Source organism: Altererythrobacter sp. BO-6 (assembly GCF_011047315.1).
Lineage (GTDB): Bacteria > Pseudomonadota > Alphaproteobacteria > Sphingomonadales > Sphingomonadaceae > Erythrobacter.
This window is the reverse complement of sequence record NZ_CP049259.1, coordinates 2203316-2259002: the sequence shown is the minus strand read 5'-3', so window position 1 is coordinate 2259002 and position 55687 is coordinate 2203316. Positions and strand designations below refer to the sequence as shown.

Here is a 55687-nt window from a genome sequence, read left to right as displayed (position 1 = left end):
GTGGCGGTATAGCCGTCGCGCCGCAGCAATTCGCTCAAGGGAGCATCGGCGAGCGAGGCCGCTTGATGGGTGTAGGTGAGCGAACACTTGACCGGGGCGCCAACAGACTTGAACCGGCTCGCAGCGAGTGAGGGCATCAGGTCTGGCACCGGGGCGTTGCGCTGGTTGCCTTCAGTCAGGGCAATCGACAGCGGCCGTCCGGTGTCATCGAGCGTGAAACTCAGCGTAACCGGCGCAACATCGGACTGGGTTCGCCAGGCGAGCACGCCCATCGGCCGGTGCAGTACGAGCGGCGCAGGTTGCGCTGCGCCGTCACAGTTTAGCTCACCCGGGACCCAAGCGACGAATTGCTGCTCGTACTGAACGCCGTTGGGGCTGGTTGAGATCGGCGGTCGAAGGGGAACATCGCCCGCAGCAGCAATTGCGACCAGGATTTCGAACAAGACAGGCTACTCCCGAAGAGGTTGAGTTCGCCGGTTATGCATGTTTTTGATCAGAAAGGAATATCGTCGTCGAGATCGTCGTAATTGGAGCCGCCGCCGCCCGACGAGCCGCCCTGCCCGCCGCCGCCGAAGCCGCCGCTCGACTGGCCGCCACCGCCATAACCTCCGCCCGAACGCTGGCCGCCGCCATAGCCGCCACCGCCACCACCGCCGCCGCTCGCGCCGTCAAGCATGGTCAGCGTGCCATTCATGCCGCGGATCACCACTTCGGTGGTGTAACGGTCCTGCCCGTTCTGGTCCTGCCATTTGCGGGTCTGCAGCTGGCCCTCGATATAGACCTTGCTGCCCTTCTTCAGAAAACGCTCGACCACGCCGACCAGACCTTCAGAGAAGATCGCGACGTTGTGCCACTCGGTCCGTTCCTGCCGCTCGCCGGTGTTCTTGTCCTTCCACGTCTCGCTGGTGGCGATGCGCAGATTGGCGACCTTGCCGCCGTTCTGGAAGCTGCGGATTTCCGGATCGGCCCCCAGGTTCCCGATGAGCATTACCTTGTTGAGTGACCCGGCCATGTGTTCTTTCCTTCGCTACAATCCCAGCGCTACCGCGCCCCAGTAAGTGATTCCCGCGAAGGTGTAAGCGAGCGCGAACAAATACCCAACCATGAAGGCGGGCCATTTCCACCCGTTTGTCTCGCGCCGGGCGACAGCGATCGTGGAAATGCACTGCGGCGCGAACACGAACCACGCCAGGAACGCCAGCGCGGTGGGCAGGCCCCACAGCTCGGCAACCTTGCCGCGCAGCGCCTCCAGCGTCTGGTCCTCGCTCTCCGAATCGACCGCATAGGTCGTCGCCAGCGAGGAGACCGCCACTTCGCGCGCGGCCATCGCTGGCACCAGCGCCAGCGTCATCTCGCGGTTGAAGCCGATCGGCTCGAACGCGGGATGCATCGCGGTGGCGATCTGCCCGGCGAAGCTGGCATCGACCTGGCTTTCGCCCGGATCGGCCTTGGGGAAGGTCAGCAGCAGCCACAGCACCACGGTGGCGGCAAAGATGATCGTGCCCGCGCGGCGCAGGAACACGAAGGCGCGCTGCCACAATCCGATCAGCAGGTCCTTCAGGATCGGCCACTGGTAACGCGGCAGTTCCATGATGAAGCCGCTCGCCTTGCCCTTGGTCACGGTGCGCCGCAGCAGCAGCGCCGCCGCCATCGCGCCGAGGATGCCAGCGACATAGAGCCCGAACAGCACCAGCCCCTGCAGCCCGATGAACGGGGCTACCCTTGTATCGGGAATCACCGCACCGATGATCACCAGATAGACCGGCAGCCGCGCCGAACAGGTCATCAGCGGGGCGATCAGGATCGTGGTCAGCCGGTCCTTCGGATCGGCAATGCTGCGCGTCGCCATGATGCCGGGAATGGCACAGGCAAAGCTGGAGAGCAGCGGGATGAAGCTGCGGCCAGAGAGGCCCACGCCGGCCATCAGCCGGTCCATCAGGAAGGCGGCACGCGCCATGTAACCCGACGCCTCCATCACAAGGATGAAGAAGAACAGGATCACGATCTGCGGCAGGAACACCACCACCGAGCCGACCCCGGCGATCACGCCTTCGGTGACGAGGTCCCGCAGGAAGCTCTCGGCAAAGTTCGCCCGCACGATGTCGCCCAGCGCGCCCGCGCCCGCATCGAGCGCGTCGGCAAAGGGCGTGGCCCAGGCGAACACTGCCTGGAAGATCACGAATAGCAGGCCGAAAAGGATGACCGGCCCGATCCACGGATGGAGCAAAACCCGGTCAAGCCGGCTGTTGAGCCGGTGCGCGGAGCTTTCGGAAATGATTGCGGCGCGGGCAATGTTGCGCGCCGCCAGCCGCCGCTCGGGCAGCGACAGGTGCCCGATCCGGCGTTCATCCTCATGCCCGGGCGCGGTGACCTTCGCTTCGCCGATGGCTGCGGCAAGCTGGTCAAGCCCGCGCCGCCGCACCGCCACTGTCGGCACCACCGGCACGCCCAGCGCATGGCCCAGCGCCTCGGGATCGATCACCAATCCGTCGCGTTCGGCCAGGTCGATCATGTTGAGCGCGACCACCGTTGGGCGGCCCAAAGCGATCACTTCCTGCGCGAACACCAGATGCTGTTCGAGATTGGCCGCGTCGAGCACCACCACGATCACGTCAGGTTGCGCTTCGCCCGCGAATTCGCCGAGCACGACCTTACGGGTCACTTCCTCGTCCGGGCTGGAGGTTTCGGCCAGGCCATAGCTGCCCGGCAGGTCGATCAGTTCAGCCGGCTCGCCCGAGGGCAGCACCAGCCGCCCGGCCTTGCGCTCCACCGTCACGCCCGGATAGTTGGCGATCTTCTGGCGCGCGCCGGTCAGCGCATTGAACAGCGCGCTCTTGCCGGCATTGGGATTGCCCACCAGCGCCACAGTGCGGACGGGGTTCATTCCGCCACCTCTTCCAGTGAAACCTGCATCGCCGCTGCATGCACGCGGCGCAGCGCCACCGTCATCCGCCCCAGCGTGATCGCCAGCGGGTCGGCCCCGCCAAAGACGCCTCGATGCGCGATCGACACCTCGGCTCCTTCGTCGATACCCAACGCGCGCAAACGCAGCGCCTCTTCGGGAGCGAGCGTCTCCCATGCCACACTTGTAATACGGGCGTGGGCACCGTGCGGAAGCTGGTCAAGCGTCATGCCGCCGCGCTGCCAGACCGCGCAGCTAATTGCAACCGATTCTCAATAGACATAACGCGCGCGCCTCAAAAATCGACGCTTTAGGAGCAGCTAACTCGTTCAGTGTGAAGGGTAACGCAACCGGCCAAGGAAGCGCGTGACGCTGAACCCTTCCCGCTCGCCGACCGTGAACCTCGCCTTGAACTTCTCGAACTTCATTACCCCGTCGATCCGGCGATCGAGGAAGGCACGAGTCGCCTGCTTGCCCTCGCTCTCATCATCGATGAAGACGGCCAGCGTAGCGCTGTAGATCCCGGCCAGGATCGCCCGCTTGGTGTAATGGTTGTAATCGGTCGCGGTGTCGCCTGCGAGCCGCCACATCTTGTCCGCGCTGCGCCAGCCGATCTTCAGTCCGCGCGCGGCGTTCTGCGGCTGCGCCATAACCGCCATTGCGCGGCGGACGGCTTCCTCCAGCCCTTCCACTGCATCCAGCCGAAACTGCACCAGCGCGCGGATCCGCTCGCGGATTTTCATCGTGGCGAGCTTTTCAGCGGGCAGTGCCTCGGCCATCTGCGCGTCGATCGTGTCGATCCAGGCTTCGATCATGTCCATCGCGCCGCCCGGATAGGCGAGCCGAACGACATCGGGATCGGCACCGGCCATATCGGCAGCATGCAGCAGTGCCGCATCGCTCCACCCGTCGAAGATCGCCGAGGCGGCGACTTCGGGGGCCAGTGCCAGCCGCAGCTCGTCCAGCGTCATGTCGGCAAGATCGGCCATGTCAGGCGCCCGGCCCATAGCTGCCCGATGCGCCCTTTTCCTTGCGTGCGGTATCGGCCCGCTCGAATTCGGCCAGGATCGTGCTGTTTCCGGTCATCAGCGAAGCATAATCGCGCGCGGTGCGGCCGGAATTGTCCGAGCGATCGGGGTTGGCGCCCTTTTCGAGCAGCAAGCGGATCAGCGCAGCGTCGCGCCGATGCACGGCGGCAATCAGCGGCGTTTCCCCGGCATTGTTGGTCACTTCGATCTGGGCGCCCGCCTTGATCAGCGCTTCCACGCCTTCAAGATAGCCCAGCGTCACCGCCAGCTGGATCGGATAGACGCCCTTCTTGTCGCGAATATTGGGATTGGCCCCGCGCGAGGTGAGGAAGCGGATCCAGATCGCATCGCGCCGCTCGGTCACGATATGCAGCGCGGTTTCGCCGCTGGTGAGGTCACGGGTGTTGACGATCGTGGTGCCCGGCTGGTTGAGCGCCTCGGTCACGGCATCGCCATCGCGATCTTTCACGGCCTTGAGGAATTCATAGCCTTCCGAAAACATCTGCGCGGACGCTGGGCTCGCCGTGAGCGCGCCCAACGCTCCAAACAAGGCGAAAACCATTGCAATCCTGCGCATAACGGCATGCGTCACGCTGTCATCCTTTCAAAAACCCTGTCACACCCTACATCGCGGGCTGTTCACTATAGCCGGTTAGCAGACCATGAACCGAGACACCATGCTTGAGAAATTCCGTAACTTGCGCTGGGTTCCGCTTGCCGCCAGTGCGCTGGCGCTTGCCGCATGCCAGGATGCCACGCCGCAGGCCGAAGCGCCGCTGGCCGGGGCCAGCATCGGCGGGCCGTTCGAACTGACCGATTCCGCTGGTGAAACGGTGCGTTGGGACGATTTTGCGGGCAAATACCGCATGGTCTATTTCGGCTTCACCTATTGCCCGGACATCTGCCCGACTGACGTCCAGCGGATGATGCAGGGCTATAACGCATTCGCCAAGGCCGAGCCTGAACTGGCGGCGCAGATCGCCCCGATCTTCATCTCGGTCGATCCCGAGCGCGACACGCCGCAAGTGGTGGGCGAATTCACTGCCGCCTTTTCCGACAAGCTGATCGGCCTCACCGGTACGCCCGAACAGGTCAAGCAGGCCGCAGACAATTTCCGCGTGTTCTATTCGCGCGGCGAAGACACGCCGGGCGGCGGATACCTCGTCGATCATTCGGCCATCGTCTATCTGTTCGGCCCCGATGGCGCACCGATCGCCACCCTGCCGACCGACCAGGGCGCCGATGCCGTGGCAGCAGAACTGGCGAAATGGGTGAGCTGAGGGACAGTTTCTGGACCCTGCCGCTGGGCGATCTGACCCGGGCGGAGTGGGAGGCGCTGTGCGATGGCTGCGGGCGCTGCTGCCTGCACAAGATCGAAGACGCGGATACCGGCGAAATCGTCGATACCAATGTCGCCTGCAAGCTGCTCGACACCAGCACCGCGCGCTGCACCGATTATCGCAACCGCAAGGCCTTCGTGCCCGATTGCTTGCGGCTGACCTACAATATCGTCCAGCATGTCAACTGGCTGCCCGCGACCTGCGCCTATCGCTTGCGCGCTGATGGCGAGCCGCTGCCCGAATGGCATTACCTCATTTCGGGTGACCCGGAGGCAGTGAAGCGCGCGGGCATTTCAGTGTCCGGGCGCGTGGTGAGCGAGACCAAGGCCGGCCCGCTGGAACATCACATCGTCGATTGGGGCACGCCATGATCGACTGGCTGCGCAAGGAAATGCTCGAGCCCGAGATCGAACTGGGCGGGCGCACCGTTCCGATCGTGCTCAAGCGCCATGCCCGCGCGCGGCGGCTGACGCTGCGGCTGGCTGCCGATGGCCAGGCGGTGCAGATCACCCTGCCGCAATGGGCACGCAGCCGTGAAGCGATTGCCTTTGCCCACGCACGGCGGGAATGGCTCGCCGCGCAGATGGCCAAGCTGCCTGTGCGCGCTGCCCCCCTGCCGGGCGGCACGATCGCCTATCGCGGCGAACAGCTGCGGATCGAATGGCGCGAGACTGCCGCCCGCCGGCCGGTACTGAGCGATCGGCAGATCGTCATCGGCGGACCGCACGAGGCGCTGGAGCAGCGGCTGGCACGCTGGCTGGAGCGCGAGGCGCTGGCCCTGTTCGAGGAGGACGCAGTCCATTACTGCCGCACGGCGCAGCTTGAACCGGTGCCGGTGGCGATTTCGCGTGCGCAGCGGCGCTGGGGCAGCTGTTCGGACCGCAAGCGCATCCGGCTCAACTGGCGGCTGGTGCAGGCGCCCGATTTCGTGCGGCGATCGGTCGTCGCACATGAAGTGGCGCATCTGGTCCATTTCGATCACAGCCCCGCCTTCCATGCGCTGCTTGGCGACATCTATGAAGGCGATATCGGCGCGGCGGACCGCTGGCTGAAGCAGCACGGCAGGTCGCTTTACACCAGCTTCGGCTGAACCGCGCCGCCATCGCCGCGGGCGCGCAGCCACTGGCGCTCGCCCGCTCCACGCCCTATGTTGCGCGCATGAGCAGGCTTCAACGCTACAATCCCGGGCCCGGCGTGGCCGATCTGTGGGAGTATTTCCGCAGGCCGCAGCCCTATCGCTGGCCGATCCTGATCGCCTCTACCTTGCCGATGGTGCTGATTCTGGCCTGGGCGACATCGGAAACCGCGCTGGTCGAGCCCGAGCGCCCCAAAGTGACCTACATCTCCACCCTGGCCGCCGATCGCAGCGACGAGGAGATCATGGCGTCCAACATCGCCAATCAGGAAAAGCAGGATGCCCGCCGCGCCGAACTGGAGGCGGTCGAAGCCCGCAAGCGCGAGCTTTACCGCGCGCTGGGCGCTGCCAGCGGCATGGATGTCGAGGCGATGGAAAGGCAGGCGGCGGAGGAACGCGCGCACGAGGAAGCGGCAGCCGCTGCGAAGCGACAGGAAGTGCTGGAGACCCGCGTCGTGCCCGGCGCAGCGGATGCCGCCGAACGCGGGACGGACTGAGCCACATTGGGTCACGACGCGCGATGGATGGCCGCGGCAGCGCAGATCGCCGCCCGCGCCCGCCCGCTAAGCCGCCCCAACCCCGCTGTTGGCTGCGTGATCCTGCAGGACGGCATCGTGCAGGCGCGCGGGTGGACGCAAGCGGGCGGCAGGCCCCATGCCGAAGCGCATGCACTGGCGCGACTGCCTGTCGGCGGCGCCCGGGGAGCAACGATCTACGTCACGCTGGAACCCTGCGCACACCGGTCTGCGCGCGGCCCCGCCTGCGCCGATGTGCTGGCCGAAGCGAAGCCAGCGCGGGTGGTGATCGGAGTGCAGGACCCCGACCCGCGCACCTGCGGCAAAGGCATCGCCCGGCTCCAAGCGGCGGGGATCGCTGTGACGGTGCTCGATGATGCCGCAGCGCGCACGAGCCTTGCCGGCTTCCTGACCCGCGAGACCCGCCATCGCCCCTATGTCACGCTCAAGCTGGCCATCTCGGCGGACGGTTTCATCGCCCGCGCCCCGGGGCAGGACCAGTGGATCACCGGCGCGGCCGCCCGCGCGCATGTCCATGCCCAGCGCGCGCGGCAGGACGCGATCCTGGTCGGCGGCGGCACCTGGCGCCATGACGCACCGCGGCTCGATGTGCGGTTGCCGGGGATCGAGGACCGTTCACCCGCCCGCTACGTCCTCACCCGCGGCGCAGCGCCTGTCGGCACCGCAGCGATCGCCGCGCCGCAGGACATCGCGCAGCTCACCGAGGTGCAATATCTCTATGTCGAAGGCGGCGCGGCCACCGCGCAGGCCTTCCTCGATGCCGGGCTGGTCGACGAGCTGCACATCTACACTGCGCCCGTCACCGTGGGCGCTGGGGTGAAGGCCCCGGCGGCCCTCTTGCCAGCCGACCCCGCCAGCGGCTGGCGCATCACCCAACAGCGCCAGCTTGGCAGCGACACGTTCACCGCCTATCAGCGCCCCAGCGAACAGGAGGCACAATGTTCACCGGCATAGTCACCGCCATCGGCACCATCGCGCAGGCTGAGCAGCGCGGCGATCTGCGGCTGCGCATCGCGGCCCCGCTCGATCCCGCGCGGATCGACATCGGCGCGTCGATCGCCTGTTCGGGCGTGTGCCTGACCGTGGTCGATCGCGGCGGAGCGAAGGACGCGGCCTGGTTCGATGTCGACGTTTCGGGCGAAACCGTGTCACGCACCGTGCCGGGCATGTGGGCTGAAAGCGCGCGGTTGAATATCGAGCCGAGCCTGCGCATGGGCGACGAGCTGGGCGGGCACATCGTCACCGGGCATGTCGATGCGGTGGGCGAAGTCATGCTGGCCGAACCGTCGGGCGACAGCTGGCGGGTCGATATCCGCGCGCCTGCCAGCCTCGCGCCCTTCATCGCCCCCAAGGGATCGATCACCGTCCAGGGCGTGTCGCTGACGGTTAATGATCTGCGCGACGAGGCCGACGGCGCCTGCACCTTCATGCTCAACATCATCCCGCACACCGGCGAAGTGACGACGCTGGGCGCGCTGCGGCCGGGCGACAAGGTCAATCTCGAGATCGACGTGCTCGCCCGCTATCTCAAGCGGATGCAGGCGCTGGCGGGCTAGCCCGAAACGAAACCGGCCGCGAAACCTGCGTTCCGCGACCGGTAAACGTCGGCTTTATGGCAAGCGCCCTATGGCGCGACGTACCATTGCCCCGTGCCGACGGATTTTTCATCCGAATACCAGTACATCGTCAGGCCGCCCCGCGTGCCTTTGAACTGGCCATCGGTCGCTTCCATGGCGCCGACGCAGCCGAGCGGCGTTTCCGGCCCCGGCTTGCCGATCCAGTTGCAGCCATAGGCCAGCGAATAGGTTCCCTGCTGGTCCTGCGCGGTGCAAGCGAGGTGAATCGCAAAGACGCCCGGCGGCTGCCGCGTGCCGACGCACTTGACTGTGCCGTTGGCGACTGTGCCATCGTTATCGGTCGAGACATAGGTGCCCTTGACCGCGCCCCCACGATACTGCGGCCCGTCCGGGCTGGTCAAACCGCCATAGGGCTCGACCGGCTCCCACGTGACATCGTAGTTGAAACTCTGCGCCAGCGCCGGTGTGCCCAGCATCATGGACGCCGCGATCGCAGCGCCGATTACACTCTTTTTCATGCTTTCCGTCTCCCTTGGTAGTGACCGTTGGCCAAGGCGAGACTCGGGCCTTGCGATCACGCAAGCGGCCCTGTGGAGCGAGATAGCACTCTGTCGGGTAGTTGGCAAAAGGGAGCCGTTGGGAGGAAAGGCACCACGCCTGTTCACGACCCCAAAGCGGCCGCTCAGGAACTTATGACGCATGCTTGAAAGCGGCCCAAAGTTACGTCGGGCGCGGTTCACCAACCTCATAGACGCGCAGATTTCGTTCGCCGATACTCAGGCTTGGCCAAGCCTGTCGCCAGTCGGCGAGATGCTGGGTCGCGAAATGGCGATCAAGTGCCGGCTGATCGACCCATAATTCTTTTACATGGATAAGCCCGGGGTCGAACACGTCCTCCGCGTAGGTATATTCAACGCAGCCTTCTTCGGCTCGACTTGCGTCAGCCATTCGCTTCATGAAGGGCCGAGCCGCTTCCATGTTTTCGGCAGGCAGACGAACGGTTCCGACGATCAGCAGCATAAAGCCTAGGTATAGCGGCAGCCGGCCAATGGAAAGAATGGTCTGCATACCTGAAAGCAGCCATTGCCTGCTTAAATTAGGCCAATCGAAATCGCATTGCTCGTCCGTACGAATTCGAGTAAGCGCAGCAGCCATTGGAATTTGGTTCCGAGGTCAAAATGATCAGGTCAGTGTTCACCGCGTAGCGGCGCAAACAAGCGACTGAACGCGCGCGCTTATCCGCGCGACCTCTCCATATCTGATCATCGAGACTTACCATGTTACTCGAACTTGCGCGCGTCCATCGTGGACGCCTTTTCACTGCTTATTGTCTTACAGCCAGCGGCATGATTGCCGCCTTGCTCTATCCTTTGGCTACTGGCTTTGCCATCAACGGTGTGCTGACCGGGGAGTACGTAGCGGTGCTGTGGCTCGTGGGCTGCCACACCGCGCAGCTAATGCTGACGGTTGCGTCCAAGCGATACGATACCCGCGTGTTCACGAGAATCTATGGCGCCCTCGCTGCAAGTGTCGTTGCCCGGTCTCGCGCTGATGGGCTTGAGCCTGCACGGGTTGCCGCCCGCGTTGCGCTTTCACGCGAATACACGGTCTTTCTAGAAGAAGACGTGCCTAGGGTCCTCTATGCCGTCATAGCCTTGACCGTTTCGTTGTCGGCGCTTGTGTTCCTGAATCCACTGCTCGCTTTTGCCTGCCTAGCGCTTGGCGTTCCATTGCTTCTTGTTGGCGGGTGGTTCGGACGCAGGTCCGGCATTTTGAACCAAGGCCTCAATAACCGGCTCGAGAACGAGGTCAGGCTGCTCTCGAATGGCGATGAAAACTCGGTCCGCCGTCACTTCGAGGCATTGGCTGGCTGGAGGATCAAGCTTTCAGATGCCGAAGCCACCGCGTTCGGCCTTATGGAAATGCTCGTTATCGTTCTCTTCGTAGTCGCCCTCTGGCAGGTTGGCACTGCTCAGGAAAAGCCACAGGCGGGCGATGTCTTCGCAATGTTCTCATATCTTTGGCGTTTTGTCGAAAGCCTCGATCAGGCACCGATCCTGATCCAGAAATCCGCCAAGCTTAGAGATCTGGATCGGCGCCTTGCATCAGCTACCGCGTAATTGCGAATTCTCGATGCTGGTCCGAAAATTGACGCAATCGCGCAAGAGCTGACATTCAGCACCCCACCCATTCTCGGACATTTCCTACATCGCACGAACCGGCTAATCCGCCAGGGCTCTTTCTCTCCGTCCAGCCTTCCTCGCCACGAGCAGTGCCCGCGCCCGCCGCGTTCCACCTGTGAATCGCCAAGGTCACACTTTGCGCCCGCGCAGAGTCACACTTTAGCGCGCAAGGGTCACACCCGGCGCCGCCAAAGTCACACTTCAGCCCTTAGAGTCACAGTTTTGACCGCCAGAGTCACAGAACGGCGGTTTTTGCCCTTGGACCGTGTTCCATGTGTTCCATCGGATCGGACGTCGTGGCCGCCAATCCGCTGCGCGAACTGCCTCAGCCGGTGACGACGGCAACCGCCGCGATGAACTTGTCGATATTGCCCATGGTCAGCCCGGCGATGTTGATCCGGCCGGAACCCGCCATGTAGATCGCGTGCTCTTCGCGCAGCTGCTTGACCTGCTCCGGCGTCACCGGCAGCGTCGAGAACAGCCCGTTCTGGTGCGCCAGCGGGGCTAGGTCGACACTGCCCGCCATGCCGGCCGCGCCCAGTTTCTCGCGCACTTGCCGCATCCGCATGCGCATTTGCGCCAGCTCGTCGAGCCACATGTCGGTAAGGTCGGGATCGCGCAGCACGATCCGCGCCACCGCGCCGCCATGGTCGGGCGGCATCGACCAGGCCGCGCGCGCCAGCGCGTTGGCGTTGGAGAAGACGGTGTCCAGATCGTCAGCCTCCCGTGTCATTGCGTAAAACGCGCCCACGCGGTCACGGTAGACCCCGAAATTCTTGTCACAGCTATAGGCGATGAACGCCTCGGGCACTGCCGCCAGCACGCGGCGCAGGCCATAGGCGTCTTCTTCCATCCCGTGGCCGAGCCCCTGATAGGCGAGGTCGATGATCGGGAAAGCGCCGCCTGCCGCAAAGGCATCGGCAATCGCGTCCCACTGTTCGGCGGTGTAGTCGATCCCGGTGGGATTGTGGCAGGCGCCATGCAGCAGCACCGCAGCATTGGGCCCGGCATTCGCGATCGCTTTCCAGCACCGCTTCGAGATTGGCGGTGCCATCGGCGCGGGCATGATCGAACCAGCGGGTTTCCAGCGAGATGTCGCTGAGGATCTGCGCATGGTTGGGCCAACTCGGCTTGCCCAGATAAAGCTGCTCAACCCCGGCCCGCTGCGCCAGCGCCACCGCCAGCCGCACCGCACCGGTGCCGCCGGGGGTCTGCATCCCGCTGATCCGGCCGCCCATCGTTGCGTCAGTGCCGAAGATATAGGGCATCAGCGCGTTGACGAAGCCCATGTCGCCTTCCGGCCCGAGGTAGGACTTGCTGTCCTGCGTATCGACCAGGATCTGCTCCGCCTTCTTCACGGCGGCGAACACAGGCGTATCGCCCTGCCCGGTGCGATAGACGCCCACGCCCAGGTCAACCTTGTCGGTGCGCGGGTCAGCGGCGTAGAGCTTGATCAGCGCGAGCAGCGCGTCCGGGGCTTGCGGTGTGAGTCGTTCGAGCATGCCCGGCGCCATGCAACGAGATGCAGGGTGCCGCAACAGGGAATTCCCTATTCCGGCATCAATGCATACTTATACGTGATTGCGCGCGGGCACGGATCAGAAGGGCAGCCAGCGCTGTTTCTTGGAAAACTTCATGTAGCCCGCATTGATCCCGAGCCTGAGGCCGGCACCCACGCGGATCGGGATCAGCACGATATCGCCCTTACGCATGTAGCTCGCGTTCAGACCGCCGACCAGATAGGCCTGGCCCTCGCCCGCCGGGAAGCGCTCGTACAGCTCCTCGGTATCGTAAAGATTATAGACCAGCACAAAGGTGTTGGCCGCGTTGGCCCCGGCATCGAAGCCGATCGACGGGCCGGTCCAGTAGACTGGCATCTTGCCCTCGACCTTGTGATAGAGCGTGCCCGAGCCATAGCGGGCTCCGACCACGAAGGCGCCGCCCGCCTCGCGCCCGACGATATAGGCATTGGGTTCGCCCTGATCGCGCAGCAGGTTCTCGATCATCTTGGCAAGGCCTTCCGCGCCCTTGCCGAACACGCCTTCGGCCGCGCCGATCAGATCGTCCTCGCCATAGGTCGTTTCGCTGCCGGCGAAGGTCGGTTTGTCGGATGCTGCCGGGTCGGCGGCGGGGGCCTGTTCGCCGGTAGCGGTGGTGGCCGCCTGCGGATCGGCCGTTTGTGCCTCCTCCGAGCCGAAGGCGACGAGATCGTTGCCGGTGGTGTCAGCGGGCGCGGCCGCTTCCGGCTGCGGCGCAAGGTCGCCATCGATCGGCGGCGTAACTGGCGTGGCGGGCGCTGCCGGCTCGTCAAACGCGCTATCGGGGTCGATCGCCTGCAGCTCCTGTGCGGCAATCGGGCTGGTGGCCAGCACCAGCGATCCGGCCATGGCAAGGCCGAGTTGGCGGATGAAGGTCGAAAGCTGTTTCGTCATGGTGTATACTTCCCGGGCCCGTGGCGGGCCCTCTCGCGCTGCATCAGAATCCCATGCTGACGCGGCGACAATTGCGCGGCGGTGAACCGAATCGAAATTGCGGTGAGTCGAGTCCCCCGGCAGGCGAAGCGAGCGCATGTCGCTTTTTTGTCAGGACGGGTTGAAGCCTTGAACGGGCGCTATTATAGCGCGCCTCTTGCAGCCGGGGATGCGCGCCCAAATCGCGTGTTTCTTGCGGAGACGTGGGTGAGTGGCTGAAACCAGTTCCCTGCTAAGGAACCGTACTCGAACTGGGTACCGAGGGTTCGAATCCCTCCGTCTCCGCCATCTACATCATCCCAGGAAAGCCCGATTGATCCCGGAAAGACGCAGATTTCTGCGGTTTTTCTGCCTTGATCGCGCCTTCAATGTTCTTATATTGTTCTTCATGATCTCCCCAAATCCAACTTGAAGTGTGGGGGAGATTGTGGGGGGCGGAACAGGATGGATGGTCATGGGCCGGCTCACGCCACTGCAGATTCGAAACCTCAAGGAACCTGGGCGCTACAGTGATGGCGACGGCTTGTATCTGGAACTGACGGGACCGAACAAAGGCAACTGGCAGCTCCGCGCTACTGTGAACGGCAGGCGGCGCGATATCGGCTTGGGTTCGCTGGCGCTGGTGTCCTTGAAGGAAGCCCGCGATGCGGCCTACGAACTGCGCCGCGACATCCAGCGCGGGATCGATCCGGTGGCGGAGCGCAAGCGGCGCAAGCTCGAGATCCTGACCTTCAAGGCAGCAGCCCTGCGGGTCCATGCCGAACAGAAGGCAAGCTGGAAGAACGGCAAGCACCAGGACCAGTGGATCACCACGCTGGAGAACTATGCCTTCCCATTGTTGGGCAATCGCCTGGTCAACGACATCGAAGGCCCGCTGATCCGCGAGGTGCTGCTGCCGATCTGGCTGACGAAGCCTGAGACCGCCAGGCGGGTCAAGCAGCGGATCGGCGTGGTGCTCGACTGGGCCTATGCCAGCGGCATGCGCCCCACCGAGGCACCGATGCGTTCGGTCTCTCGCGTGCTGCCAAGGCAGCCCAAGAAGGACGGTCACTTCGCGGCGATGCCCTTTGAGGCAGTGCCCTCATTCATGACCCACCTGCATGCCCGGCTGAGCGCCCCAAGACTGGCATTGGAGTTCCTGATCCTGACAGCGACAAGGTCAGGCGAGGTACGCGGTGCCACGTGGAACGAGGTCGATTTGGAGGCCAGACTGTGGACCATTCCGGCCTCCAGAATGAAGATCGGCAAGGAACATGTTGTTCCCCTTTCCGCTGCCGCGATCGATGTCCTGGAGCGCGCGAGGCAGTATCACGCACCATGCAGCAACCTCCTCTTCCCGGGACGCGCTGTACGCCGTCCGCTGTCCGACATGACCCTGCTCAAGATTCTGCGTTACGCCGAACTCCCCTACACCGTGCACGGCTTCCGTTCGGCCTTTCGGGACTGGTCGGCGGAGCAGACCAGTTACCCCGGCGAGGTCGCGGAAGCGGCCCTCGCGCACACCATCGCCAACAAGGTCGAGGCCGCCTATCGGCGCACCAACTATCTCGACAAGCGACGCGATATGATGGCCGATTGGGCGACGTTCTGTGCCAATCGTCAGCCCTGGAGCGGATCAATCTGATAAGCCATACCGCTCCAGCCGTCGCCTGTAGGCATCGTGGGTGCACTGCCTCAGTCTACCATCCCACGGCTCGACAGGATGGCATCGAGCGCAGCGGAATGAAAATTCCCTGCCAGGCTGGATCGCGGCCAACTGGTCTGTCCGCGACCTCATTGTCGCACTGCCATGGTGCGACGATCAGGTCGCGAACAAAGATGTTGACGCTCTCGCGTCAGTCAGCTGCCTACCGCCTCACCTAGTGGCGACGGGAAGCGGTACGAATGTCTGAAGCTCATCGTGACAGGCCATGAATCAGGTTCCTTGCCTGGCCGATGGAACCTGGTTCACCTTGCGAATGGTCATCATCAAAGCAAGTCGTGAGCAACTCTCCGTCGGGTACCGCTTTCGGATTTTAATTCAGGTACATAACGGAATGAGGGTTGCTAGCGGATCGGCACAAACCAGCTCAACTCGCTGGCGGGTTGAAAGTGCGCAAAACTAGGTTGAGCAGGACTTTCAGATAGATACTTCCCGAAATCGCGGGGTACGGTGTGCCTGCGAACCAACTGCTCTGGGAGCCCCGGATCACGCCCGCTTCTTGCACCAAATGAATGAGGAGTGTTTCAATGAAGGATGCAGCCGCGTGGCGTTTGAAGGTACATGCTTCGACCAAATTCCCAACGCTCCGGGGCTGTCGCAGTTTCGTCAGAAGCAGACATCCGTTCATTGAATGTGCTGCCGCCGATGTTCGACACAAGGAATGTCGATAGTCGTAATCTCAACAATCTATCTCGACCTTGCGAACCGCCTCGCCGAAATAGCTGTTTACCTCGCGCCGCCCGATCTCGGCTACGTAGGCATCGGGGCGGATCAGGATGTGCGGCGCGTTGCGGCGGATCAGCTGGGTTGCGCCAGTGTGGCGCAGGTGGTCGAATAGCCGCGAGCCATCGGGCAACAGGCGGTCGGCAATCCGGTCGCCCGGTGCAATTCCATCGTCTGCCTCGCCTTCATTCAATGGGCTGTTACCGTAGCCAAGCGAGAGGTGATTGGTGAGCTCGCCCCGCTTGAACGAGCCTTTGAAGTGTAGCGTTCCGGTAAGGTTGAGCATGGCCGCCGCAATCGGCAAACGCTCTTGCTGGTAGGTGTCAAGCAGTCCGTCATCGCCAGTCCTGATCGCCGCGGCCAGCTTCCAGCCGAGGTTCCAGGCATCCTGCGCGCTGGTGTTGAGCCCTTGGGCGCCCGAAGGTGGATGGATATGGGCGGCATCGCCTGCCAGGAACGCCCGGCCGACGCGGTAGCGATCGACCATGCGAGCCTGGTGGCGGTATTTGGATTGCCATGCGATGCGCTTCACGTGCTGGCCAGTGGCACGCAGAACGCCTGCCTCCAGACCTGCCTCCGCGATCCGGTTGGACCATGCCAGCTGGAACAGATTGGTCCCTGGTAGCGGGCACAGCAGTGCAGGCCCAACGCGATTGAGCGGCCAGACATGCCAGAAGTCACGATCGAAGCGGCCCATCGATATCTAGATCGGCGACAATCATCGTCTTGTCGTCAAGCGATTTGCCAAGCAGCTCTAGCCCAAGGAGCTTGCGCACGGTGCTGCGTCCACCGTCACAGCCCACGATGTAGTCGGCCTTGACCGTCTCGCCGGTCGCAAGACCCGCGGCGATACCCTGATCGGACTGGGTGAGGCTGACGAGCGCTGAATCAAACTCAACCCTGCCGCCAAGTTCGGTGAAACGGGTGAGCAGAATCTCGTTGGTCCGCCACTGCGGGATCATCAGCATGTTGGGATAGGGCCGATCGACCGTTGCCGTGTGGTTGCTGCCAATCGAGAACAGCGGCAAGCTGAGCGGGCCCGCATGGAGTTTGAAGCGGGGATACAGCCTGCTTGAAGCCACCATGGCGTCGGCAACGCCAATGAGGTCGAGGATTTCGAGCGTACGCGGTTGCACGCCCTTGCCGCGCGATCCCGCGAACGGACCGCTCGCCGCATCGACCAACCGGATTGCAATGCCCCGCCGCAACAATTCGATCCCCAGCACGATGCCAGTGGGACCTGCGCCCGCGATCAGGACCTCAGTCATCGGCCATCTTCATTAACGTGCATAATGCACGCATATTGCCATTCGCATTTGCATGCAATAACTATGTGCGTTATGCACGGATCATGCACTGGACTGACAGGTTACACGCCGCCGTTCTGGCACTCGCCGATCTGGTCAATCGTTCGGATCTCGATGCGCGATTGCTCGCTGATTCCGGAATAAAGCTCGATCGGGCCCTGTTTCCGCTGTTGTCCCGGATCAGTGCGGCTGGTGAAATCAGCACGGTTGCTCTGGCCAACCTGATCGGCCGGGATCATTCGACTGTGAGCCGCCAGGCAAGCAAGCTCGAAGAGCTTGGCCTTGTTAGGAGGGTGCCCAGTTCCAGCGATGCCCGGATGCGTCACCTTGTGCCTAGTGATGCCGGTAAGGCGCTGATCCGCAAGGTGGGCAATGTCAGGCGCAAGATGCTCGAGAGGCATTTCCAGGCATGGCCAGAGAACGACCGCGCTACTCTTGTCGCGCTTCTCGAACGAATGGTGGGCAGAAACTGATCCAGTATCCCCAGGGTACTGGCTTTGCGATGCTACGAGTTAACATTCATAGGAGCTACTAATGCCGGACAGCCATTCCTACCTGCTTCTGCTATCCGCCATCTTCGAGCTTCTGATGGGCCTTGGCCTACTTCTGGCGCCAATATCCACGCTTCGAAAAGTATTCCTGCCCAACGCCACGCCAGGCCCCGACGCTCTGGTGGCAGCGCGAGTGGCAGGCGCTGGCCTGACCTCGCTTGGCATGCTGGCTCTTATGACATTCGATGCAACCGAGCCCGCCGTGCTGAAACCGGTACTCCTGACCATGGCGCTGTACATGGGACTTGCCACCGTGAACCGACTGCTGTTCGCGGCAAGCCTTGCTGCCAATTCGCAAGGCGACAAGGCACCGGGCAAAAAGGCGGCACACGCTTCAGCCGCGATCCACGGGCTGCTTTCGGCGGGGCTGCTGTACTACTGGTGGAGGCTCCTCTGATCTCTGAAAAGATCCTGAACACAGCTGGGTCAGCGGCCTACCCACCAACGAAGTAAGTCTTGGGTTCGGTATAGGCCATCAGCCCCTCGATACCGCTCTCAACCCCTAGGCCGGATTGCTTATGGCCAGCGAAGGCCGCAAAGGGACTGAGCGCAAGTGCCTCGTTGATCCACACGTTGCCGATCTCCATCCGGTCGGCCAGTTTTAGAGCCGCCTCGATGTCCCGCGACCAGATCGTTCCGGCCAACCCCATGTCGCTGTCGTTGACCTTGGCGATGACGTCATCGACTTCACTGAACCGGATCAAGGGAAGGATCGGACCGAACTGCTCCTCCTGAACGATCCGGCTTTCCTGCGGGGGATTGTCGACGAGGGTCAGCGGCAGGAAATAGCCTGTTCCGGTAGGTGACTCGCCCTGAATCATCGCGTAGCCGTTCGCCAGGCAGTCCGCCACGAGATCGCTAAGCCGATCGAACTGCGGCCGGTTCTGGATTGGACCATGGGTGCTGCCGGGCTCGCTGCCATCGCCCACCTTCGCGGAAACAATCAGCCGGGCAAGGGCATCGCGAAACTCATCGTAGATCGCGTCGTGAACATAGGCACGCTTGGTCGCAATGCAGATCTGCCCGCTGTTTGCGAAGGCCGAGCGGAAGACCTTTTGTGCGGTCTCTTCGATCGAGACATCAGGCATAATGATGGCGGCGTCGTTGCCGCCGAGTTCCAGGGTCAGACGCTTCAGACTCGACGCAGCAGCGGCCATGACGCGCTTTCCGGTCGCGGTGGAGCCGGTGAAGCTGATCTTGTCAAAGCCAGGGTGCGCGGTCATCAGCGGCCCCAATGCATCGCCGCCAGTAATGATGTTGAGCACGCCTGCAGGCACGAAGTCGCGCACCAGTTCGCCAACGCGCAGCACGGTCATCGGCGTGAACGGCGAAGGCTTCAGCACCATGGTATTGCCAGCCAGCAGAGCCGGCGCGATCTTGAAGGCCGAAAGCGCGACCGGGAAGTTCCAGGGCGAGATCGCCGCAACCACGCCGATCGGAACATAGCGGGTGATGTGCTTGCGCCCGGGGGCCGTCTCAGTTGCGCGGTCGGGCAGTGTGAGTGTCGCGGTCGAACGGAGCCAGTGCGCTGCGGTCATGATCTCGGTTATGGCCTGGTCGGTGGGTTTGCCCTGTTCACAGGTGAGCATGGCTGAAAGCTCTGCCGCGTTCAGGGCAATGGTATCGCCAATTCTGCTGACAATCGCGGCGCGTTCCTCCCACGGAGTATGCCGCCAGGCTGTGCAAGCTTTGCGGGCTGCCGCCACGGCTGCATTCAATTCAGCTTCGCTGGCGTCAGGCACAGCTGCAATGACAGCGCCGGTTGCCGGATTGCGGACTTCCAGCGAGGCGCTGGCGGTAGCGGGCATTCCGCCGATGGTCATTGTCAGGTTAAGCTCTGCCATGGACTAGCCTGTCTTTGTGACTTCTTCGTGCTCGCTGGTGACACGCCGCTTCGATCGGCTGGCGCCATCGCTGGTGCCGACAAAAACAGGGGGAAGCCGGTTGCCCGACTCCCCCCATTGCAAGTTTTCGCCTGTCGGTCGGGTGATGAAGCAGGCGGATTTCAATCTTGGTCAGAACTTGGTTCGTACTGTCACGCCATAGGTGCGCGGTTCGTCGAAAAAGGTCAGATACGAACGGGCTCCAGCAACGCCGCGAAGTGGGGTGTTGGCCGTTACTGTCCGAGTTATTTCATTCGTCAGATTGGTTCCCCAGACTTCAACCGTAAACCGCTCGTCAGGCGTCGTGAACCCAATGCGGGCGTTCACCTTGAAGAAATGCTCCTGGATTGGAAACAAGTCGCCATTCGTGTCCCTTGGCTGGACCTGCACTCGGAAGGAGTCGGAGTATTGCAGATTGACATTGGCAAGGAGCCCCCAATCGGATCCTCCCAAAGGACCGTCATAAGTAAGCCCGGCAACGCTTGAGAATTTGGGTGACCGAACCAGCTTCGCTCCGCAAAGACGACTGATGGTCGGAACATCGCTCGGGACAATTCCCGCAGTGCAATCCGTTGGATAGCGCGTGTTGAGGTACGTTCCGGAGAGATTGAGCGTGACGTGATCAGCCAGCTTGCCGAAGACTTCAGCCTCGACACCCGTCGACTTCACTTTTCCGACATTGAACGTGCGGAACTGCAGCCCGTTGAATTCAAGCTGTTGGAAGCCGGTAATGTCCATATGGAACAGGGCCACATTTACATTCATCCTGCCCAGGGACGCCTTGACGCCCAATTCGTAAGCATCAACTTTTTCAGATTCGAAACGCGGATCGGTATATTGCGGCGCAGCCCCGGTGGTGAGTACTGCAGCCGAATTGCTCAGGATCGCTGCTGTTGGATCCAGATTGAACCCGCCTGATTTGAACCCATGGCTGAAGCTTCCGTACACCAGCGTGTCTGCGTTGGGCTTGTAAGAAAGCTGCGCGGTGTAGGTCAGCGCATCATCCTTGAAGGTGTTCGAGAATTCTCGCGGAAGCGGCAGGAAACGACTGGCCAAACCTCCACCCAATCCGGCAGGCGCAGCAATGGTAACCGGGGTTGCCGTGTTGAAGCAATTGAGGCCTTGGAGACCCCCTCTGACCGCTGCAGGCAAGAAGTTATACGCGCCCGTCAGGAGTCCGCTTACGACTGCCTGACACGCGCCGTTGTTTCCTTGAAGTTGACGGAAGCTGCCATCCTTTGTTTCGTTCACATAGCGAGCGCCCAGTGTGACACTGAGCTTGTCCGTGAGATCGAAGACATTGTGAGTGAAGATGGAGTACGTCTTACCGTGCTGGTTGAACTGGTTCGAAGCGTTTGCGCCCGTAGCATTGACAGGCACCCCGCCATTTCCGAGAGCCGTGAAAGCAAAGAGCGGATTTGGGCCAAGCGCGGTTCCAAAATTGAAAGCGCTGGCAGCAGCCTGAAAGTGTGTGCCCAGGGTCGTTGTAGCCGTGCTTACGATCTTTTCGTCACCGAAAAATCCGCCAACCAGCCAATCCAGCTTACCATCGAATGCATCACCCTGAAGACGCAATTCGTGCGTTGTTGACTTGATGCGATCGCCGGTCGGAGGCTGACCAGGAAGACTTGACTCTCCGCCCGCTCCTTGGGTGAACACTCTCAGTCCGACGAAGTCTGTTTCGGCCGTGGAAGTCGAGTCGTAATCCCTGTACGAGCCGATATAGGTCAATTTGGCGCCGCCAAACTCATACTTCAGTTCGCCTGAAAATCCCCACTGCTCAGCGCCATTGAAAAACTGACCGCCGTTGGATCGAAGATTGCGCAGGGCAGAGGGGCCTGAATTCGTTACACCCGAATTCGGCAGGCCATGAAGCGCGATATTGGCAGGATTCAGCGCCAGCTCGGTTTCACGAAAAACTACGCCGTCGCAGCACTTTTCATCGATTTTTGAATAGTCTGCGATGAGACGAATGCTTAGGTCAGAGCTTGGCTCGAAATACAGTTGACCGCGAAGAATCCAGCGGTCCTTGTCGTGGCTTTCTGCGCCACTCGCGCTCTTCACATATCCGTCGCGCTTTCTCCATGAACCTGTCAGCCTTAACCCGACATTCTCGGAAATCGGTCCGCCTACGCCGGCTTGAAGGTTCATCAAATCGTAGTTGCCGTAAGTAGCATTCGCAAACCCATCAAAGCCGGTCAGGCTGGGCTTCTTCGTGGTGATGCTAAGAACGCCGGCAGATGTATTCCGTCCGAACAGAGTTCCCTGTGGTCCGCGCAGCAGCTCAAGGCGCTCGAGATCAACGAGTTCACCAAGCGCCACGCCAGGCCTCGACTGGTAAACGCCGTCGATGAATATGCCGACGGAGCTTTCTAGCCCGGCATTGTTACCAGGCGTGCCGACACCGCGTACTCGGATCGCAATCCCGGAGGTTTCGGTCTGCGTGGACTGGAAGGAAAAGCTTGGCGAAATGGTAGCCAGTTGCTTGACGTCCACCACGCCCTGACGCTCCAGTGACGTCGGGCTGATCGCAGTGACGGCAACAGGAATGTCTTGAACGCTTGCTTCGCGAAGGGTGGCCGTGACGATGATTTCAACCTCTTCAGCGGAATCATCAGCGGCAGTCTGGGTGGATTGCGCCATTGCCGGTGCGGCAAACGCCAGGCTGCATGCCGACGTCAGCATTGCAAACTTGAGCCTCGTCTTCATCTGCATTTTCCCTCTCCCTGTGACACGGTTCCAAAGCCCGGACGGCGATTCTGCACCCTATTCGGGGTGGATTTCAGAGCGATCGCCATCATCTCGAATCCGGCTCTCCCAACTTGATCACGAATAGAAACTAACCAGTAAGTTTTAGTTGTCAAGTGGCCTTGATCCCGCTAGCCAAGTGGTTGAAACGGTCGGCGAAGCGGCAACAAGATGGAGTGGCGCACCATGCGGGCAACCAGGCGCGAAGTGATTGCAGGTGCCATGTCGGTTACAGCCCTCGGCGCGACCGGCGCTTCGTCCGGACAGGCCGCGCGAAGACCCAACTTCGTGTTCATCCTGGCCGATGATCTCGGCGCCTTCGACCTGTCCTGCTATGGACGGGAGGACTACCAAACCCCGCATATCGACAGCATCGCGCGCCGCGGAATGCGGTTTGATCTAGGCTATGCCAACTCAAGTTCCTGCGCGCCGACGCGGGTCGGCCTGATCTCCGGACGCTACCAGAATCGGCTGCTGGCGGGTTCGGGTGAAGGTGGCGGCTATACCCGCGGAAAGATAGGTTATCCGGGCGACTTGCCGTCGCTGCCGGGCCTGTTCAAGGGCGCTGGGTATCGCACCGGGTTGGTCGGGAAATGGGGCATCGGCGAACTTCCGGACTATGGCCCGCTCAAGAGTGGTTATGATGAATTCTTCGGCTTGATGGGCGGCGGGATCGACTATTGGTCGCACGATTTCCTCGACCCGCTCACGCCAGGGCCGCGCCGTCCGGACTTGTACGAGGATGAAACTCCAGTGAAGGTCGAAGGTTACGCGACAGACCTGTTTTCGGACCGGGCCTGTGATTTCATCCGGCGCAATGCCGATCAGCCTTTCATGCTCTCACTGCACTATACAGCCCCGCACTGGCCCTGGCAGACAAGGGACGAACGCGGGTCGCCTCGGATGACCGATATGCATTACGAAGGCGGCTCACCAAAGATCTACCGCGACATGGTTCTGCCGATGGACCATGGGGTCGGCCGCGTGCTCGATACCCTTGGCAAGCATCGTCTGGACCGCGACACGGTGGTCATCTTCACCAGTGACAATGGCGGCGAGAGGTTCTCGAAAATGTGGCCCCTGCGCGGGGGCAAAGGCGAACTCTGGGAGGGTGGCATCCGGGTGCCGCTGATCATCAGCTGGCCCGGACGGATACGCGGGGGCACAGTCTCCCGCCAGGTAGCTGTTTCAATGGACTTCCTGCCGACGATGGCCGCACTTGCCGGAATTGCGACCGACCCTTCTTATCCGCCCGACGGAGTAGATTTGTCACCTCAGCTCTTTGGCGGCCCTCCTTTAGATCGTACCTTATTCTGGATGACTCCAGGAGAACGGCTGGCCGCCTTGTCCTATCCTTGGAAATATCTGCGCAATGGCGCGCTCGAATATCTCTACAATCTGGACGAGGATCCAACCGAGCATGCCAATTTCAAGAGCAGAAACCCAGCCATGCTCGCCGACCTGAAGGCCCGCACCCTTGCCTGGTCTCAAGGGATGCAGAAGGCCATGCCAGCGGTGCCAAGAACCCTTGTTGATCAGGCAGAAGCCCTCGAGACGCCGAAGCTCCCGGGCAAATAGGCGCGGAAATGTGATGTCCGCTGGCTAGAGCTTTGAGCGTTTAATCTGCAACATATCCGGCTGCTTTGAGGTAGTTCCAGCATTCGCTGGGTGAGTAGAGTTCGCAGATTGAGCCGACCGCCTGCCATAGAGCCTCGATGGTCCGGGCCTTGGCTTTTCGCAGGTGCGCCTTGAGCTTGGAGAAGGCCATTTCGATGGGATTGAGATCGGGGCTGTAGGGCGGCAGGAACAGGAACCACGCCCCGCGCTCCTTGAGGATCGCTGCGGCCTTCTCGCTTTTGTGGCTGGAGAGGTTGTCGAGGATGACCATGTCGCCACGTTTCAAGGTCGGCGCCAACTGGGTCTCGACATAGGCCTCGAAGATCTGGCGGTTCATCGGACGGTCGATCACCCAAGGTGCGGTCAGTCCATCATGGCGCAGCGCGGCGATGAAGGTCTGGGTGCCCCAGTGGCCGAAGGGGGCCTTCATCTTCAGCCGCTGGCCCCGCCGCGCCCGGCCCCGCAGCCGGGTCATCTTGGTGGTGGTCCCGGTCTCGTCGATGAACACCAACCGTTCCGGGCGGTGCTTCATCCACGGCTGGCGATGAACCTGCCACACCCGCCGGGCCCGGACGATGTCAGCGCGATCGGTTTCGCTCGCCAGCAGAGTTTTTTTGACGGTAAAGCCTGCCGCCCGGAGCAACCGCGACAGCGAGGTGTGATGCACCGTCACGCCATGTTCGGTTGCCAGCCGCTCGGTCAGCTCGCACAGGGTCAACTCGCCATCGGCTTCGACCCAGCCGATCACGACCTCGCGATAGGCCGCCAGCTTGCCGCTGCCCGCGGGCCGACCCTGTCGCCCTGGTGCCAGCGATCCGGTATGTGCCTGGCGCTGCGCCAGCCGAACCGCCGTCGCCGCACTCACCCCGAACCGCCGCGCCGCCGCCCGCCGCGAACCACCTTCAACAATCGCACCGTAAACACGGCCCCGAAGATCAGACGAATGTGCTCTACCCATGATCCACCTCCAAAGAGGGTGAATCACAAATCAGAACCAACAGGAATCCACCGATTCAGGTTATCCGCAGAACGCTCTAGGCTCAGGACTCATTGATCACAACCAGAAGCAGACTGTTGCGGCGATTGAGATTGCGGACATGAAGGTGTGTGCGCATCGATCGTAGCGGGTGGCCACGCGGCGCCAGTCCTTGATCCGGCCGAACAGGTTCTCGATCTTGTGTCGCTGCTTGTAGAGCGTCTTGTCGTAGTCGATCTGGACCTTGCGGTTGGCTTTGGGCGGGATGCAGGGAGCGATGCCGCGGCTGACCAAGGCGGCGCGGAACCAGTCGCTGTCGTAGCCCTTGTCGGCGAGCAGCGCCTTGGCCTTGGGCAGCGCGGAAAACAGCAGAACCGCGCCTTTGTGGTCGCTCATCTGGCCTTCGGTGAGCAGCAGGATGATCGGTCGCCCCTCGCCGTCGCAGACGGCATGGAGCTTGGAGTTCAGCCCGCCTTTGGTGCGTCCGATACGTCGGGGAAGAGCCCCCCTTTTAGCAGGCTGGCCGCAGTTCTGTGCGCTTTGAGGTGGGTGGCGTCGATCATGATCCGGTCGGGTTCACCGGCCTTGCCCGCGAGCTCGGCGAAGATGCGGTTGAACACGCCCAGCCGGCTCCAGCGCACAAACCGGTTGTAGACCGTCTTGTGCGGGCCATAGCCCTTGGGCGCATCACGCCACATCAGTCCGTGCTTGATGACGTAGATGATCCCCGACACGACGCGCCGGTCATCGACCCTGGGAACGCCATGCGACAACGGGAAAAACGGCTCGATCTGGCGCATCTGCGCCTTGCTCAGCAACCACAGCTCGGACATCGGCAGCGCCTCCTCGACGCCACCATTGAATCAAGCCATCCTCGCAACCGCAAGCGATTTAATAGGTCCTGAGCCTAGTCCGAAAAGTACGGACTGCGGCGCTCGATAAAGGCTGAAACCGCCTCCTGATGATCGCGCGTCGTGTGTGCCAGCGCCTGCATTGCAGCCGACAACTCGAGCGTGTCGCTCAGTGTTGTAAGGTGGGCCTTGCGCAGCAGACGTTTCGTCATCCGGACTGCGTGCCTCGGGTTGCTGGCGATCATGTTGGCAATGTCGAGCGCCTCGGAAAGCAAATCCTCGGCCGCGACCACTCTTGAAACCAAGCCGCAAGCAAGAGCCTGGGCTGCCTTCAGACTTTCGCCGGTCAAGGCCATCTCGCAAGCTTTGGAAAAGCCCACGATCCTCGGCAAGAGCCATGCACCGCCATCGCCAGGGACCAGGCCAACCTTCACGAAACTCTCGGCGAATACCGCCTTCTCAGATGCAATCCGGATATCGCACATGCACGCAAGATCGCAACCGGCACCGATCGCAGGGCCATTGACCGCTGCCACGACAGGCACCTCCAACGCTTCGAACAACAGAGGCAGACGCTGGATGCCGCGCATATAGTTCATCCGCGTGTTGACCGGGGCCTCATCGCGCAATCCCTGACCTGGAGTCATCTTCTTGACGTCGCCGCCCGAAGAAAACGCCGATCCTGCACCGGTCAGAATCACCGCTCGCACATCAGATGAATTGTCGGCATCAATCATGATCCCAGCGAGCGCGTCGATCATCTCGATGTCCGAAATTGGATTTCTTCGCTCAGGGGCGTTTAGCGTTACTCTGAGTACCGGTCCAATTTGCTCCTTGAGAACGAGATCAGTCATTTCTTGATAAACCCCAGAATGTTGAGCGAGAAATATCGAGGCGTTTTTTGCGGAGCTTGCGCCGAAGTGCGAATTGTTGAAGTTCGAATGTCAGCCTACTCCTGTCACGCGGGCGAGATCGGTGCGGCGAAGCCGCTGCACCCCGTGCAGCAGCCTCGTGATCGCGCCGATCGCCCGTGACCAGCGCACTTCACCTCGGAAGTCCTCGCGAGCATCGAGTGCATCGAACCATTCGCCAATGCGTGGATGGAGGCGATGCAGCGGATAGGATGCCTCGCTCAGCCGCCTGACATAGATGTACCAGGCGATGTCGAGCAGTGTGAGCCGGTCGCCGAGCAGAAAATCCTGGCCTTCAAGGCGATCCTCGAACTGTTCCAGCGCCCGCCGGAACCGTTCGAACGCCAGGCTTGCACGCTCATCGCTGATCCCGTTGTTTCTGATCATCTCGCGCCAGAATTCGGCCTCGCGCGCCTTGTCCGGATCGACTGCCCCGTGTACGCTGCCTGACCCAATCCCCTCATACTTGCGAATCTCGCTCTCGGGCTTCTTCACAAGGAAAGCGGGGACCACAAACCGCATCGACAGAGCCCTGATGTCGAGATGCAGATCATCTTCCTCGCGCAGCAGGCGGTGCATCTCCTCCTTGCGGTCCGCCGGTATAAGCACCGGCTCGGGAAAGGTTGCTTCCAGATATTCGAGGATATCGTTGCTCTCGATAATCACTTTGCCGTCGTGCACCAGCGCCGGAACCAGTCCGCGCGGGTTAATCCCCATGTACCACGGGGTGATATGATCTCCCTTGGCAAGGTTGATATGGTGCGAGGTCCAGTCAATGCCCTTGAGATTGAGGAAGATGCGAACTTTCTGCGAGCAAGCCGAGCCTTTGAAGTGAAACAGGTGCAACCCGCGCCATCCCAGCACTTCCTTGGTCAGGACATCACTTTCGTGCAGCATTACCATTGGCGAATCCTCTTATGTTTGAAGGATGCCTAGCAGGCCAATCCGGTCACCGCGGGGCGATAAAAACGGTCTGCAACCCTCGCGCGTAGACGCCCTTTTCGTCTGCAAACAGGGTATGCGCAGTGCCGTGACCATTACCCGTCGTGTGCGTTTCAGCGTCGAGCAGGAACCAGTCCCCGACTGGCATCCGCATGAACTGCACCGTGATATCAAGGTTAGGCATAGCCCATTCCGTTGGCCGCAAGGCATTACCGAACCCGTGGCCGAAATCGGCAAACAGACAGGCCTTGACGAAGTTTGATGTCGGCTCGCCGGCAATGACTTCGCCGCCGCTCATGGTCATCCACCACACAGCACGCCCGGGCACGCCCGGATCACCGCTGACTCGCCGGAAGGATACCGAACCGCCCATTTGTGCGAGCTCAGGAACCTTACCTGAAGGCATGTCCTCAGGCCTCGGATAGTTCGAGGGCATTGCAAAGTCAGGCGTCGCCAGGCGGCGGACACGCAGGACATGGGCCTGTGCCACAACCTCGCCGTTGGCCAGCAAACTGACGCAGTAGAGCTTGGTTTGCGCCCCGTCGCGCAAGACTTTGATCGAACGGGAAAGTGGCAGATTTGGGACCTTGCCAAAAATGTCGAGCTGGAATCGCGCGATCGCGAACCGTTCGTTGAGTTCGGGGTCTTCGGCGCATGATGCAAGCAGGCAGCTGGTCGGGCCGCCCGCAATCCATTTGGTGCCATGCCATGGGCTGCGCGCCAGTTCGGTCGGGAGGAATTGGTCGCCGTCTCGAACGAAATATGAATTGGGTGCAAGGCGGGGCCTTGCTTGGGGTGATGACACTTGACCTACTCCGAAAATCAATTCCGGCCTGTGCACACGCAGTCAAAGTGTCTTGTCGAGGAGCTATCTCCTCACTTCCCGACGCGGGCGGCACCATGCATGAACAAAGACCAGTTGGCTTGAACGACTTCTTCCTCTGACAGTCCCTTCTTCTTTTCGACGAACCACTTGCCCGGCCCCAGAGCGAGCGCAATGAACGAGCGGGCAAACAGTTCGAGCGGGATGTCATCGCGCAGATCACCGACCTTCTGGGCAGCCGTTATCTGGGACTTGATGTAAGCAAGGTACTCACCCGCAAGGCGATCAATCTCGTCACGATCGGTCAGCCGGTGACGCTCACCATCGATTATCCTGACCTCATGGCGATGTTCGATCGCGAAATGGGTATGGAAGCGGAACAGTTCATGCAGCTGATCCAACGGCGGGGCCTTGCCCGCTGCAATTCGATTGGCCTCTTCGAGGGCGCGCTTGTGGTTGCGCCGGACAATCGCCTGGAGGATCGCGGCCTTGCTTGAACCGTACTTGTAAAGCGTTGGCTTGGATATGCCGAGACGACTTGCCAGTTCGTCAGTGCTGGTTTCGTGAAAGCCCTTCTCGGCGAAGAGATTGCTTGCAGCCTCAAGGACTGAATCAGTCAATTCCTCTTGTCGGCTCCGTCCCATGTCTGCACCCCATTCTCGATAATGAAACTAACCCGTAAGTTTAGATACGTCAAGCAACTTGCTCCGATGCTTGCGCCTTTGCGGGGGACGACCTTGACGCTGCGGACCTGGCTCAAGCCAAGGGCCGCTTCAAAGTCAGGACAGGGGTTTAGGCAATATTGCTCGCGGTTACATCAAAAAACTGACGCGCCAGTTTTGTACGAATTGAGCCTACCCAAGAGGCTGATCGCTTCAAAGGATAAACTGATCGCCAGCCGCCCTTACCGTAATGTCGCCAATCGACACGCCAAGCGGCTGGTCGATCACGTGGAGGATGGCCTCTGCAATGTAGTCGGGTGAGAGGCGGGCATAGGAAATGCCATCGGGATCCATCAAGTGTTCCCCCTTGCCCTCTTCGATGGCCAGCAACATTCCAGCAAGCTCGCCAGCGTTCTGGCCAACAATTCCGACGCCAGCGGCGCGGTTGATAACCGAGCCGGTCAAACCCGTGCCTGGGACGCCGGTTGGCTTCACCACTGAAACCTTGATCTTGCCACGCGTTTCAACCCGAAAGCTCTCGGAGAGAAAATTGACGGCGGCCTTGGTCGCACCATAGACGGCTGCGCCAACGACCGGGAAGTTGCCGTAGATCGAGCTGACATTGACGATCTGCCCACTGCCTCTCTCCATCATGGGATCGTGAGCGGCGATCATACCGTTGAGCACCCCCTTGATGTTGACATCGATCGCGCGGTGCCAGGCCAGATGTGCGGCTTCATGATCGCTGAAGAATGCCAGCGGCATGAGCCCCGCGTTGTTGATCATTACATCGACCTGACCGAACGCGCTCACTGCGTCAGCGACCAGCGCCTTGGCCGCATCAAGATCGGTCACGTCGACCTGCCTCGCTAGCGCTTCGCCGCCAGCTTCGCGGATCTGGGCTGCGGCCGCTTCGGCCCCATCGATGTTCACGTCCCCCAGTGTGACCCGCGCACCGCGCGCCGCGGCCTTTCGCGCGACCAGTTCGCCGAAGCCTCCTCCGGCCCCGGTTATGACGATGGACTTCCCCGAAACATGGTCGTTCATGCCGTGCATCCTTCCTGACGGGCCTAAGCTGCCGGCGCTGCCGGCGCTGCGGCATCGGATCGGCGGGCGATCTCTTGCCAAAAGCTGCCGCCGCCCAGCTTGGCAACGCGCCGCCCCAGTATGCTCGCCCAATAGGCATCGTTACCGCAATCCCCGCGCCAATCCATGAGCCGGCAGGTATAGCGGTTAAGCGCATATTCCATCGTAAAGCCGATGGCCCCGTGCAGTCGGTGGGCGATGGGGCAACATTTCTCAATCGCCATGTTCGCCCGCAGCTTTGCCGCAGCGATCTCGAACATAGCTCCGTCGTCAAGCCCTCCGCCCTTGTCGAGCACTGCGGCCATGGCCTGTCCGGCGGCATCAATTGCCGCCGCCTCAACCGAAAATTCCGCCATGGCCTGCTGCACCGCCTGAAAGCGGCCCAACGCCTTGCCAAACTGGACCCGGGTGTTCACGTGCTCGAGCGTGAGTTCGAACGCCGCTTCCAGGGCTCCGGCCGATTGTACCACAAGGGCAAAGGCACCCAGCGCGGTCAGATTCGCAGCACACGGTGCGCTCGCCAGTGGCGTGCCTACCGGGAAGATGCGGTCGAGCGGCTCCCCGGCAAGCGAATGGCCTTCGAAGACCTCGCTCGTCGCCACTTCGACAAGTCTGAGCTCTCCATCCTCGATGAAGACGACGCTGCCGCAATACCGTCCATAGCCGACCTTGCCATTGGCCCTCGCCAATCCGATCGGACCAGCCGGAGGCATGATCCCTGCCTCCACCAGCAACCGGTGCCCAATAATTGTGTCGCCCAAAGGTGCCGAAATCGCATGTCGCCCCGCAATTCGCAGCACGGCATATGCATCGCCCCAGTCGCCGCCAAATCCGCCCTGCTCCTCCGGGATCAGAAGGGAAGCAAAGCCGGCCTCCTCGATCCGTGGCCAGGCCTTATCGAACCCGGCTTCGGCAAGGTCGGCGAACAGTCCGTCCGCCATGTCGCACAGTAGCTGCCGGGACTCGCTCATGGCCAATCGCTCCTCACCGCAGCCCCAGCCCCTTGGCGATGATCCCCCGCAGCACTTCCGGAGTCCCCCCGCGCAACGAGAAACTGGGCGAGGCAACAAGCACATGCGCCAGCATCCGCCCCAATGCTCCCTCCGCAAGCAGATCGGCATCGACGGACGCCTGTATCAGTCGCGGCATGGCCTGTTCGAAGGCGTTACCCAGATCCTTGACGATGGAAGCTTCAATCACCGGGTCCTCGCCCGCAGCCAGCTTGGCAGCGGTCGACATCGACATTTGCCGCAAGGTCCAGATCTCGGCGGCCAGCCTGCCGATCAACTGGGCAACCGGTTCGGGCGGGTCCGCGCCGATAACATCGACAAGCTCCGCAAAGAGCATATGAGTCGAAAGGTACCGCTCCGGCCCGGAGCGCTCATAGGCCAGTTCCGCCATGGCCTGTTTCCAGCCCTCACCCTCGTCTCCGACAAGAGCTTCTAGCGGGATCAGGGCATCGTCGAAGAACACTTCGTTGAAATGATGCTCGCCGGTCATGTCGATGATCGGCCGCACGCTGATACCGGGCAAATCGAGGTCGATCATCAGCTGCGACAGACCGGCGTGCCGCTCTGATCCGGGATCGGTCCGCATAAGTGCCAGCATCGCCTGACATTCATGGGCATTGCTGGTCCAGATCTTCTGACCATTGAGCACCCACCCCTCGGGTGTTCTGCGCGCCTGGCTGCGGACGCTCGCCAGGTCCGAACCCGCGTTGGGTTCAGACAAGCCGATGCAGGCATAGACCTCGCCGCGCGCCATTCCCGGCAGGTACTTCTCGCGCAAGTGCTCGCTGCCATAACGCAGCAACAAGGGCCCGGTCTGGCGATCGGCGATCCAGTGGCAGCCGCACGGGTGCGCCGTGGGCCAGAAGCTCCTCAAGCACCACATAGCGTTCAAGCACCGAACGACCCTGTCCGCCATATTTCTGCGGCCAGGTCAGACCGAGCAGGCCTGCAGCACCGAGCGCGCGCGAGAATTCCGCATCGCATTTCAGCCAGGGATTGCAGCGTTCTTCTGGTGTCCAGCGATGTTCGTGCTGGCGCACAAGCTCACGCACCTGTTCGCGAAGGCTGGTGACATCGCCCGGAGGATCAAACGCTCGGATCGGAAAAATCTGCATTATAGCGCAATCATCCCTATCGCCGACGAAGCCGACACCGAATCTCGCCGCCTCGCCCTAATGGCCTGACTCTCCCACGAACAGGCAGGCTTGACAAGAAAAACTTACCCGTTAGTTTTTATCTCACCGACGTGTGGCGCGCCACCTTTCTGTCGGCATCGATCCGGTTCCATCCCCAGGAGTGAGATTTCCCGATGGCTTTGCGTACGCGAATTACCGAGCGGCTTGGGATCCAACACCCGATTGTCCAGGGCGGGATGATGAACGTCGGCTATGCCGAGCTCGCTTCGGCAGTATCGAATGCGGGCGGCCTGGGCATCATCACCGCGCTGACCCAGCCCACCCCGCAGGCACTGCGCGAAGAGATCGAGCGCACCAAGGCGATGACCTCTAAGCCGTTCGGGGTGAACATGACGATCTTCCCGACCGTCAACTCGCCGGATTACAAGGCATACGCACAGGCAATCATCGATGGCGGCGTTACGATCGTCGAGACGGCCGGCACCCAGGCCGTTCGCGAGATCTGGGAGATGCTTCGCCCGCATGGGGTGACCATCCTCCATAAGTGCACCGCGGTTCGCCATGCGCTTTCCGCGGAAAAGGCCGGGTGCGACATCATCTCGATCGATGGTTTCGAATGCGCCGGCCACCCTGGTGAAGACGACATTCCTGGCCTAGTCCTGATCCCGGCCGCCGCTGACAAGGTGAAGATCCCGATGCTCGCTTCCGGCGGCTTCGGGGATGGACGAGGCCTTGCTGCCGCTCTGGCGCTGGGCGCAGACGGAATCAACATGGGAACACGGTTCTGCGCTACAAAAGAAGCGCCAATCCACGACAATGTGAAGCAGGCCTATGTCGACAACGACGAACGGGGCAGCTTCCTGATCTTCCGCGCCTTCAAGAACACCGCGCGGGTCGGGAAAAGCGCGGTATCCGAGGAGGTAGTCCGCCGCCTTTCAAACCCCGATGCCGTGTTCGAAGATGTGCGTGAACTGGTTTCAGGAGTTGCCGGTAAGGAACTGCTCCGGACCGGCGATCTTTCCAAAGGGGTGTTCTGGGCAGGCATGGTCCAGGGCCTCATCCACGACATTCCCACCTGCCAGGAACTGATCAGTCGAATCGTTGCAGATGCCGAAGGCATCATCCGCAGCCGGCTTGCCGGCATGATGGCCTGACCAACAAAGGAGTTCACCGATGCACGAAGCCTACATCATCGACACCTGCCGCACGCCGCGCGGGATTGGTAAACCGGGCAAAGGAGCGCTTTCCCACCTGCATCCCCAGAATGTCGGCGCTACTGTCCTGAAGGCGCTCAAGGATCGCAACAATCTCGACACCACGACTGTCGATGACATCATCTGGTCGACTAGCACGCAGGAAGGCAAGCAGGGTGCCGACCTTGGCCGGATGGCGGCGCTGGTCGCGGGATACGACGTGAAGGCATCGGGAACCACACTTGACCGGTTCTGCGGCGGCGGAATCACGGCGGTCAATCTCGCTGCCGGCTCGGTGCTTTCGGGCATGGAAGACTGCGTCGTTGCCGGCGGCACTGAACTGATGAGCTACCAGCAGATCCTGGCCGCCCAGCGCGCCGAATTCGGCATAGAGCCACGATTGATTGGCTCGCACAACGAAGTGCTCGATGCCATGCATCCCCAGTCTAACCAGGGCGTCTGCGCGGACGCGATTGCCGCAATCGAGGGGATTGGCCGGGAAGCGCTCGACGCGCTGGCGCTGGAGAGTCAGCGCCGCGCTGATCGCGCCATCCGCGAAGGGCGGTTCGACCGTTCGGTGGTTCCGGTTTACAACCCGGACGGTTCACTCGCTCTCGATCACGAGGAGTTTCCGCGCCCGGAAACCACTGCCGAAGGCTTGGCATCGCTCAAGCCATCGTTCCAGGTCGTTGCCGATGTCGATCTTGGTAACGGGCGGACTTGGCGCAAGCAGATCCAGCGGGTTTACACCGACCTCCAGTTCGAGGCCGTGCACCATCCGGGCAACAGCTCGGGCGTGGTCGACGGTGCCGGTGCCGTCCTGCTGACCAGCAAGGACTATGCCGAGAAGCATGACCTCAAGCCGCGTGCGCGCGTCGTGGCTTACGCCAACCTGGGCGATTGCCCCACGCTCATGCTCAATGCTCCAGTTCCTGCAGCACGCAAAGTTCTGCAAAAGGCTGGCCTGACTGTTGACGACATCGACCTTTGGGAGATCAACGAAGCCTTCGCGGTGGTGGCCGAGAAGTTCATCCGTGACCTCAAGCTCGACCGCGAGAAGGTGAACGTCAACGGCGGCTCGATCGCGCTGGGGCACCCGATCGGGGCGACAGGCGCGATGCTGATCGGCACGGTACTCGACGAACTGGAACGCACCGATGGCCGCTATGGCCTGGTCACGATGTGCGCCGGCGGCGGCATGGCCCCGGCGATCATCATCGAGCGGATGGCTCAGGGCTAACGCCGATCGCGTCTAGAGCCGGTCCTGTACAGGGCAGGCTCTAAAGCCTTGGCAAGTCTTTCAGCGCACGACTTGTGTCGGCAAGGTCTTCGGGCGCGATTATCGCACCTTTCTCGATCAGTTGGCGCGCCTGAACATAGTCCCTGGTCGCGTTGATCGCATCGATCGCGATCAGACGCCCGGCCTTGAGGTAGATCACCGAAAAGCTGCGCGCTGCCCGATCGCCGCGCAGGATAGCAACGTCATGTCCTGACGAAATCCCCACGGTCTGCAGCTTCAGGTCATACTGGTTCGACCAGAACCATGGCGTTGCTGAATAGGCTTGTGGTTCACCCAAGATAGCCTTGACAGCACAAATAGCCTGGTCGTTGGCATTCTGGACGCTTTCGACCCGCAGCACAGCGCCGTCGGCGAAGTGGTTGGCCTGTGCAGCGCAATCGCCAATGGCGTAGATTAGATCGTCGCTGGTGCGGCAGAAGGCATCGACCTCCACACCATTCCCACCCTTGATTCCCGCGGCCAGCAAAGGCTCCACCGAAGGGATAATTCCGATCCCGACAATTACCATCTGGCATTCGATCAGGCTGCCATCTTCGAGGCGCACGCCGCTCACCCGTTCCGTGCCTTCGATCGAACGCAAGGCGGCGGACGTCCTGAGATCGACGCCATGCGCACGGTGATCGGCTTCGTAGAACGACGACACATATTCACCAGCCACCCGGGCGAGCACACGCGGCAAAGCCTCGAGGAGCGTTACCTCCTTGCCAAGCTTCCTTAGTACGGCCGCAGCCTCAAGTCCGATGTAACCGCCACCCACGATCACCGCGCGGGTCACGCCTGACAATTGGCCCAAGATAGCATCGGCATCGCCCCGCGTCCGGACAACATGAACCCCTTCCATATCCGCGCCAAGGCAGGTCAGTCGGCGTGGTTGACCGCCCGTTGCCCAAATCAACCTGCCGTATCCCAGAAAGCTGCCATCGCGCATGGTCACATGCCGCGCCGCAGGATCGACCGCAGTCACTTCAAGTCCGAGCAGCAATGCGATGGCTTTGTCGTGCCAGAATGCAGCAGGGCGGATCAGCAGGCGTTCCCACTCCTTGTCGCCAAGCATATACTCCTTGGAAAGCGGTGGCCGTTCATAGGGTAGCTCGTTCTCGCGCCCGACGATGGCGACAGTACCTGCGAACCCCTGCTGACGCAGCTGGATCGCCGCATAGGCACCGCCTTGGCCGCCCCCCACAATCAAGACATCGAAGTGCTGCATGTGCATTCTTAGATACAAGGTCAGCCTTTCCAGGCCACACACTCAACCTCAACCTTCGCCCCCCCTATCAGCGAACTCACACCCAGAGTCGAACGGGCGGGGTAGCGGCCCGGCTTGAAATAGCTGGCGTAGACAGCGGTAAAGGCTGGCAGGTCCTTCAAGTCAGTCAGGAAAACGGTGCATTTGACCACGTCCTCGTATGTAAGGCCCAGCCGTTTGAGGTCTTCGCCGATGAGGTCCATGGTGCGCCGCGTCTCAGCCTCGATCCCGCCGGGGACCAAGCTTCGACCGTCCGGCGCGACGCCGAGCATGCCAGATAGATAGACCGTCTTGCCCGTCTGCACCGCAATGGAGAGGGGGAGCGAATCCGCGCGCGGATGGAACACGGGGGCCGAATGCGAAGCGGCGGGCCGCGCGGCGAGCGGGGATGCGACAAGTGCTGCTGCAAGCACCAGCGCGACAGCAGTGGGCAGATGGTTCATCAGTAGTCCTTTCGGTGAAACTTGGGCAGTCCGGTCGATGTAGCTATAAACTTTGCCTTGTGTGCCACCAGCGGAAGCCGAGCCATGCAATCAGCGGGAGGGCGATGCTGCCGGTTATGGCGAGCAGTCCGGACTGGTCGGCCAAGGCAGCAGAACCTATGGCGGCAAAGACCAGCGCGACCGACAAATTGCCAAGCCCGGTAATGATCAGAAACTGTCCCAACCGCATCCCCGCCATCCCGGATGCAATCGTGGCGAGTTCGGCAAAGACCGGCACCGGCCTGGAGAAGATCAAGACCAGTGGCCCCATACCACTGGCAAAACGGTGCGCCCGGATCAGCTCCTGTTCGCCAAGCAGTTTGAGTGCCAACGGCCGCGCTGCCAGGACGCCGACGATATAACCCAGCAGGCTCGCCGCCATCAGGCCGATCCAGATCACTACCGAACCAGTCGCGAACCCGAAAATAGCACCTGCCAGAGTGTTGGTCACTCCGTTGGGAACCGGAAGGAACACATCGAGCGCAAGGGCGAGTATGATCGCTCCAGCCACAAGCTGCGGGCTGGTTCGTGCGGACGCGATGGCCAGATTTGTGACCTGTTCGATCTCGGCCGCGAAATAGACGGGCCCGGCGAGGACAATGACTCCCAGGAAGAAGAGTGCCGCCCACCGCAGTCGGCGCGCCCACGCCGACTTTCGACCCGACTCTAGCTGATCTTGCTGCATGATCGGCGACTTCCTCTTGCCTCCCGATGGCCGGACCGGACTGCTTGATACCTTTATCAGCGTTTCACGCCAGGGAGGCTTATGACAATACCATCCAGCTCGGGCCCGACTTTCAGCTGGCAAAGCAGCCGCGAATTGGCTGCTCTTTGATCCTCTACCAGTTCGAGCATTGCATCTTCGGTTTCGTTCATTGCCGGTAAGCGGTCGAAGAACGCTGCATCGACATGACCGTGGCAGGTTGCACAGGCGCAGACCCCGCCGCAATCGGCATCAACCCCCTCCACACCATGGCGCACTGCGACCTCCATGGCGCTTTCGCCGGGCTTGGCTGCAACTTCGCGCCGGGTTCCGTCGGGCTCGAAAAAGACGATTGTCGTCATGACCAGTACCACCTCTCCATTGGCTCGCTCATGGAGCGAACTTGATTCCGGCAACGGTTCTCAGACCAGCTGTCGTTGGATCAGGCTTTCGATCTCCGCAGATGAAAAGCCATATTCGCCAAGTACTTCGCGACTGTGCTTGCCCAGTTCCGGTGCCTCGATATTTTCCCTGGTCGGCGCACCCGAGAAGCGGATCGGGGTCGGCATCTGGATCACCGTTTCGGATCCGAACGACCCTTCCTGAAAGAAGCTTTCCCGCAGGCTCATGGCACCGCCCATGATGTCATCGGGCGAAAGGACCGGACCCGCAGGCAGTCCGATCTGCACCAGGTCCTTGATGCAGTCTTCGGTGGTCTTGTCCCTGGCCCATTCGGTCATGATCTGACTGAGGGCATCGCCATTCACACCGCGCAAGGCATCGTCCGCGAAGCGCGGATCCTGCGTCAGTTCGGGCTGCCCGATGAACTTGGCCCAGCGCGCAAACAGCTTGTTGCCGAGCACCGACACGACGAACCAGCCGTCTTTGGTCTTGATGATGTCCGACGGCCCGCCGATGGGTGAGCGGTTTCCGGTCGGCCTGCGCGGTGCCTTGCCATAGGCGTGTTCCATCAGGATCGGAGCCATGACATTGAGCGCCGTCCCGACCAGCGAGGATTCAACGTGCATGCCCTTTCCTGTGCGTTCGCGATTGAACAGCGCAGCCATAGCCGCATAGGCCGAAGACACGGCCGTGCCGAAATCGACATAGGCGGTTGCCGACTTGTAGGGTTGGCCGGCCTCGCCCGTGAGATAAACCCCGCCGCTCACCACCTGGCCGATGCTGTCGAGCCCGAGGGCATCCCGCATCGGCGTATTCGACGGGAAAGTGCTCGAGGTGACAAGGATGATGTCTTCGCGCAGCGCCTTAACCGATTCATAGTCGAGACCGAAATGCGCCAGCGCGCTCGGCGAGAGGTTGGCAACGACCACATCGGCCTTGGCGATCATGCGATGAAGCACGGCCAGACCTTCGGGCTTGCTGGTATCCAGGGTCAGCGAGCGCTTGCCGCGGTTGCCGTAGAGGAACAGCGAACCCTCGCCGCTATCGGTAGCCGGCGCCACATAACGGTCATCACCCCCGCCCGGCTTCTCGACCCGCACAACGTCGGCACCCAGATCTGCCAGCATCCCGGCACACAGCGGCCCGGCGATGTATTTCCCGAAATCGACCACTTTGATGCCTTGCAGAATTCCGGACACGTTGCTTACTCCTGACAAACCCTGCTGCTCCCTCTCCAGGCGAGAATGTGAGCGCGATCGAAGAAATAAAACTTACGGGTTAGTTTTCTTCAAGTCAACGGCGTCGATGCGTCACCCGTTGGAGCGTTGATCAACAGGCTAGCTGTCCTTTTGCTGCTCGCGCGAGATCAGGGCACTCGCCTGGGTCGACAGGCCCATGTTCAGCGCCTCCGCATCGAACTGAGCCTCGAATGACCAGTCTTCGGCATTGTTGAGGTTCTGCTTCATGTAGCGATAGGCCATTCTTGGTCCGTCAGCCAACCGGTGCGCTGCCTTCAGCGTCTCGAAACGCAGGACTTCGTCATCATGGAGGCGGGTGTAGATCCCCTTGGCAAAGGCATCTTCGGCCGAGAGCTTCTCGCCCAGCAGGAACAGCTCGCGCGCGACGGCCGTCCCCACAATCTTCGAGAGAAACCAGCTGCTTCCGAAGTCACCGCTCGCGCCGATCTTGTCAAAAGCGGTAACGATTGTGGCAGAACGCCCTGCAAAGCGCAGATCGCAGGCACCGGCGATCCCGACCCCTGCTCCGGCTACGGGCCCGTTGACCATTGCGATGGTCGGCTTGGGCATTTCATGCAGCAGCCTCGACGTTTCCATGTTCCCGCGCAGCCCGGCAAAGCGCTGCTCCACGCGGCTGCCGACTTGCGGATTCGGCGCAACGACCGCGCTTCCCCCATCCTTGATGTCACCCCCGGCACAGAAGCCCCGCCCTGCACCCGTGACAACCACACAACCAACCGAGGCATCCCGGGCGGCATCGGCGATTGCATCAACCAGTGAGGCCATCAACTCGGAAGTCAGCGCATTGAGCCGATCAGGCCGGTTCAGAGTGATGATCCTGACACCGCTTTCGTTCTCGATAAGGACCAGATCACTCATCAAGTGCCTCCCAGTTCCCAGTGCCGCGCCATCATGCGCGCGGCGGTTTCCGCCAGGTCGTCGGGAACAGGCGGGTACATTGGTAGCGGCTTGTCCTTGCTCGGCAAGGCAATCGTCGCCGTGGCGCGCACCGTTTCCTCGTCGCGCTGGTTCACGAACTTCACCGCCACGTCCACCAGGTTCTGGCCGTTCTCAACGCGCTTGCCCAGAACCTCGCCGGTCACCCGTTGCACATCACCCATGTAGGCGAACTTGCGCACCTCGTCGTGGAGCTGGATGATGATCCCATCATCGCCGGCCCAGTCGCTGAGATAATGCCACAGATAGTTTTCGCGCATCACCCCATAATCATAGGCCATCGGATTGCCGATCGCCTGAGCCCAAAGCGGGTCCCAGTGCAGGCGCTGCGCAACATCAGGAATGCCCTGTTCGTTCTTGACGTAGAAGGCCGGGATCCGCTGCCGATTCTTGTGCGCGCGCCGGTTGGTGGTCGGGGCATAGGGAGTGAAGCCATAGCCGGCGGCATGGAAACAGATGATGTCGGTCACAGCGAGCGGCCCCTTGGCCTGAAGGCCCAGGCTGTCACCAACTTCGACACTCTCGAACCACCGCTTCTCGGCGCCTTGGACCTTTTCGGCGGCGTAGATGTCCTCGATCGCCTGCATTTCCTCATCGGTGTAGGTCGCAGGTTCGATAGCTGCGTTCTTGCCTTTTTTGGCCGCAGCTTTGCGCTCGGTCAGGATCCGCAGCAGATCGTAGGTCGCAACCACTTCGCCCCGTTGGTTGACCTTGACCCGCCGCGTGACATTGACGATCGACCTGCCGGCAAATTCCGACTGTTTGACCTCACACGAAACCTCGCCTTCGTAGGCATAGATCGAGTCCCCGGGCCGGACTGGCCGATAGAAAGTGAAGTCCGCCCCGGAGACGAAGACATGAATGCCTTTGAACAGGCTTTTGCGTAGCGCCCGAATCTCGTCCGAGGGCGGATCGCCGAGCATCGGCTTGCTGATCTGGCCCACCATCATACCCGGCGCGATGACGCCACCCCAGCGCGTCTTCCTGGCGTAGGCAGGGTCGGTAAACAGCGGATTGTCGTCGCCGCTGCCATAGGCCCAGTTGCGGATCGAGTCTTCCGAAGCCGTCTGGACATAGTCCGCCCGCCTCATAGCCTCCCAGTATCCGATGAGCTTGCGCTGCCGTTCGATGTCGCTGTCCAGAATCTCAAAGGACGTGGCCTTCTGCCATTCCTCACTCTGTTTGATATCGGCCTTCTTAGACGTCATGACATCGCTCCCCGAGGATCGAATAAAACTAACCCGTAAGTTTTTCTTGTCAAGCTGAACACCCTATGAGAAGAGGGCGTCACTTTTCCAAAGGTAGGATCACGGGAGCCTTGGCATGACCACTGTGCGGCGGATTAGCGATGCCCTGAAGATTCGCGCCGAGCACCAGCGCGACCAGATCGCCCATGACGATACCCGCCGCCAGATCACTTTCGCCGAGTGGGACCGTGAGGCAGACGAGATCGGCGGAGGCCTCGCTGCAGCCGGCCTGCAACCCGGAGACCGCGTCTTCTTGCCGATCAGCAATGCCTTTGCTGTCGAAATGGCCATCGCCGTCTTCGCGATTTTTCGGGCAGGTGGCATTGTCTGCCCGATCAATCCGCGGCTGAGCCCGGCGGAAGTCTCCGACTACAAGGACTTGTGCGAACCGCGCTGGTGCATCACCGATGGGCCGGAACTCGTCAAGGATCTGAAGTTCGATGGATGCTGGACGGTCGACCAGATGCCGCGCGACATCTCGGCATTGCCCGATCAGGACAGCCTTGATGCCGATACGGATGCAGAGATCCTTGGAACGAGCGGCACCACCGGCAAGATCAAGGGCGTTGTCGTCAGCCATCCGGACCTGATCTCGCGGGGGGTGACCGGGACCAACATGGACAGCACCCGGTCAACACTGAATGCGCTGCCCCTGACGGGCTCCGCAGGAAATCTCGGGATTGTCATGCTGCCGGTTCGCGGGGGCGCAACCGCGATCACCCAGCGCAAGTTCGACCCCAAGGGCTTCCTCGAACTGGTCAGGGAGAAGCAGCCGGACCTGGTCTATCTTGTTCCTTCAATGCTGCGGCTCATCCTCGATCACCCTGACGCTGGCGACTATGACTTTGCCGGCGTGAAATACCTCATGACTGGGACTGCGCCCCTGCCACACGACTCGGTGGTTAGAGCCATGGCCAATTGGCCGCACCTGAGGATCCGCAACAATTACAGGAATGTCTGAAGGCGGCGTCGTGGTTGGCACCACCAGTGCCGCCCAGGCTCTCAAGCCAGGTTGTGTAGGCAAGATGCCCGAACACATGCAACTGCGCGGCGAAGATGGACAGGTCATCATCGAAACTGGCGTCATCGGCGAGATCTATGGAATTCAGAAGCACCCGCGCCGGTACTGGAACGATCCGGCGGCTACAGCAGCCAGCTTCGTCGGAGGCTGGACCAAGACCGGAGACCTGGGTTTTGTCGACGGCGACGGCGACCTTATCATTTCTGGTCGTTCCAAGGAGTTGATCATTCGGGGCGGCTACAACATCACACCGCTCGAGATCGAAACCGTGCTTTACCAGCACCCGGCGGTGCAACAGGCGGCCGTGGTAGGGGTCGACCACCCGGTGCTTGGCGAAGACATCTCGGCGGCGGTTTCCTTGCGGCCCGGCTGCACAGCCCTTCCCGTTGAAATTGCAGCATTCTGCCGCGAGCATCTTGCCGACAACAAGGTTCCGCGCACGCTGCTCATTCTCGATACCTTGCCGCTCAATCCGACCGGCAAGATCGTCAAGAAGGAGTTGAAGCCACTGCTGCAGCAAGCAGCCGATGCCAAGCGTGAGCAGTGATCAAGCTAGGCGATTTTTCCGCTCGGGCACTGGGTACTCCGACTCCCTCGGTGCAAACGCTCTGACGAAAAGCGGCTTGCTCAAACTCGATTGATCATCTAAAAAACTAACTGGTAAGTTCATTTTTAGGAGGCGACCCATGGAAGCGCAGTTGCTAAGCCTCGCTGATTTGCCCGAGCTCGACCTCCACGGCGAGGAATATAACACCACCCCCCACTTGGTGCTCGAACGGCTTCGTCACCAGTCTCCGGTTGCCAAGAGTCAGCGCGGCTTTGAAGTGTTACGATACGAGACTCTCAACTGGATGCTTGCCGACAATCACTTCGACATTCCCGGTGCCGATCTCAACGTGAGCATGGGTGGCGGGCCGCTGCAGGAATCCTTTGACCGCTACGGTCGCTTGCCAGCGCTCCCGCGCGAGCAGCACGCCCGGATTCGCCGGGTGATGGGCCAGGCATTCGCCCTGCGCCGAATCGGCGAAAGGCGGGATCTGATGGCTGAGGTGGCCAATGGCCTGATCGACGGATTTATTGAGCGTGGCGAGTGCGATTTTATCGCGGACTTCACCCACCATTACTCAATCACGGTGGCCTGCCTGCTGTTCGGGGTCGACATCAAGGATGTCCCGTCCTTCCAGCACGCCACCGCGACCATGATGCACATGTTTTCGAACCCCCTGGCACCGCACGTCCCGGCGATCGAGGCAGCGCTACAGACTCTTTGGAATTTCCTAGAGCCTCTGGTGGAGAGCCGGACGCAAGAGCCTAGGGAAGACTTCATTTCCGCACTGGTTGAAGCGCAGCAGACTCAAGGCAAGCTCAGCAAGGAGGAGGTCATCTGGGGTCTCACCAACCTGCTCTTCGCCGGTCACGACACAACGCGCAGCCAGCTTGCAAACTGCGTCCGGGCGATTCTCGAACACCCGGGCACATGGGAAGATATCCGGGACAATCACGAACGGATTCCCTTCGTGATGCACGAATCGATCCGCTATTATCCCACCGTTCAGGCCAACCGGCGCATCGTGCGCGAGCCAGTCGAGTTCGAAGGCTTCCGCGCCGAGCCTGGCCAGTTGATCTACCTCAACACGCTGTCCGCTAGCCGTGATCCAGAACGCTTTGACAATCCGAACACCTACGACACCACCCGGCCGATCGAGAGCTACAATACTGCCTTCGGGCACGGCATCCATCACTGTCTCGGCCATGTCTTGGCCAAGACCGAGATGATCGAGGCCTTGCGGGTACTGACCGAGCGGGTCGAAAATGTCCGGTTCAACGGCCCCCTCGTGACCCTGCCATATTCCGGTCAGTTAGGTTCGCTCAAGACGTTGCCGCTCAAGTTCGACGCGCGCACAATTTAAGTAAAAACCTGCGGTACGGGAGCATTGGGAGGACGGGATATGAAGGATATGCAGCTTCCTGGACCTGCCTATGTCCCGACGCTTGCCAACACGCTTAAATCTGCCGTCGAGCGCTTCCCGGATAGCGAATTCCTGGTTCAGGGCGCGCGGCGATTGACTTTCCGGCAAGCGGACGAGGAATCGACTGCGCTTGCAAAAGGCCTGCTGGCCATGGGCATCGGCAAGGGAACCCGCGTGGGTCTGCTAATGTCCAACAAGCCCGACTGGGTGGTCATTTTCCTTGCGGCCACCCGGATCGGGGCTCTCGTCGTCACGATGAGCACCTTCTACCAGCCGCCCGAAGTCGACTGGGCAGTGGAATTCCATGACATCGATACGCTGATCATCGAACCGCGCTATCTCAAGAACGACTATGTCGAGCGGGTCGAAGCGGCATTGCCCGGCCTGGCCGGACAACTGTCACAGGAACTCTATCTTCCCGAACACCCCTACCTTCGCCGGATCATCGTCTGGGGAGACCATGATCGGGGCTGGGCGCTGACCGGGCCACAAAACGTGCTGGATGCGGCAGCCGCCAGACCCCAGATCGATGGAAGCTTCCTGACCAAGGTTGAGGAATCGGTCCACCCGTCAGACCCGGCCTTGGTGATCTGCACATCGGGCAGCACCGCGCGCCCTAAATCCGTGGTTCACACCCACGGCACCGTGGTGCGAGCCACCTTCAACTTCCTCGACTATTTCGATGCAAAGCCGGGTAACCGGACCCTGCATGTCATGAACCTGTTCTGGCTGGGCGGTATCAATTTCAACCTGATGCCCGCTCTCCATGTAGGCGGAACCCTGTGCTTCCCCGACAACCCGACTTCCGTCGAGCTATTCAGGGTCGTGAAGGAAGAAGACATCACCCGCTTTTCGGCCTGGTCGACCCAGGGGGCAGAATTGCGTCAGGCGGCGGCAGCGGAAGGCCTGGAAGTTTCGCACATCACAGGTCTGGCACCGCCGGTTGACGCCGTTACGGGTCAGCCGATTCCTTCCGAGCGCATCCAGAGCTGGATCGGGATGACGGAAACCTTCGGTCCCCATAGCATCAACCGCTACGGCACCCCCGCGCCGGTCGGCAAGGGCGGCAATCTGGGCCGCAACCTGCCTGGAATGGAACGGCTGATCATCGATCCGGAAAGCGGCAATCCGCTTCCTGCAGGCCAGGTCGGTGAGCTGTGGGTGCGCGGCTACACCCTGATGCGCGAGTACTACAAGAAGGAGCGCCACGAGTACCTGACCCGGGACGGCTTCTTTCCGACCGGGGACACCGGCCTGATCGACGAGGACGGCTACTTCTATTTCAAGGGTCGCCGCAACGACATGATCAAGGCGGCTGGCGCCAATGTATCGCCGGCCGAGATCGAAGTCGTGCTGATGCGCCATCCGGACGTGTCAGAGGCAATCGTGCTCGGCATGCCCGATCCGCAACGCGGAGAGATCGTTGTCGCGGTTGTGGTCAAGACCGCCGGAGCTTCCGTCACTGCCGAGGCTCTTCGCGAAGCGACCAAGCGGGCGCTGTCCCAGTACAAGATCCCATCGGAGTTCGTCTTCCTGCCTGGCGACGAGATCCCGCGCACCCATTCCCACAAGGTCAAGAAGCCGGAACTGCAGGCATTGGTCGCGGAAAAGCTGGGCCGGTCGCTTTAGTCAGCACTCAGGAGCGCAGCAACCATCATGAACACAACCGAAAGCCTTGCGGGCAAGGCAATGGTAATTACCGGAGCCGGTCGGGGAATAGGTGCGGTCGTCGCGCAGACAGCAGCCGGTTTGGGAGCTTTCGTCGTCGTAAACGACCTCGATGATGACGTGGCGAGCGAGACCGTCGCCAGGATCGAGGAGCTCGGCGGATCTGCGATCGCGCACTGCGGCGATATCAGCGATCCGGACTACTGCGGCAGACTGATCGAGGCTTGCATTGCCGAGCGCGGCCAGATCGACGCGCTGGTCAACAATGCCGGTCTTTTCCGCATGGGAGCAGTCTGGGATCTGAAGCCGACCGACCTTCAGGCCATGCTTTCGGTCAATGTCCTGGGCACCGCCAATTGCGCCATGCATGCCATTCCAAGAATGCGCGCCGCCGGCAAGGGCTCGATCATCAACGTCACTTCGGGTGCCGCCAGCGGGATTGCCGAGATGAGCGCTTATGGCGCAACCAAAGGGGCAGTCTCATCAATGACTTATGGCTGGGCACTGGATCTTGCCGGCACGGGGGTGCGGGTAAACGCGGTCTCGCCCAATGCAACGACCCGGATGGTTGCCGCGATGCAGGAGTTCAAGGGCACTGAAGGTGAGCCCCGGCCGTTTCAAGACCCTCAACATACCGCCGAAACGGTCTGCTTCCTCGCTTCTGATCGATCAGCCGATGTCAATGGCCAGATCATCAGGATCGCCAGCGGCCAATTGTCCTTGGTGGCCCAGCCCAAGCCCATTCTGCCAGGCGTTTCAGTCGCAGACTGGTCGATCGACACGGTCGCGCAGGCGGTGCAGGAACTCATTGCAGGCCATTAAGCGGCTGTGTTTTAGCGAGGCAGCCCTATGTATCGCTCGGCGATGATGTTGCGCATGATCTCGTTCGATCCCCCGGCGATCGTCCAGGCATAGCTCTTGAGGAAGTCGGAGAACTTGATCCGGCTGGTATGGGCCGTAGCCGGGATAGGTGCTTTCCATTTGTGCGCCTCCAGGCCTTCGGCGCGCACCAAGAACTCGGTATAACGCTGCAGGAACGGCCCCCAGGTCAGCTTGATAAAGGTCGGCAAGGTTGGCGACGCCTGGTCAGGGTTCGCTTCGAGCTCCTTGAGCAGTTTGCGGATCAGCAGTCGGACGACCTGCAGTTCGGCATGGAACGCGGCATATTCACGGCGCAGCTGTGGATCGCGCATCCAGCTGTCCTTGCCATCGATCCGGTCGCGTTCGAACGAGCGGGCAAGCCGCTCCGTCCCGCCAAAAATCAGCAACCCGCGCTCGGCCGAAAGAGTCGACTGAGCGATATTCCAGCCATTGCCTTCCTCGCCAATCAGGTTCTCGACCGGGATCTTCACGTCGTCCATGAAGATCTCGCAGAACTCCTGCTCACCCGTGATAGACCGGATCGGCCGAACCTCGACGCCGGGCGACTGCATATCCATGATGAAGTAGGAAATGCTTTCATGCTTGCGTTTAACGTTCTGCTCTGTGCGGGCCAGAAGCAGGCAATACTGGGCGTTGACCGCCCCCGAGGACCAGATCTTCTGCCCGTTGATGACATAGTGATCGCCTTCGCGGCGCGCACTGGTCCGTAGCGCGGCAAGGTCCGATCCAGCCCCCGGTTCAGAGAAACCCTGGCACCAGATGTCGGTGCCTTGAGTGATCCCGGAAAGGTACCTTTCCTTCTGCGCAGCGCTGCCGTGTTCGAACAGCGTTGCCGGTGTCTGGAACAGCGAAACCATGTACATGTGAAGCTCGGGCGCGTCGGCGCGGGTCAGCTCCTCGTAAACGATGATCTGGTAACCGAATGGCAGCCCTGGCCCGCCCCATTTCTTGGGCCAATGGGGGGTGGCAAGGCCCACTTTACGGCGCTCCTCAAGCCAGGCGATCATCTTGGGCTTGAGCGTTTCGTTTTCCAGCCCCTGCCATTCAACGCGCCAGTTCCTGGGCATCGCAGCGGCAAGCCAGTCACGGATCTCTTGCCGGAAGGCTTGCTCATCGCCGACCTTGGAGAGAATATCGAAAGTCCGGGTCATCACACTGCCTCCAGCAGATCGGCAACCCGATCGAGCGCTTCGTTGCGGGTCAGATAGAGCGCTTCATTGAGCTTGGCCCGCTTCAGGAAGACATGCGGTTGGAATTCAGCAGTGAAGCCCACACCGCCATGTAGCTGGATGCAGTCACGCGCGACCTCGGCCGCAACCCGGGTGATGTGCGCCTTGGCGGACAGGGCATGGATCAACCCGGCCGGATCACACGGATCAAGCGAAGCCACATGCGCCAGGAGCTCGCGCGCGCCAACCAGGGCGGTCTTGTGATCGGCCACCCGGTGCTTGAGCGCCTGGAAACTGCCGATCACCTTGCCGAACTGCTCGCGAACCTTGAGGTACTCGATCGTCAGATCAAGTACGGCTTCGCCGATCCCGAGCGAGTCCGCAGCGAGGGCGACACAGCCCCAATGGTCGAGCAGATCGCAGGCTGCTTTGCCATCGTCCGGCAAAATGACCGCCCCGTCGGGCAATGCCACCTGCGAAAGCGTTGCCGTCCCCAAGGTTCGGCTTGAATCGACAAGCCTGTGGGCTTCAATTGAAAGTCCGGACGCATCAGCCGACAGCACAACCCAGCAGCGCCGGCCTTGGCAAACTCCGTTAAGAATCAAGTGTGTTGCACTGGGCGCATCAAGTACATCAGGAACAACACCTCTGACGCTTGCGTCATCAATTTCCAGCCGAGCAGCAGTTGGCTGGGCAAAACCCACAAGCATTGAGCCGTCGGCAAGCGCGGGCAGCCAGGCCGCGCGTTGGCTGTCGCTCCCGGCGTGAGCGATGAGCGCAGCAGCCATCGTTGTTCCCAACATCGGAACCGGCGCCGACACTGCCCCAAGCGCCGTATGAAGGCGGGAGGCCGCATTGATGCCAAGACCGAGTCCCCCGAAAGCTTCGGGAACGGTCAGAGCGGTCCAACCAAGGCCCGCCATTTGCGACCAGAGATCGGCGGCGATCAAACTACCGGACTGGGCATATGCGACCGAGCGTTCCCTGGGCCATTCGGCACCCAGCATTTCGGCAAAGCTTTCGTCCAGCAGATCCAGATCGATGGCATCGGACAAGCAAGTTACTCCGGTCTCAAGTCAGCGGAAGCGCAGCTGGTTCAGCTGCCCGCGACGATGTTCTTGAAATTGGCCAGCCGGTCGGCGGCGCTTGCACTGCTCTTCGAGGCAGTGTGGACGAGCTGGTGGGTGTCGAAGTGCGCGCTCATCATGACGCTGAAGCCTTGGGCATCGAGGTTGCGGTTGAGCGAACGCTTCATCATCTGCATGGCAAAAGCCGGGGCCTTGGCGATTGTCTCGGCAATGCCGAGCGCAGTCGCTTCGAGCTCGTCACGAGAAACCAGCCGGGTCACAAAGCCGCGCTGGTGCGCCTCTGTCGCCGTCAGTTTGCGCCCCGTGAACAGGATGTCGCGCGCCAGACGGTCGCCAAGCGCCCATGGATGGAACAAGACTTCAACCGCGGCAGAGCCCAGCAGAACGGTAGGATCGGAAAAGTAGGCGTCCTCCGACGCAATCAGGAGATCCGCCATCGCCGCGATCATGAAACCGCCGGCGATACACGCACCCTGAGCCTGGACTATTACCGGCTTGGTCAGGTTGCGCATGCACAGCGCGATCTCCAGGTAGTAGCGATCCTCGAACTGGTAGCGTTCAACCGTTGGCCGCTGCAGGTAGTCGTCGCCCAGTTCCTTGTGGTCATGGCCTGCCGAAAAATCTGGCCCGTCAGCCGCGACAATGACAGCCCGCACTTCATCGTCAGACCCGGCGCGCTTCAGAGCGGCGTCAAGGCTTTCCAGCATTGCCTTGTTCTGAGCATTGCGCTTTTCGGGCCGCGCCAGCGTGATCCGCTCAATGGCTCCCAGCCGTTCAATCCGGATATGCTGCGCGGTCATGGCACTCATCCTTCCTGCGCTTGCAGGTCAATAATCCACCAGTTCGAAATCCTGCTTCTCCGTGCCGCAGTCTGGGCAATAGAAGACGTCTTCCGGTATGGCTTCGAAAGGCGTCCCCGGCGCAATGCCTTCCTCCGGAAAGCCCAGGGCTTCGTCATAGACATAGCCACAGCTTTGGCAGCGCCACTTTCGGAACAAGCCACTCATCGCGACCGCCTTCTCAACTAGCCTTGAAGCGGATTGGCACCCGCTTTGGCCCACAGACAAAGTTGGAGATCGTTCGGGCTGGTGTTCCCGAAAGTTCCACCGATGCCAGCCGGTTGAACAGTTCTTCCATCAGAACACGCATTTCCAGCCGGGCCAGGTGCTGCCCCAGACAGACGTGAACTCCATAGCCAAAGCCAAGTTGAGCGTTGTCCTTGCGATCCAGCCTGAATTCAAAGGGATCGTCAAAGACTAGTTCGTCGCGATTGGCCGAGCTGTAACACAGCATGAGCCAGTCACCCTTCGCGATCTTCTGCCCCGCAACCTCACAATCGGCAGTGGCCGTGCGCATGAAGTGCTTGACCGGCGTCACCCAACGCACACCTTCATCGACCAGGGCCGGGATCAGTGATCGATCCTGCCGGACCTGCTCGAAGAGCTGCGGTCGCTCCGCCACGGCCCACATAATTCCGGCGGTTGCATTCGACGTCGTGTCATGGCCCGCAGTCGCTGCCGTAATATAATAACCAAGCAGCTGCCGTCGGGTCAGAAATTCTCCGTCAATCCTGGCATTCGCAATAAGGCTGTTCAGGCCGTTGTCCGGCGTGTCACGAAGCCGCGCGGTCACGTCGAGAAAATAGTTTTCCAACTCGGCAATGCTGCCAAGGGTTGCCTGAAGCACCTCCTCCGGCGTCTGCTGCTTTCCAGAGCGATTCAACTCTGGATCGTTGCCCGAGAAAATCTCCTGAGTCAGCTTGAGCATCATTGGCTCGTCCTCTCGCGGAACGCCCATGAATGCCATCAAGACCCGCAGCGGATAGAGGAAGGCGACCTGCTTGGCAAAATCGCATTCGCCGCCAAATTCAAGCATCTGGTTGACGAACTCGCAGGCGATCTTCCTCACCTGCTCTTCCATCGGTCGAACCGAACGAGGGGTTAGATGCGGGAACAAAACCCCCCGAAGATCCTTGTGCTCCTTCCCATCGACGGACACGACGCTGCGAACCATATTCGCTTCCCCGCCGGTCATTTGTCGAATCTTGGCAGCGTTCGCCTTCGTCTGGACAACGACCGACCGATCAGCATTGTGGAACAGGTCTGGCTGACGCTCGATTTCCTTGATGTCGGCATGGCGGCTCACCACCCAGAAGGGATCATAGCCCTCAGGCTCAGCGACATCGAGCGGCGTCTCGGCTCGAACCTGACGGAAGACCGCATCGATCCTGTCTCCATCAGCATAAGCCCGACCATCAACAATGGTGTCGGCTAGTGACTGGTGTAACGTCATCTATCTCCATCCTTCGCTGGCTGCGGCCCCCGGTCAGAAAGCGTCCGAACGAGGCAACTCAGTCCAAATTGGCCATTCCAAATGGTCGCAGTCATATCAGTCCCAGCTACCGATTTCCCATGCGTTTGACAAGAAAAAACTAACTGGTAAGTTTGCTTTCGTTGGCTTGGGAGCTGCCTGGCCGTGCGCGGAATTGATGTAGGTGCATTCGATGGCAAACTTCCCGTCCCTACCCAACTCAATCGAACCGCCATGGCTGACCGAACGCCTGCGTGCGGCTGGCTTGATCGGCGAAGCGGCGGTTACAACCCTATCATGGGAAGCGGTTGGAACTGGGAATGTTGGCGACAGTGTACGCTTTGCTCTTTCTTACGACCGGGACGGGCCTTGGCCCGGAACGATTGTCGGTAAGTTCCCGGCATCGGATGAAACCAGTCGCACAACCGCCGCCGCCTTTGGCGTCTACGCCAAGGAAGTGAAATTCTATCGCGATGTCGCGCCCAGGCTGAATGCGCGCGTTCCACAGACATATGTTGCGGAGATCGCGCCGAACGGAGTGGATTTCCTGCTTCTGTTCGAAGATCTCGGCCCAGCGCGCGGTGGCGAACAGTTGAGCGGCTGCACCGTTGCCGACGCGCGCGCAGCCATCCGGCAGGCGGCGGCTATTCATGCGCCCAGCTGGCACGATGCCGAACTGCTCGCCACCGAATGGTTGCAGCCCAAACCCGCAGCTCTGGCCAGGCGGGCTGAACTCTATCGCACGGCTCAGGCAGTGTTTCGCGAACGCTATGCCGACGTGCTGGAACCGGAATTCATGTCCGTTTGCGAAGAATTAAACGAGGTCGTTGCGAAGTCGATCGCATGTGAATCACACCAGCGGTCGCTCGTCCATGGGGACTTCCGGCTCGACAACATGCTGTTCGACATCAAAGGCGGTGCGGAAGAGATCGCGGTGCTCGATTGGCAGACCGTGGCGATCGGCAATGGCTTTGCCGATGTCGGGTACTTTCTAGGCTCGGGAATCGGCGATCGGCTGCGCCGAGATCACGAAACCGGGCTCCTCGATCTCTACTGCTCGGAAATGACCCGGCGCGGTGTGCCGCTGACGCGGGCGGAAATCTGGGACGATTATGTGGTCGGGGGACTGCGCGGTATCGTCAACGCGGTGATCAGCGCCGCCAATGTCAAACGATCGAAGCGCGGCGATGCGTGTTTCCTTTCCATGGCGCGAGGCGGCTGCGCTCTCGCGTTACAGCACAACAGCATTGCAAGATTGAAGGGTGCCGACAGATGGTACTGACCAAAGGGGACGACTTCCCGCTGCACCAGACACCCGAGCCGATTGCCTATGCCGGGACCGACCGCAATTTCTACGATCGCTATTTCTTCAATGGCTATCAACCGGACGGATCCGGCTTCTTTGCGGCCGCTTTTGGCGTCTATCCGCATCTTAATGTCGCCGATGCCCACTTCTCTGTGGCTCGCGATGGCGTCCAATACTGCCTCCACGCCAGCCGCGAACTAAACATGGAGCGACTGGATCTTTCCTGTGGTCCGATCCGGATCGAAATTCTGGAGCCACTACAGAAGCTGCGCATCGTGGTCGATGGAGAGGGGATCAAGGCTGATCTGACCTTCACCGGCCGCGCGTTTCCGATCGAAGAGCCGCGTTTCACCCTCCGCACCGGGCCGCGCACCTTCATGGATCTGACCCGGATGACGCAGAACGGCCTTTATGCCGGCTGGATCGAAATCGACGGGGTCCGGATGGACCTGGCGCCGGGAGCAATCGGAACCCGCGATCGCAGCTGGGGTGTGCGTCCGGTCGGCACGCGCGACCAGCAACCTCACCCTGGCGGCGCGGTCTTCACTTTCTTCTGGCAGTGGGTGCCGGTGCATTTCGCCGACCGCAGCACCCTGTACCACGTCAACCAAACTGCAGAAGGTCATACCTGGAACACCAGCGCCACAATCGTGCCCGATGGAGCCATTGCCGACAATCTGATCAAGGCTGCTGGCAGCATGCAGTCATCATTGCAACCGGGCACCCGATGGCCTGAGTTTGGCACCCTGACACTTGATGGACCGGATGGAGCCGAAACGCTGAAATTTGAAATTCTTGGTAGATTCCAGATGCGGGGGATAGGCTATACTTCTCCCACCTGGGGCCATGGCCTCTATCACGGCCCGCTGGCGGTGGAGCGCGAGGATTTCGAACTTGCCCAATGCGATCCTGCGCGGCTGGACCACCATCATGTGCAAATGCCCTGCCGCGTCATAAGCGACAAATGGGGCGATGGAATTGGCGCATTCGAACAGCTGATCGTTGGGCCATATGAGCCCTTCGGTCTGAAGGACTTCACGGATCTCGGTTAGGAATGGCCACTTCCTTCGCCGCGCAACACGGCGCATCAGGAACTAGCCGACAATGGCCCGCCGGTAAGTCTCCATATCGAAATAGTCGCGCCAGACCTTGATCTTGCCGCCCTCCAGCTCGAACACGCCGCAGCACGTCAAGGCAACCGTTTTGCCGTGGGCGATGCTCCGATCCACCCATTCGACGAAGACAAGCCTGCCGCTGGTGGCGACCGACAGGACCTCCCATTTGGTTTCAGTCCAGTTCGCCAGGAATGCACCGATGAATGCCCGGAGCCCGTCATGCCCCTGTACCGGCTCGATCGGCATGTTGTGATAGACGCCATCGGGGGCGAAAAACTGAACGAGCCTTTCAGAATCGAGACTGGACCAGGCGTCAATGAAAGACTGCACGAGCGCCAAATTGCCAGCTTCACTCATCGTGCATCCCCTCTATTGCTGCCGATCGGCCATTACGCAGAAAGCTGGATGTCGGCAGCATCGTACTAATAACCGGGGCGGGGTGATTGACGTTCAACAATCTGAAAACTTGCACCTCCGTCAGCTATTCAACCCGACGGCGGTGCGAAGGATCGCTTCCGGATCGGAAGGCACAGCGGTTCCGCGCCACGCAATGTGATGATCAGGCCGAACCAGCAGAAGCGACGCTTCATAGAGTTTGCGCGCATGCTCCTCATCGATCGCGAGAATGTGCAGCGGCACACCCAGTTTTTCGGCCGCAGTGGCAAAGGCGCTGCCATCGCTCCCGTCCGTGACGACAAGCGTAAACCACTTGCCGAGGTTGTCATAAACCGCGCTGCCGTCCTCTAGGAACATGTGCGGCAAGCGGGAACCAGGGCGGGTGTTCGGAATGTAGACCACATCGTCGAACGGCGCAGGTGGTGAACCGTCGTCAACGATCACTTTCGAAGCGGCATAATTGTATCCGTGCTCGGTGCCGCCGGATTCGTTCTCATGATTTTGCAGGTCCGCGATAATGCGACCGTACCGGGCACGCTGGGCCGCGCCCTCCGCCGTATCGCTGCGGAGTTCCGGAAATCGTCCACTGTGCATCGCGATCTGAAAGCGTATGGCGAGATTGCGCATTGCCGATTGCTGCGAAAGAACCGCCACTGGCTGGCGTTCGTCATGATAGGACTGCAGCAAGGCGGGGCCACCAAATCCATGTATCGTTGCAGCCAGCTTCCAACTGAGATTGCTAACCTCGGCGATACCGGTATTCATCCCGTATCCGCCCGATGGCGGGTACTGATGGCAGGCGTCGCCGGCCATATACACACGCCCGTGGAAATACTCGTTGGCAACCATGGAATTCGCTTGCCAAGCATTGGCTACCAAAACTTCGAAGTCGAACGGTCTGCCGAACGTATCCTCTATCAGTTGACGCGGGTTGATATCATCACCGGACTGATCGGGGGCGAGAAATGTGTGAACGGTCCACTCATCAACGTCATTCTGCGCGATCATGGCGGCCGTCACGCTTTGATAGTGCCATGCCTGTCCATAATGCTGAAGCACGGCCATGTCAGTCGACCTGAAGTGCACCAGATACGCCCGGCCAACGCATTCGTCACCCTGGCTCTCGATGCCGAGCTTTCTCCGCACGGTGCTTTTACCGCCATCGCATCCGACAAGATATTTCGATCTGACCGTAACAGTCTCTCCCGTTGCAACATTCGAAATCCTGGACGTGACCCCGCCCGCATCCTGTTCGAAGTCGATCAGGGCCCAGCCAAAGCGCACATCCGACATTCCCGTTGACTCGGCAGCCGTTCGCAGCACTGGCTCGATCACGATCTGGCTGACTCGCAGCGGAGCCTCCAGCGTCAAAGTGCCATCGTTCACGGTGCGGCGGCGCCAATACTCGTGATCGGCGTTGTCATAGCCGAACTTGTGGAGAATATGGCCGCCAGGTTTCAGTTCCGTGATCCAGATCGCGTCGTAGTTGCTGTCGCTCGGCACGCCGGCGGCGCGCACCTTTTCGGCCAGCCCAGTCCGCCGGAACAGTTCCATCGTGCGGCCGTTCGTATAGTCCATCTTGGGGTGGCTGGTCGTGGTAGGGTTGCGCTCTACGAGCAGGGTCTCGATCCCGAAATGGGCCAATTCCACAGCCATCGCGAGGCCCACTGGCCCCCCACCTGCAATGAGGACCTCGGTTTCCACGACTGTTTCGGTCACATTGGTTCTCCTAGAGGAATTGCTGCCCAGCGTGGGCACCTGACGCCACGCCGCCGACAAGGGCTGATGCAAGGCGTGTCGCGCTTTGCTAACCGTCGATTTGTGGTTTGACAAGATAAAACTAACTGGTAAGTTTCATTGCAATCGCCAGATTGCGATTGCTCGCTTCATGGAG

General features: G+C 61.1%; 57 protein-coding genes, 1 tRNA gene and 2 pseudogenes (2 of these 60 cut by a window edge). 22 read left to right on the top strand and 38 right to left on the bottom strand.

Annotated features, from left to right (window positions below):
• The 6 genes from G6N82_RS11070 to G6N82_RS11045 form a co-directional block, all read right to left on the bottom strand.
• Positions 1 to 443, bottom strand: the start of a protein-coding gene (locus tag G6N82_RS11070; protein WP_165196461.1) for a TonB family protein. It extends 664 nt beyond the left edge of the window; only the first 443 of its 1107 coding nucleotides appear in the window; its start codon is at positions 441 to 443; the stop codon falls past the left edge of the window.
• Between the two features lie 50 nt (positions 444 to 493).
• The gene (ssb, locus tag G6N82_RS11065) at positions 494 to 1012 is read right to left on the bottom strand and encodes a single-stranded DNA-binding protein (protein WP_165196459.1); all 519 of its coding nucleotides are present in this window, start codon (positions 1010 to 1012) and stop codon (positions 494 to 496) included.
• 15 nt (positions 1013 to 1027) lie between these two features.
• Entirely contained in the window at positions 1028 to 2884 is a 1857-nt protein-coding gene (locus G6N82_RS11060) for a ferrous iron transporter B (protein ID WP_165196457.1), read from the bottom strand.
• On the bottom strand, positions 2881 to 3132 hold the full coding sequence (locus G6N82_RS11055; RefSeq protein WP_165196455.1) for a FeoA family protein: 252 nt from the start codon (positions 3130 to 3132) through the stop codon (positions 2881 to 2883). Before G6N82_RS11055 ends, G6N82_RS11060 begins: the two co-directional genes overlap by 4 nt.
• Positions 3133 to 3231: 99 nt before the next feature.
• Positions 3232 to 3891: a COQ9 family protein gene (locus tag G6N82_RS11050; RefSeq protein WP_165196453.1), complete on the bottom strand. Its 660-nt coding sequence runs from the start codon at positions 3889 to 3891 to the stop codon at positions 3232 to 3234.
• A gap of 1 nt (position 3892) precedes the next feature.
• Entirely contained in the window at positions 3893 to 4522 is a 630-nt protein-coding gene (locus tag G6N82_RS11045; protein WP_346773731.1) for an ankyrin repeat domain-containing protein, read from the bottom strand.
• A gap of 70 nt (positions 4523 to 4592) precedes the next feature.
• Here G6N82_RS11045 and G6N82_RS11040 point away from each other — a divergent pair, with 70 nt between their 5' ends.
• The 6 genes from G6N82_RS11040 to G6N82_RS11015 all read left to right on the top strand — a co-directional run bounded on the left by G6N82_RS11040 (position 4593) and on the right by G6N82_RS11015 (position 8497).
• Positions 4593 to 5210 (top strand): SCO family protein, encoded by a 618-nt coding sequence (locus tag G6N82_RS11040; protein ID WP_165196451.1) that lies wholly within the window; start codon positions 4593 to 4595, stop codon positions 5208 to 5210.
• Positions 5198 to 5641 carry a YcgN family cysteine cluster protein gene (locus G6N82_RS11035; protein ID WP_165196449.1) on the top strand — a complete coding sequence of 148 codons (444 nt, stop codon included), beginning with the start codon at positions 5198 to 5200 and terminating at the stop codon, positions 5639 to 5641. Before G6N82_RS11040 ends, G6N82_RS11035 begins: the two co-directional genes overlap by 13 nt.
• A complete protein-coding gene (locus G6N82_RS11030) occupies positions 5638 to 6360 on the top strand; it encodes a SprT family zinc-dependent metalloprotease (RefSeq protein ID WP_165196447.1) in 723 nt (240 codons plus the stop codon). Before G6N82_RS11035 ends, G6N82_RS11030 begins: the two co-directional genes overlap by 4 nt.
• Before the next feature lie 68 nt (positions 6361 to 6428).
• On the top strand, positions 6429 to 6902 hold the full coding sequence (locus G6N82_RS11025) for a hypothetical protein (RefSeq protein ID WP_165196445.1): 474 nt from the start codon (positions 6429 to 6431) through the stop codon (positions 6900 to 6902).
• A gap of 27 nt (positions 6903 to 6929) precedes the next feature.
• A complete protein-coding gene (gene ribD, locus G6N82_RS11020) occupies positions 6930 to 7895 on the top strand; it encodes a bifunctional diaminohydroxyphosphoribosylaminopyrimidine deaminase/5-amino-6-(5-phosphoribosylamino)uracil reductase RibD (protein ID WP_165196443.1) in 966 nt (321 codons plus the stop codon).
• Positions 7880 to 8497: a riboflavin synthase gene (locus tag G6N82_RS11015; RefSeq protein ID WP_165196441.1), complete on the top strand. Its 618-nt coding sequence runs from the start codon at positions 7880 to 7882 to the stop codon at positions 8495 to 8497. Before ribD ends, G6N82_RS11015 begins: the two co-directional genes overlap by 16 nt.
• Before the next feature lie 68 nt (positions 8498 to 8565).
• Here G6N82_RS11015 and G6N82_RS11010 read toward each other — a convergent pair whose 3' ends face one another.
• Both G6N82_RS11010 and G6N82_RS11005 read right to left on the bottom strand, forming a co-directional pair.
• Complete coding sequence (locus G6N82_RS11010; protein ID WP_165196439.1) at positions 8566 to 9036, bottom strand: hypothetical protein; 471 nt, start codon at positions 9034 to 9036, stop codon at positions 8566 to 8568.
• A 202-nt stretch (positions 9037 to 9238) separates the two neighbouring features.
• Positions 9239 to 9673, bottom strand: coding sequence for a putative quinol monooxygenase (locus G6N82_RS11005; RefSeq protein ID WP_241255080.1), 435 nt, complete (start codon positions 9671 to 9673; stop codon positions 9239 to 9241).
• A 122-nt stretch (positions 9674 to 9795) separates the two neighbouring features.
• Here G6N82_RS11005 and G6N82_RS11000 point away from each other — a divergent pair, with 122 nt between their 5' ends.
• A complete protein-coding gene (locus G6N82_RS11000) occupies positions 9796 to 10638 on the top strand; it encodes an ABC transporter six-transmembrane domain-containing protein (RefSeq protein WP_165196437.1) in 843 nt (280 codons plus the stop codon).
• A 388-nt stretch (positions 10639 to 11026) separates the two neighbouring features.
• On the opposite strand, the pseudogene G6N82_RS10995 reads toward G6N82_RS11000, so the two are convergent.
• Positions 11027 to 12203, bottom strand: a pseudogene (locus tag G6N82_RS10995) (aromatic amino acid transaminase).
• Positions 12204 to 12299: 96 nt separating this feature from the next.
• Complete coding sequence (locus tag G6N82_RS10990) at positions 12300 to 13133, bottom strand: DUF1134 domain-containing protein (RefSeq protein ID WP_165196435.1); 834 nt, start codon at positions 13131 to 13133, stop codon at positions 12300 to 12302.
• Between the two features lie 236 nt (positions 13134 to 13369).
• Here G6N82_RS10990 and G6N82_RS10985 point away from each other — a divergent pair.
• Both G6N82_RS10985 and G6N82_RS10980 read left to right on the top strand, forming a co-directional pair.
• A tRNA-Ser gene (locus G6N82_RS10985) sits at positions 13370 to 13460 on the top strand.
• A 166-nt stretch (positions 13461 to 13626) separates the two neighbouring features.
• Positions 13627 to 14796 (top strand): site-specific integrase, encoded by a 1170-nt coding sequence (locus tag G6N82_RS10980; protein WP_165196433.1) that lies wholly within the window; start codon positions 13627 to 13629, stop codon positions 14794 to 14796.
• A gap of 757 nt (positions 14797 to 15553) precedes the next feature.
• Here G6N82_RS10980 and G6N82_RS15210 read toward each other — a convergent pair.
• Both G6N82_RS15210 and G6N82_RS10970 read right to left on the bottom strand, forming a co-directional pair.
• Entirely contained in the window at positions 15554 to 16294 is a 741-nt protein-coding gene (locus G6N82_RS15210; RefSeq protein ID WP_165196431.1) for an FAD-dependent monooxygenase, read from the bottom strand.
• Complete coding sequence (locus G6N82_RS10970; RefSeq protein ID WP_165196429.1) at positions 16275 to 16865, bottom strand: FAD-dependent monooxygenase; 591 nt, start codon at positions 16863 to 16865, stop codon at positions 16275 to 16277. Before G6N82_RS10970 ends, G6N82_RS15210 begins: the two co-directional genes overlap by 20 nt.
• Positions 16866 to 16948: 83 nt before the next feature.
• Between G6N82_RS10970 and G6N82_RS10965 the strand changes: the two genes are divergently transcribed.
• A complete protein-coding gene (locus G6N82_RS10965) occupies positions 16949 to 17377 on the top strand; it encodes a MarR family transcriptional regulator (RefSeq protein WP_165196427.1) in 429 nt (142 codons plus the stop codon).
• 61 nt (positions 17378 to 17438) lie between these two features.
• The gene (locus tag G6N82_RS10960) at positions 17439 to 17852 is read left to right on the top strand and encodes a hypothetical protein (RefSeq protein ID WP_165196425.1); all 414 of its coding nucleotides are present in this window, start codon (positions 17439 to 17441) and stop codon (positions 17850 to 17852) included.
• A 37-nt stretch (positions 17853 to 17889) separates the two neighbouring features.
• Here the strand turns inward: G6N82_RS10960 and G6N82_RS10955 are convergent, their stop codons facing one another.
• Together G6N82_RS10955 and G6N82_RS10950 are read right to left on the bottom strand one after the other, a co-directional pair.
• On the bottom strand, positions 17890 to 19239 hold the full coding sequence (locus G6N82_RS10955) for an aldehyde dehydrogenase family protein (RefSeq protein WP_241255261.1): 1350 nt from the start codon (positions 19237 to 19239) through the stop codon (positions 17890 to 17892).
• A 231-nt stretch (positions 19240 to 19470) separates the two neighbouring features.
• Complete coding sequence (locus tag G6N82_RS10950) at positions 19471 to 22053, bottom strand: TonB-dependent receptor (protein ID WP_165196421.1); 2583 nt, start codon at positions 22051 to 22053, stop codon at positions 19471 to 19473.
• A 204-nt stretch (positions 22054 to 22257) separates the two neighbouring features.
• Between G6N82_RS10950 and G6N82_RS10945 the strand changes: the two genes are divergently transcribed.
• A complete protein-coding gene (locus tag G6N82_RS10945; protein WP_165196419.1) occupies positions 22258 to 23664 on the top strand; it encodes a sulfatase-like hydrolase/transferase in 1407 nt (468 codons plus the stop codon).
• Positions 23665 to 23704: 40 nt separating this feature from the next.
• On the opposite strand, the gene G6N82_RS10940 is transcribed toward G6N82_RS10945, so the two are convergent.
• The 10 genes and pseudogenes from G6N82_RS10940 to G6N82_RS15035 form a co-directional block, all read right to left on the bottom strand.
• A complete protein-coding gene (locus tag G6N82_RS10940) occupies positions 23705 to 24661 on the bottom strand; it encodes an IS630 family transposase (RefSeq protein WP_165196417.1) in 957 nt (318 codons plus the stop codon).
• A gap of 96 nt (positions 24662 to 24757) precedes the next feature.
• Positions 24758 to 25512, bottom strand: a protein-coding gene (locus G6N82_RS10935; protein WP_165196415.1) for an IS5 family transposase whose coding sequence is annotated in 2 segments (ribosomal slippage) — positions 24758 to 25194 and positions 25194 to 25512 — 756 coding nt in all. Because the reading frame shifts where the segments join, the coding sequence is not laid out codon by codon here.
• A gap of 74 nt (positions 25513 to 25586) precedes the next feature.
• On the bottom strand, positions 25587 to 26384 hold the full coding sequence (locus G6N82_RS10930) for a crotonase/enoyl-CoA hydratase family protein (RefSeq protein ID WP_165196413.1): 798 nt from the start codon (positions 26382 to 26384) through the stop codon (positions 25587 to 25589).
• Positions 26385 to 26474: 90 nt separating this feature from the next.
• Entirely contained in the window at positions 26475 to 27338 is an 864-nt protein-coding gene (locus G6N82_RS10925; RefSeq protein WP_165196411.1) for a glutathione S-transferase family protein, read from the bottom strand.
• A gap of 52 nt (positions 27339 to 27390) precedes the next feature.
• The gene (locus G6N82_RS10920; protein ID WP_165196409.1) at positions 27391 to 28188 is read right to left on the bottom strand and encodes a thioesterase family protein; all 798 of its coding nucleotides are present in this window, start codon (positions 28186 to 28188) and stop codon (positions 27391 to 27393) included.
• 71 nt (positions 28189 to 28259) lie between these two features.
• Positions 28260 to 28826, bottom strand: coding sequence for a TetR/AcrR family transcriptional regulator (locus tag G6N82_RS10915; RefSeq protein WP_165196407.1), 567 nt, complete (start codon positions 28824 to 28826; stop codon positions 28260 to 28262).
• A 255-nt stretch (positions 28827 to 29081) separates the two neighbouring features.
• On the bottom strand, positions 29082 to 29915 hold the full coding sequence (locus G6N82_RS10910) for an SDR family oxidoreductase (RefSeq protein ID WP_165196405.1): 834 nt from the start codon (positions 29913 to 29915) through the stop codon (positions 29082 to 29084).
• 23 nt (positions 29916 to 29938) lie between these two features.
• Positions 29939 to 30925 (bottom strand): acyl-CoA dehydrogenase family protein, encoded by a 987-nt coding sequence (locus G6N82_RS10905; RefSeq protein WP_165196403.1) that lies wholly within the window; start codon positions 30923 to 30925, stop codon positions 29939 to 29941.
• Between the two features lie 13 nt (positions 30926 to 30938).
• Positions 30939 to 31838, bottom strand: coding sequence for an acyl-CoA dehydrogenase family protein (locus G6N82_RS10900; RefSeq protein WP_241255079.1), 900 nt, complete (start codon positions 31836 to 31838; stop codon positions 30939 to 30941).
• A 22-nt stretch (positions 31839 to 31860) separates the two neighbouring features.
• Positions 31861 to 32079: pseudogene (locus G6N82_RS15035) on the bottom strand (acyl-CoA dehydrogenase family protein); the annotation flags it as partial.
• Positions 32080 to 32273: 194 nt separating this feature from the next.
• On the opposite strand from G6N82_RS15035, the gene G6N82_RS10895 reads away from it, so the two are divergent.
• A complete protein-coding gene (locus G6N82_RS10895) occupies positions 32274 to 33254 on the top strand; it encodes a nitronate monooxygenase family protein (RefSeq protein ID WP_165196401.1) in 981 nt (326 codons plus the stop codon).
• A 19-nt stretch (positions 33255 to 33273) separates the two neighbouring features.
• Positions 33274 to 34533: an acetyl-CoA C-acetyltransferase gene (locus G6N82_RS10890; RefSeq protein ID WP_165196399.1), complete on the top strand. Its 1260-nt coding sequence runs from the start codon at positions 33274 to 33276 to the stop codon at positions 34531 to 34533.
• 40 nt (positions 34534 to 34573) lie between these two features.
• Here the strand turns inward: G6N82_RS10890 and G6N82_RS10885 are convergent, their stop codons facing one another.
• The 7 genes from G6N82_RS10885 to G6N82_RS10855 form a co-directional block, all read right to left on the bottom strand.
• A complete protein-coding gene (locus G6N82_RS10885; RefSeq protein WP_165196397.1) occupies positions 34574 to 35800 on the bottom strand; it encodes an FAD-dependent oxidoreductase in 1227 nt (408 codons plus the stop codon).
• Between the two features lie 20 nt (positions 35801 to 35820).
• Positions 35821 to 36282 (bottom strand): RidA family protein, encoded by a 462-nt coding sequence (locus G6N82_RS10880; RefSeq protein WP_165196395.1) that lies wholly within the window; start codon positions 36280 to 36282, stop codon positions 35821 to 35823.
• Positions 36283 to 36325: 43 nt separating this feature from the next.
• On the bottom strand, positions 36326 to 37006 hold the full coding sequence (locus G6N82_RS10875) for a VTT domain-containing protein (protein ID WP_165196393.1): 681 nt from the start codon (positions 37004 to 37006) through the stop codon (positions 36326 to 36328).
• A gap of 56 nt (positions 37007 to 37062) precedes the next feature.
• On the bottom strand, positions 37063 to 37386 hold the full coding sequence (locus G6N82_RS10870) for a 2Fe-2S iron-sulfur cluster-binding protein (RefSeq protein ID WP_165196391.1): 324 nt from the start codon (positions 37384 to 37386) through the stop codon (positions 37063 to 37065).
• Positions 37387 to 37446: 60 nt separating this feature from the next.
• Positions 37447 to 38625 (bottom strand): CoA transferase, encoded by a 1179-nt coding sequence (locus G6N82_RS10865; RefSeq protein ID WP_165196389.1) that lies wholly within the window; start codon positions 38623 to 38625, stop codon positions 37447 to 37449.
• Positions 38626 to 38763: 138 nt separating this feature from the next.
• Positions 38764 to 39543, bottom strand: a complete 780-nt coding sequence (locus G6N82_RS10860) for an enoyl-CoA hydratase-related protein (protein WP_165196387.1) — start codon at positions 39541 to 39543, stop codon at positions 38764 to 38766.
• Complete coding sequence (locus tag G6N82_RS10855; RefSeq protein ID WP_165196385.1) at positions 39543 to 40829, bottom strand: MaoC family dehydratase N-terminal domain-containing protein; 1287 nt, start codon at positions 40827 to 40829, stop codon at positions 39543 to 39545. The genes G6N82_RS10860 and G6N82_RS10855 overlap by 1 nt, the downstream gene beginning before the upstream one ends.
• A 115-nt stretch (positions 40830 to 40944) precedes the next feature.
• On the opposite strand from G6N82_RS10855, the gene G6N82_RS10850 reads away from it, so the two are divergent.
• The 5 genes from G6N82_RS10850 (at position 40945) to G6N82_RS10830 (ending at position 46349) form a co-directional block, all read left to right on the top strand.
• The gene (locus G6N82_RS10850) at positions 40945 to 41829 is read left to right on the top strand and encodes a class I adenylate-forming enzyme family protein (protein ID WP_165196383.1); all 885 of its coding nucleotides are present in this window, start codon (positions 40945 to 40947) and stop codon (positions 41827 to 41829) included.
• Complete coding sequence (locus G6N82_RS15205; RefSeq protein WP_165196381.1) at positions 41822 to 42436, top strand: AMP-binding protein; 615 nt, start codon at positions 41822 to 41824, stop codon at positions 42434 to 42436. Before G6N82_RS10850 ends, G6N82_RS15205 begins: the two co-directional genes overlap by 8 nt.
• Before the next feature lie 139 nt (positions 42437 to 42575).
• Complete coding sequence (locus tag G6N82_RS10840) at positions 42576 to 43799, top strand: cytochrome P450 (protein WP_165196379.1); 1224 nt, start codon at positions 42576 to 42578, stop codon at positions 43797 to 43799.
• Between the two features lie 39 nt (positions 43800 to 43838).
• The gene (locus tag G6N82_RS10835; protein WP_165196377.1) at positions 43839 to 45488 is read left to right on the top strand and encodes a class I adenylate-forming enzyme family protein; all 1650 of its coding nucleotides are present in this window, start codon (positions 43839 to 43841) and stop codon (positions 45486 to 45488) included.
• Positions 45489 to 45515: 27 nt separating this feature from the next.
• Complete coding sequence (locus G6N82_RS10830) at positions 45516 to 46349, top strand: SDR family NAD(P)-dependent oxidoreductase (RefSeq protein WP_165196375.1); 834 nt, start codon at positions 45516 to 45518, stop codon at positions 46347 to 46349.
• Between the two features lie 11 nt (positions 46350 to 46360).
• Here the strand turns inward: G6N82_RS10830 and G6N82_RS10825 are convergent, their stop codons facing one another.
• The 5 genes from G6N82_RS10825 to G6N82_RS10805 form a co-directional block, all read right to left on the bottom strand.
• On the bottom strand, positions 46361 to 47560 hold the full coding sequence (locus G6N82_RS10825; protein ID WP_165196373.1) for an acyl-CoA dehydrogenase family protein: 1200 nt from the start codon (positions 47558 to 47560) through the stop codon (positions 46361 to 46363).
• Positions 47560 to 48585, bottom strand: a complete 1026-nt coding sequence (locus G6N82_RS10820) for an acyl-CoA dehydrogenase family protein (RefSeq protein WP_165196371.1) — start codon at positions 48583 to 48585, stop codon at positions 47560 to 47562. The genes G6N82_RS10825 and G6N82_RS10820 overlap by 1 nt, the downstream gene beginning before the upstream one ends.
• Before the next feature lie 89 nt (positions 48586 to 48674).
• On the bottom strand, positions 48675 to 49466 hold the full coding sequence (locus tag G6N82_RS10815) for an enoyl-CoA hydratase (protein ID WP_165196369.1): 792 nt from the start codon (positions 49464 to 49466) through the stop codon (positions 48675 to 48677).
• Between the two features lie 27 nt (positions 49467 to 49493).
• Positions 49494 to 49673, bottom strand: a complete 180-nt coding sequence (locus G6N82_RS10810) for a rubredoxin (protein ID WP_165196367.1) — start codon at positions 49671 to 49673, stop codon at positions 49494 to 49496.
• Between the two features lie 13 nt (positions 49674 to 49686).
• Positions 49687 to 50958, bottom strand: a complete 1272-nt coding sequence (locus G6N82_RS10805) for a cytochrome P450 (protein WP_165196365.1) — start codon at positions 50956 to 50958, stop codon at positions 49687 to 49689.
• A 211-nt stretch (positions 50959 to 51169) separates the two neighbouring features.
• On the opposite strand from G6N82_RS10805, the gene G6N82_RS10800 reads away from it, so the two are divergent.
• Positions 51170 to 52258 (top strand): phosphotransferase, encoded by a 1089-nt coding sequence (locus tag G6N82_RS10800; protein WP_165196363.1) that lies wholly within the window; start codon positions 51170 to 51172, stop codon positions 52256 to 52258.
• Positions 52249 to 53334, top strand: coding sequence for a hypothetical protein (locus G6N82_RS10795; RefSeq protein WP_165196361.1), 1086 nt, complete (start codon positions 52249 to 52251; stop codon positions 53332 to 53334). Before G6N82_RS10800 ends, G6N82_RS10795 begins: the two co-directional genes overlap by 10 nt.
• 42 nt (positions 53335 to 53376) lie before the next feature.
• On the opposite strand, the gene G6N82_RS10790 is transcribed toward G6N82_RS10795, so the two are convergent.
• Together G6N82_RS10790 and G6N82_RS10785 are read right to left on the bottom strand one after the other, a co-directional pair.
• Positions 53377 to 53754, bottom strand: coding sequence for a nuclear transport factor 2 family protein (locus G6N82_RS10790; protein WP_165196359.1), 378 nt, complete (start codon positions 53752 to 53754; stop codon positions 53377 to 53379).
• A 120-nt stretch (positions 53755 to 53874) separates the two neighbouring features.
• Positions 53875 to 55512: an FAD-dependent monooxygenase gene (locus G6N82_RS10785; protein ID WP_165196357.1), complete on the bottom strand. Its 1638-nt coding sequence runs from the start codon at positions 55510 to 55512 to the stop codon at positions 53875 to 53877.
• A gap of 85 nt (positions 55513 to 55597) precedes the next feature.
• On the opposite strand from G6N82_RS10785, the gene G6N82_RS10780 reads away from it, so the two are divergent.
• A protein-coding gene (locus tag G6N82_RS10780) for a VOC family protein (RefSeq protein WP_241255078.1) crosses the window boundary here: on the top strand, positions 55598 to 55687 show its beginning. The gene runs 1038 nt beyond the window's last position; 90 of the gene's 1128 nt are visible here — the first part of the coding sequence; the start codon lies at positions 55598 to 55600; its stop codon lies beyond the right edge, outside the window.

Excerpts from the sequence above, each read along its gene's own strand:
- ssb (WP_165196459.1), bottom strand. The coding sequence starts at position 1,012 with ATGGCCGGGTCACTCAACAAGGTAATGCTCATCGGGAACCTGGGGGCC.
- G6N82_RS11060 (WP_165196457.1), bottom strand. The coding sequence starts at position 2,884 with ATGAACCCCGTCCGCACTGTGGCGCTGGTGGGCAATCCCAATGCCGGC.
- G6N82_RS11055 (WP_165196455.1), bottom strand. The coding sequence starts at position 3,132 with ATGACGCTTGACCAGCTTCCGCACGGTGCCCACGCCCGTATTACAAGT.
- G6N82_RS11050 (WP_165196453.1), bottom strand. The coding sequence starts at position 3,891 with ATGGCCGATCTTGCCGACATGACGCTGGACGAGCTGCGGCTGGCACTG.
- G6N82_RS11040 (WP_165196451.1), top strand. The coding sequence starts at position 4,593 with ATGAACCGAGACACCATGCTTGAGAAATTCCGTAACTTGCGCTGGGTT.
- G6N82_RS11035 (WP_165196449.1), top strand. The coding sequence starts at position 5,198 with ATGGGTGAGCTGAGGGACAGTTTCTGGACCCTGCCGCTGGGCGATCTG.
- G6N82_RS11030 (WP_165196447.1), top strand. The coding sequence starts at position 5,638 with ATGATCGACTGGCTGCGCAAGGAAATGCTCGAGCCCGAGATCGAACTG.
- G6N82_RS11025 (WP_165196445.1), top strand. The coding sequence starts at position 6,429 with ATGAGCAGGCTTCAACGCTACAATCCCGGGCCCGGCGTGGCCGATCTG.
- ribD (WP_165196443.1), top strand. The coding sequence starts at position 6,930 with ATGGCCGCGGCAGCGCAGATCGCCGCCCGCGCCCGCCCGCTAAGCCGC.
- G6N82_RS11015 (WP_165196441.1), top strand. The coding sequence starts at position 7,880 with ATGTTCACCGGCATAGTCACCGCCATCGGCACCATCGCGCAGGCTGAG.
- G6N82_RS11010 (WP_165196439.1), bottom strand. The coding sequence starts at position 9,036 with ATGAAAAAGAGTGTAATCGGCGCTGCGATCGCGGCGTCCATGATGCTG.
- G6N82_RS11005 (WP_241255080.1), bottom strand. The coding sequence starts at position 9,673 with ATGGCTGCTGCGCTTACTCGAATTCGTACGGACGAGCAATGCGATTTC.
- G6N82_RS11000 (WP_165196437.1), top strand. The coding sequence starts at position 9,796 with ATGTTACTCGAACTTGCGCGCGTCCATCGTGGACGCCTTTTCACTGCT.
- G6N82_RS10990 (WP_165196435.1), bottom strand. The coding sequence starts at position 13,133 with ATGACGAAACAGCTTTCGACCTTCATCCGCCAACTCGGCCTTGCCATG.
- G6N82_RS10980 (WP_165196433.1), top strand. The coding sequence starts at position 13,627 with ATGGGCCGGCTCACGCCACTGCAGATTCGAAACCTCAAGGAACCTGGG.
- G6N82_RS15210 (WP_165196431.1), bottom strand. The coding sequence starts at position 16,294 with ATGGGCCGCTTCGATCGTGACTTCTGGCATGTCTGGCCGCTCAATCGC.
- G6N82_RS10970 (WP_165196429.1), bottom strand. The coding sequence starts at position 16,865 with ATGACTGAGGTCCTGATCGCGGGCGCAGGTCCCACTGGCATCGTGCTG.
- G6N82_RS10965 (WP_165196427.1), top strand. The coding sequence starts at position 16,949 with ATGCACTGGACTGACAGGTTACACGCCGCCGTTCTGGCACTCGCCGAT.
- G6N82_RS10960 (WP_165196425.1), top strand. The coding sequence starts at position 17,439 with ATGCCGGACAGCCATTCCTACCTGCTTCTGCTATCCGCCATCTTCGAG.
- G6N82_RS10950 (WP_165196421.1), bottom strand. The coding sequence starts at position 22,053 with ATGCAGATGAAGACGAGGCTCAAGTTTGCAATGCTGACGTCGGCATGC.
- G6N82_RS10945 (WP_165196419.1), top strand. The coding sequence starts at position 22,258 with ATGGAGTGGCGCACCATGCGGGCAACCAGGCGCGAAGTGATTGCAGGT.
- G6N82_RS10940 (WP_165196417.1), bottom strand. The coding sequence starts at position 24,661 with ATGGGTAGAGCACATTCGTCTGATCTTCGGGGCCGTGTTTACGGTGCG.
- G6N82_RS10930 (WP_165196413.1), bottom strand. The coding sequence starts at position 26,384 with ATGACTGATCTCGTTCTCAAGGAGCAAATTGGACCGGTACTCAGAGTA.
- G6N82_RS10925 (WP_165196411.1), bottom strand. The coding sequence starts at position 27,338 with ATGCTGCACGAAAGTGATGTCCTGACCAAGGAAGTGCTGGGATGGCGC.
- G6N82_RS10910 (WP_165196405.1), bottom strand. The coding sequence starts at position 29,915 with ATGAACGACCATGTTTCGGGGAAGTCCATCGTCATAACCGGGGCCGGA.
- G6N82_RS10905 (WP_165196403.1), bottom strand. The coding sequence starts at position 30,925 with ATGAGCGAGTCCCGGCAGCTACTGTGCGACATGGCGGACGGACTGTTC.
- G6N82_RS10895 (WP_165196401.1), top strand. The coding sequence starts at position 32,274 with ATGGCTTTGCGTACGCGAATTACCGAGCGGCTTGGGATCCAACACCCG.
- G6N82_RS10890 (WP_165196399.1), top strand. The coding sequence starts at position 33,274 with ATGCACGAAGCCTACATCATCGACACCTGCCGCACGCCGCGCGGGATT.
- G6N82_RS10885 (WP_165196397.1), bottom strand. The coding sequence starts at position 35,800 with ATGCAGCACTTCGATGTCTTGATTGTGGGGGGCGGCCAAGGCGGTGCC.
- G6N82_RS10880 (WP_165196395.1), bottom strand. The coding sequence starts at position 36,282 with ATGAACCATCTGCCCACTGCTGTCGCGCTGGTGCTTGCAGCAGCACTT.
- G6N82_RS10875 (WP_165196393.1), bottom strand. The coding sequence starts at position 37,006 with ATGCAGCAAGATCAGCTAGAGTCGGGTCGAAAGTCGGCGTGGGCGCGC.
- G6N82_RS10870 (WP_165196391.1), bottom strand. The coding sequence starts at position 37,386 with ATGACGACAATCGTCTTTTTCGAGCCCGACGGAACCCGGCGCGAAGTT.
- G6N82_RS10860 (WP_165196387.1), bottom strand. The coding sequence starts at position 39,543 with ATGAGTGATCTGGTCCTTATCGAGAACGAAAGCGGTGTCAGGATCATC.
- G6N82_RS10855 (WP_165196385.1), bottom strand. The coding sequence starts at position 40,829 with ATGACGTCTAAGAAGGCCGATATCAAACAGAGTGAGGAATGGCAGAAG.
- G6N82_RS10850 (WP_165196383.1), top strand. The coding sequence starts at position 40,945 with ATGACCACTGTGCGGCGGATTAGCGATGCCCTGAAGATTCGCGCCGAG.
- G6N82_RS15205 (WP_165196381.1), top strand. The coding sequence starts at position 41,822 with ATGTCTGAAGGCGGCGTCGTGGTTGGCACCACCAGTGCCGCCCAGGCT.
- G6N82_RS10840 (WP_165196379.1), top strand. The coding sequence starts at position 42,576 with ATGGAAGCGCAGTTGCTAAGCCTCGCTGATTTGCCCGAGCTCGACCTC.
- G6N82_RS10835 (WP_165196377.1), top strand. The coding sequence starts at position 43,839 with ATGAAGGATATGCAGCTTCCTGGACCTGCCTATGTCCCGACGCTTGCC.
- G6N82_RS10830 (WP_165196375.1), top strand. The coding sequence starts at position 45,516 with ATGAACACAACCGAAAGCCTTGCGGGCAAGGCAATGGTAATTACCGGA.
- G6N82_RS10825 (WP_165196373.1), bottom strand. The coding sequence starts at position 47,560 with ATGACCCGGACTTTCGATATTCTCTCCAAGGTCGGCGATGAGCAAGCC.
- G6N82_RS10820 (WP_165196371.1), bottom strand. The coding sequence starts at position 48,585 with ATGCTGGGTGCCGAATGGCCCAGGGAACGCTCGGTCGCATATGCCCAG.
- G6N82_RS10815 (WP_165196369.1), bottom strand. The coding sequence starts at position 49,466 with ATGACCGCGCAGCATATCCGGATTGAACGGCTGGGAGCCATTGAGCGG.
- G6N82_RS10810 (WP_165196367.1), bottom strand. The coding sequence starts at position 49,673 with ATGAGTGGCTTGTTCCGAAAGTGGCGCTGCCAAAGCTGTGGCTATGTC.
- G6N82_RS10805 (WP_165196365.1), bottom strand. The coding sequence starts at position 50,958 with ATGACGTTACACCAGTCACTAGCCGACACCATTGTTGATGGTCGGGCT.
- G6N82_RS10800 (WP_165196363.1), top strand. The coding sequence starts at position 51,170 with ATGGCAAACTTCCCGTCCCTACCCAACTCAATCGAACCGCCATGGCTG.
- G6N82_RS10795 (WP_165196361.1), top strand. The coding sequence starts at position 52,249 with ATGGTACTGACCAAAGGGGACGACTTCCCGCTGCACCAGACACCCGAG.
- G6N82_RS10790 (WP_165196359.1), bottom strand. The coding sequence starts at position 53,754 with ATGAGTGAAGCTGGCAATTTGGCGCTCGTGCAGTCTTTCATTGACGCC.